The organism is Nonomuraea sp. NPDC050404 (genome assembly GCF_040655495.1).
Lineage (GTDB): Bacteria > Actinomycetota > Actinomycetes > Streptosporangiales > Streptosporangiaceae > Nonomuraea.
In genome coordinates, this window is the sequence record NZ_JBFAKB010000006.1 from 337,996 (window position 1) to 393,631 (window position 55,636).

The following is a 55,636-nucleotide window of genomic DNA, read 5'->3' on the forward strand; positions in this document are numbered from 1 at the left end:
CTGGCAGGAGTGCCAGAGAGCGCGAGGGGAGTGGGATATCTACTACGGCGTCAGCCTCTGCTACCACTCTGGGCCGTACCCCGACATGTTCTGGTTCGACTGGTACTAGGAAGCTCGTGTTCCGCCGGTCTCGCTGCGGCCTCTTCTCCAACGGCAGCCGCCTTCCTCGTCCAGTAGCGATGACGGCCCGCGTCGTTCCGTTGGCCCGTGTCACAGTTGCCGCTCCATCACCGTCGGTGTCGCGGACGGGCGACTGGTTGGGGCTGAGGTGTACAGAACGGGTGGCCCATCTACGCCAGTGGAGCCGGGCCGAGCCGCGTTCTCCGGCACCTGTCCACAGGTGCCGCCTCGTGGTAGCTCCCGCTACACAACTCCTCATCGAGGGCGAGGAGGAGCGCTTGCTCGTGGGCGTCGATGGCCTCCGCCCACCGGCCGAGCTACTGATCGACGTTGGTCAGACAGACGCCCTGACCACGAACTGCTGGTCATATTGCCCGACCAGTAAGCCCCCAAAGGTCAGCCATCGTGAACCGAATGGTCGACACGCGTCGTAATGGTGTCGTCATGACAACGGAAGTCCCGCCGCCGCGCCCGAATGCCCGGGGGTGGGCGGACTCGATTCCTCGAACCGTTGCTGGACGCGGGCGGCGTCATCAGCGCGCCCCTGCTTCTGGTACATCGCGACGGCCTGCTGCCACGCGGCGTGAGCTTCGTCGTGGCTGCCGAGCATGACGTACGTCTCTCCGAGCCGCTCCAGCGTGTTGGCGGCATAGTAGTGGCTGCCGATTTCGGTGAGGAGCCTCAGCGCGTCGCGGTAGTGCTGAACCGCCTGAGCATGGTTGCCGCTGAGGTGGTTGACGTATCCCAGTGTGTCGAGTGTGCTCCCCTCGACGGAGCGCTCCCGTGTGCGGCGCGCCAACTGCAGTGCAGCCTCGCCGGTCTCACGGGCGAGGTCGTAGCGGCCCAGTTTCGCGGCGTACCAGGACATGTCGTTGAGTGCGTCGCTCTCCCAGGCCGGCTCGTCGAGGGCATGGTAGATCTGTTGTGCTCGGGTGACACGATCAAGCGCCAACTCGTAGTTCTCCTGGCGCATCCAGGCCACCGCGATCGCTCGGTAGGTGCGGGCCTCGTCGAGGCGGTCGCCGGTTTTGCCGGCCAGCGCCAGCGCGTGGTGCAGGTGGTCGATCGCCTGGTCGTGCCGGCCGAGCTTGGCAGACACGTTCCCGAGCAATCTGCGCATGCGGCCTTCGGCCTCTGGGTCGCCCCGGCGAATGGTGGCGGCCAGGCCGGCCTGCAGGACTGTGAGCTGGTCGTGGAGATGTCCTCGCCGGTCCTGGTAGTTGTTCAAGTACCAGGCGATTCCCCACACGGAGTCGTGCATGCCGTGTTCCGCGGCCGTTTTCTGGGCGGCGAGCAAGCAGAGGTGCTCACTGTCGAACCACGACAGCGCCGCCGCGACGTCGTGCAGCGGAGCGGGATAGGTGCCGGGCGCGGGTGGGTCGAGCTCGATGACCGCGCCGCTCGGACGCACCAGCGTGTCGGCTGCCCTCGCCGTGTGCAGGTAGAAGCCGACGACCCGGCGCAACGCCGCAGTGTCCGACGGTAGGTGGGAGGCGACGTAACGGCGGATCAGGTCGTGCATCCGGTACCGGGCGTGCGCGTCCTGGCCCAGCAGTGATGCCTGCTCCAGATGGCGCAAGACTGTCCGGGCCTTGCCGAGCGGCAGCCCGGTGAGGCTGGCGGCGGCGTACAGACCGATGTCGGGACCGGGCGCGATCGCCAGCAACGCCAGCACCTGCGCCTGCTCAGCGGTGAGTGCCCGCAGCGACCAGGACAGGACGGCCGGCAGGCTGGCCGAGGGATCGTTGTCGTCGAGCGCGTCGAGTCCTTCGTCGCGCAGTTCGGCGACCAGCCCCATCAGCGACCGGCGCGGTTGGGCCGCCGCTCGGGCGGCGATGATGCTCAACGCGAGCGGAAGGCCCTTGCACAGCGCGATCACGTCCGACACGGCCGCGTCCCCAGCGGCCACCCGCGCGGCGCCGAGCCTGCGGGTCAGCAGCGTGCGTGCGTCGTCGTCGGAGAGGGTGTCGAGTGCCAGGTGGCGCGCGCCGTACCGGGTGGTCACGCCGGAGAGCCACCTGCGGCTCGTCACCACGACCGCGCACGTCCCACTTCCCGGCAGTAGCGGAGCGACCTGGGCGGCGTCCACGGCGTTGTCCAGCACCAGCAGCATCTGCTTGTTCGCCACCAGGCTGCGAAACAGCGACGCCTGAGCGTGCGGCTGATCCGGCATCTGGCCGGGTTCGACGCCGAGCGCATGCAGGAAGCCCCGTACCGCGACCTCCGGAGCCATCGGCGTCTCATCCGGGCTGAACCCGCGCAGATCCACGAACAACTGCCCGTCTGGGAACCGATCGATGTTCCGGTGCGCCCAGTGCAGCGCCAGCCAGGTCTTGCCCATCCCGCCGCCGCCGGCGATGGCCGAGATCACCACAGGGCCGCTCTCGGCACAGGCGTCGTCCAGGAGTGCCAGCTCGTCGCGGCGTCCGACGAACGGCGTGGGTGGAGCGGGCAACTGCCGGGGGGCCACCCGCGCCTTCGCCGAGGAAACGATGAGCGCCGGGTCCGCCGCGAGCATGCGCTGATTCAGTTCCCGCCGGGCCATCCCCGGGTCGGTTCCCGGCTCAGGCGCGGCAAGGTCGGCGTCGTCGTTCAGAATGGCATGCTGCAACGCCCGCAATTCCTTGCCGGGATCCACGCCAAGCTCCTCGCGCAGCAGCGTCGCCATGTTGTGGTACGCCTTGAGGGCTTCGGCCTGGCGGCCGGACCGGTACAGCGCCACCATCAACTGGGCCCGCAGCCCTTCGCGCAGAGGGTGCGCGTCCGCTGCCACCAACAGATCTCCGACGATCTGACCATGGCGGCCGAGCATCAGGTTGACGTCGTACCAGCGCTCCAGCGTTCGCACCCGCTCCTCAGCCAACTGCGGGACGTCATCGCGGTGCACCACCTCCGAAGGTACGTTGGCCAGAACGGGGTTCTGCCACAGCTTCAGCGCCTGCTCGAGCAGGTCCGCCTCCCCGGGAAGGTCGCCTTCTCTGGCTGCCCGTTCGGCGCGCTGGGCGAGCCGGCGAAACTGGGTCAGATCCAAACAGTCGTGTTCGACATCGATGACGTATCCGTGCTCATGCGTTCGAATCAGCCGGGGTTCCTCTCCCCGGTCGCCCATCACCCGACGTAATCGCATCACGTGTGTGTACAGCGCGCTACGCGTGTCGTCTGGAGCGTCGTGATCCCAAACGCGATCCGCCAGCTGGTCATAGGAGATCTCTTGTCCGGCGTGGAGGAGAAGGGTGGCCAGAACCACCCGTTGTTTCCCCGCGGTAATCGAAATTGGCCCATCGATGTCGGCCACCCGTAACGGCCCCAGAACACTGAACCGCAGTCCCCTGCCAATGTCCACGACACCAGGTCTATCGCACGTTCACCGCCCTCGCCACTAAATGCTCGATCTTCTAGGGGCGGCTGGCGGAACGGCCGAGAGCCGTTCGACGACCGGGCCCGGCAAGCCGCCGTTTTGCCGCCGGTCTGCCGAGTATCCGACCTGGTTCCGCACCGTGCTCCCCTCATGTTCGGCATGGGTCGGGGCGCGCGACCGGGGTGAGTTGGCCGTTAATAGCGCCGCGGGCGTCTTGGAGCGTGAAGAGTCGTTGTTGGTCGGCTGTCTCCGTGCGCTCGCGCTGGGGGGCATGGAGGGCATTCTTGGACATTCTTGGTAATGGCGATTTATGGACAGAGTGATACATTGAGACACGATGAGATAGTTGCCAGCATAATATCTGTCGACCTTTAATCCGTAGGTTCCGGGTTCGAGCATCGGGCGCCCTACCACTCAACACCCCACCTGACTAGCACTTTCTCGATTCTCAGTCCTCTTCTGCGAGGCGGAGACGGCCGAGATCATGCTCGTCACATGCTCTTCGGCACGCGTCCGGCACATCGGCGGGCCGGTGGCGTAATCGAAATGAGCCGGTTTGCACTGCCGGGCGTTGGGCGCCTGAGACCGCATCGTCAAGCCAGACCCGAGCGACACCCAACGGACGATCATGGTGGAAGAGGTGGCGGGGGAACACGCCCGGCTTGACCGCAGACACGTCCAAGCACCGGTCAAGCCGCCTCCAGCCCATTTCACGTGCCTCATGGCCGTTGCCTCCTCCGCAGGACAGATCTGCTAGGGACATCAGGAGCTCTTCCCATGATGTCCAGGGCGGCCTCGGTCTGGGCCAGCTTCTTCTCGGCCTTGGCCTTGTCCCGGGCCAGTGCCGTTTTCTCCTTGCGCAACCGCTCCAGCTCCAACTGCTCGGGCGTTCTGCGGGCACGCGATGCGGCGGTCGGGCCCGCGGGAGTCAGTTCGCCGTTGTCACGCTGGCGTCGCCACAAGTCGATGCTGGAGCTGTAGAGGCCCTCCCGGCGCAGCACCCGGCCCTGTTCACCCTCGGGGGCGGCCTCGTCCTGGCCTGCAACGTCGCGGACCCTCTGCAACACTGCCCGAGCATGATCATTTCCCCGCGGGGCGAAGTCCTGGCCGAGACCGCCGCCGAGGTCCTGAGAACCACCATCGACCTGGCCCAGATCGGCAACTGGTACCTCGACCAGCGGCGCGACCTGTCCCACCTGTAAGGGAGGGTGAGGTCAGGGTCGGGTTCGGCCGGTGGACCAAGCCCAGGAGGCGATGGCGACGCGGTTACGGGTGGAAGTCTTGCGTTGGATGGCGGCGATGTGGTTCTTGACCGTGCCGGGGGCGAGGAAGAGTTCGGCGGCGATCTCGGCGTTGGTCTTGCCGTGGGCGACCATGGCCACGATCTCGTCCTCGCGTTCGGTGAGGACGACGTCCGGCGTCTCGACGTGGGGCAGGCCGCGTTCGCGCAGCAGCCGTACCGTGAGTTGCGGGCTGATGAGCATGTCGCCGTTCATCGCGGCGCGGATGGCCTCGATGAGCAGGGTGGGGCCGGAACGCTTGAGTATGAAGCCGTCGGCGCCGTGACGTAGCGCGGCGTGGACGTACTCGTCGAGGCCGAAGGTCGTGACGATCACGACTCGGATGCCGGTCCCGGCGAGGGCGCGGGTCACCTCGATGCCGTCGGCGCCGGGCATGCGGATGTCGGCGAGCACCACGTCGGGCCGGATCGCCGTGGCCGTGTCGATCGCGGTACGGCCGTCCGCGGCCTCGGCCACCACGGTCATGTCGGGCTGGGCGTCGAGGATGAGCCGGAAGGCGCCGCGGATGCCTTCCTGGTCGTCGGCGATGAGGATTCGGGTGGCCACGCGTGCGATTGTGCCAGCGGCAGGCGAGCCGTCAGTGACCACCCATCCGGTACGGCCCGCGTGACCAACTCGCCCCCCTGCTCCCGTACGAGCGCCGCCAGCCCTGCCAGCCCCGACCCGCCACCGTTTCGGCGGCCCGGCGAGCGGTTCACCCCGTCGTTGGACAGAGTGACCTCCAGCACGTCGCCCGCGGCGCTGATGCTCAGGTCGGCCCGGCCGGCGTGGGGGGCGTGCCGCCGGATGTTGGTCAACCCTTCGACCACGATCCGATAGGCCAGCGCCGCGATCTCCGCCGGGACGGTCTCGGGAGCGTCCATGCTCAGGTGAACGCGCGCGGGACCCGCGGCGGAGAAACGATCGGCGGCCTCGCGGATGCCGCTCAGGTCGCCGACCGGGGTGCGGGGACGGTCGTGGTGCAGCATGTCCAGGGTGCGGTCCAGCATCGACATGGCCCGCTGACCTGCCGCCTCGACCCGTTCGAGCGCCTGACGCGGATCGCCCGCGACCCCGCCCGCCTGGGCGTACGCCACCATTTCGCTGATGTCGTGGGCGACGAAGTCGTGCAGGTCCCTGGCGAGCCGCAACCGCAGCGCGGTACGGGCGTCGGCCACCGCCCGCTGCTGCCGTACATCGGCCAGGCGCAGGTAGGCGCCGATCCCCGCGGCCAGGAGCGCGCCCGTGCCCCAGAACGCGCACACCCCCACCCCTTCGAGCGGCGAGGCGGGCACGAAGAACCGCAACATCCACACGGACGAGGCCGCGCCCACGAGGAGTGCGCCGGGTACGGCCCGCCGCGGCGGCGCGTACCGGATCACCAGGCCGCCAAGCGCCATGAGGACCAGGCTCTCGACCATGCCGGATACTTCGGCGCCCCACCAGGACCGCGCGCCATCGACGACGTACGCCAGCGTGACGGCCAGGGACAGGGCCGCGGCCGCACAGGCCGGCCAGAGCAGGCGTGACCTGAACTCCCGCCGGAACAACGCCGCAGCCGCCAGAACGACACAAACCAGGACCGAAACCGCACTCACCCGAGCGACGATACGCGCCCGACCGGATCCCGTAGGGGTGCCGAACGGCACGTTCGGCGGCACCAAGCCCTGCCGAACGGCATCTGCCTCGGCAGCGGGCCGTCCAGCGACGCTGATCCCATGACAACCATCACCTCGAACTGGCGAGGCCATGCGGCGGCGCTGTGGGCGCTGGTCTACGGTGTGCTCGGCGTGGCGTGGGCGCTCGGGCTGCCCGGCTACCCTTGGGGCGCCTCCGATCCCGATCCGGATGGAGCGCTGTCCATCCTGGCCGGCACCACGCCTCGGTTCGGCTGGTCCGTCGCCGCCTTCGCGCTGCTGACCGCCGCGACGGCGCTGGCACTGACCCGCACCAGCACCGGCGCCGGCAGCGGTAGCGGTAGCGGTAGTCGGCTTCCGCTGATGGCGGCCTGGCCGATCGCCGCTCTGCTGGTCCTCGTGATCCCCGACTCCCGGCTCATGATGGGCGTGGCCTACACGCCGCTGTTGCTGGTCGCGCCGGTCTTCGGATGGGGCATGGGCGGCGCCACCTTCGCCGACGCCTGGCCGTGGCCGGTGCTCAACCAACTCGTGTGCGTGCTCGGCGGGTTGCTGCTGGCCGCCGCGGCGCTGGCCTACGGCCGGCGCCGGTCGCGTGCGCCCTGGTTCACCCCCGAGCGGGGGCGTCGGGCCGTGTACGTCGCGGTCGCGGTGCCGCTGCTGTACTGCGCCACCCGGTGGGCCTGGGCACTGGGCATCCCGCTCGGCGTGAGCCGCGAGTTCCTGGCCGAGGGCGAGAGCGGGCTGTGGCTGGCGGGGGCCTATCTGGCGACCTTCGGCGCGTTCGGCGGCGTACTCACCCTGGGGCTGACCCAGCGGTGGGGCGAGGTGTTCCCCCGGTGGCTGCCCGGGCTGCGCGGCCGGCGGGTGCCGCCCCTGCTGGCGGTCATTCCCGCCGGGTTCGTCTCGATCATCGTCACCGTGGCCGGGCTGACCTACCTCAGATGGACCTTCTCCGGCCGGTTCGTCCTGGCCGAATGGGGGGCATGGCTGCCGGAGTGCTTCTGGCCGATCTCGGGCGCGGCGCTCGCCACCGCCACCGTCTCCTACCACCTGCGACGCAAGGATGACCGCGGCGCGACCCGAGGCGCTCCGGTTCAAGGACAGGACGCTCGATAGGTTTCCTCCCATGTTGTTCCTGGTCCGCCATGCCATGCCCGCCTACGGCCCGGCCGTCCCACCGCACGAATGGACGCTCAGCGCCGAGGGATGGCAGGCGGCCCGGCGGCTGGTCGCGCGGCTGCCCGAAGACGCCTGCCTCGTCTCCAGCGATGAGCTGAAGGCCTGGCAGACGCTGGGCGGCGACGGCTCGGTCGCGCGGGACCGACGGTTCAACGAGGTCACCCGGGTGGAGCCATGGGAGGGCGACTATCGGGAGTTGCGGCGCACGTACGTGGACGGCGCGGACCACGCGGACTGGGAGCCGCGAGCCGAGGTCGCCAAGCGCTTCGACGCCGGGATCACCGAGCATCTCGTACGTACCGGCGGCCGCCCGCTCGTAGTGGCGACACACGGCATGGCGATGACCGTCTGGGTGAAGGCGCTGCTGGGCCTGCGGAGTCCCGGCGACTTCTGGGCGGACCTCCGCTTTCCCGACGCGCTCCTCGTCGACCTGGACTCAGGCACCGTCGAGCGAGCCCTGGCCCTCTGAAGGGGCCGGCCCGGCGCCCGGAGGGTCAGCCGGTGAGGGCCGGCCGCCGCGCGGGGATGAGGCCGAGTCGGCGGCCTGCCTTCTCGCACGCCTCCGCGATGCGGCTCAGTTGGGCGTCGGAGTGCGCGGCGGTGACGCCGATGCGGATGAGCGCAGTGCCGTCCGGGACCGCCGGGGGAACCAGGGCGCCCGTGAAGACTCCTTCGTTCAGGAGTTCCCGCCACAGCCGCATGCAGACCAGCGGCTCGCCCACCCGGATCGGGACGGCCGGCGTGATGCCCAGGCCGGTGTCGAAGCCGAGGCCGGTGAGGTCGGCGCGCAGGCGGCGGGCGGCCGCCAGGACGCGCTGGCGGCGTTCGGGCTCGGCGCGGATGACGGCGTCGTTGTGCCGGAAGCGCCGCAGTTCGGCCTGGCCGAGGCGGGCGGCGTCCAGCAGCGAGGCGTGTACGCCCTGGTCGGTGAACAGCACGTCGTCCGGCGCGAACAGGGCGCTGAGCGCGAGGTTGGCCTGGTAACCGGTCGTGACCACCAGCGCGGCCTCCTTCCGCAGGAAGCCGGCGCAGCTCCTGGCCGCCGCGGTCGCCGGGACGTTCTACGGCAGGTGGCAGGCTCAGCCGAATGACGCCGGCAACGTGTGAAGCCAAAGGTGAACCGGTTCCATCTCCCCCATGACAACGGGCACGCACGCCCATACGGCGGCTATGGAGACTGGTAGAGGTCGGGGATGCCGTCCTGATCGGAGTCGGCGGTCTCGGCCTCGTGAATGCGCCGGTAGACGCGGGCACGCAGCCGCAGGATCACCGTGGCCAGCAGCGCCGCGGCCAGAGAACCGGCCAGGACGGCCACCTTGACCTGCTCCGCACCGGACGCGCCGAACGCCAGCTCGCCGATCAGCAGCGACACGGTGAACCCGATGCCGGCCAGGATGGCCAGCCCGGCCATGTCGATCCAGGCCAGCCCTTCGTCCAGAGTGGCGCGAGTGAAGCGGGCCACCAGCCAGGTGGCGGCCAGGATGCCGAGCGGCTTGCCGATCAGCAGCCCGGCCACGATGCCCAAGGCGACCGGCTCCGTCAGCGTCTCGGCCAGACCACCCAGCCCGCCGAGGGTGACTCCGGCGGAGAAGAAGGCGAAGACGGGGACGGCGATGGCCGCGGAGAACGGCCGGAACCGATGCTCGAAGTGCTCGGCCAGCCCCGACCCGCCCACCCGCATCCCAGGCAGAACGGGGACGGTCAGAGCCAGAAGCACCCCCGCCACGGTGGCGTGCACTCCCGAGGCATGCACCAGCGCCCAGGTGGCGAAAGCCAGCGGCAACAGCAGCCACCACGAGCGCACCCGCCGCCGTACCAGCATCGCGAAGGCCGCCAGCGGCACCAGCGCCGCCAGCAACGGCAGCACCGCCAGCTGCGAGGTGTAGAAGAAGGCGATGATGACGATGGCGATCAGGTCGTCCACCACCGCCAAGGTCAGCAGGAAGGTGCGCAGCGCGTCGGGCAGGAACCGGCCGATCACCGCCAGCACCGCCAGGGCGAAGGCGATGTCCGTGGCGGTGGGGATCGCCCATCCTCTGGCGGCATCCGCCCCGCCGGTGACCGCCAGGTACACCAGGGCAGGCACCACGACCCCGCCGAGCGCCGCGGCCACCGGCACCGCCGCCCGCCGCACGTCGCGCAGGTCACCGGCGACGAACTCACGCTTGAGCTCCAGCCCCGCCACGAAGAAGAAGACCGCCAGCAGCCCGTCCGCGGCCCAGGTGGCCAGGTCGAGGTTCAGGTGCAGCGCGGCGGGCCCGATCTCGATCGCGCGTAGATCCTGGTACGTCTGCGCCCACGGCGAGTTGGCCCAAATCAGCGCCGCCAGTGCGGCGACGAGCAGCAAAGCCCCACCGATGGTCTCCTTGCGCAGGATGTCGGCGATGCGACGGGCTTCTGGCCACGTGTTCCTGTTGAGCAGGCGTGGCGCACGTCGCAGGGTGGGGCCGGGCATGAAACTCCGCTCGTCGCAGGGGTCGGGTCACTCATTCGCCGACCAGACTTCCCGGCACACCTGTCATTAACGTATCAAGGAGCACAAAGAAGGGCATAATGGATTTACGTTCCGCCGACCTTCCCGGGGCGAGGGCGCAGGAGCGCAGGGTTCACCTACCCGAAGGGGTACTCCTGCCGGATCATCCTCCGCGGCGCGGGCCATCGCGACACTGCCGCACACGCACATGATGGGCCAAGCTCCGTGATCGGAAGATCGCGGGCCGGCCAGGCTTTCCGGCTCACCGACACCCGCGCCCCCGTCAGGGGCGCGATCTTTCCAGGTGCCAAGAATGCAACACCTGGCCAGGTGTGCCGCCTCCTCAGCCTTTGATGAAGCGGCGGGTCATGTAGTGGCGCACCGGTGGGAGCGCGGCCAGGCGTAGCGGGAGTTGGGTCAGCCACAGCAACACCGGGTTGGCGGGCGCGTAGACGCCTTTGACGCGGCGTCCGAGCTCCTGTTTGCGTTCGGCTTCGGGCCGGATGGCGGTCTCCCAGGCGGTCAGTGCGGCGGGGATGTCGCCGGGGTGGGCGGCCAGTTCGGTGCCGAGCCGGTCGGCGCCGCCGACGGCCAGGGCTGAGCCGTAGCCGGCGAACAGGGTGACGCACCAGGCGGCATCGCCCAGCAGCACCACGCGTCCGCTGCTCCAGGAGGGTGCCACGACCTGGCTGATCGTGTCGAAGTAGACCGCGTCGGCCCGCTGGAGCCCGGCGAGGGCTTCGGGAATGACCCAGCCGAGGTCGCCGTAGACGCGCTGCAGTTCGGTGGTCGCATCTTCGCCGGGGCGGGTGTGGTCGGCGCGGTAGCCGAAGAAGGCGACGTTGCGGCCGTCGCCGACGCTGATGACCGCCGCGGTACGGCCGCGTGAGGACAGGCTGCCGGTCGCACCGGGTGCGATGGTCGCGGGCCGCCGGTCGAGCATGAAGACGGCGACCTTGTGCTCCAGGTCGAGCAGGAAGTCTTCTTCCGGTCCGAACTGCAGGGCGCGGGTGGCCGAGTGCAGGCCGTCGGCGCCGATCAGCAGGTCGGCTTCCTCGATGGTGTTGTCGCTGAGGGTGACGCGGACGGTGTGGTCGTCCTGGTCGATGGCGGTGAGGGTGGTGCCGAAGCGGATCTCGGTGTGGTCCTTGACCTTGTCGTACAGAACGGCTTCGAGGTCGCCGCGCAGGATGGTGATCGTGCGCGGGCCGGTGATGGCGGCGATGGTGGCGCGGTCGAGGGCGAATCGGCGTTCGCCGTTCGGTTTGTGGTAGACGAGTTCGTCGGTGATGAAGCCCTTGGTGAGCAGGTCGGGCAGGATGCCCATGCGTTCGGCGGCGTCGTAGCCGATGCCGCCGAAGGTGACGGCGTAGCCGCCGCCGCGCCGCTCCGGGGCGCGTTCGATGATGAGGGTGTCCCAGCCGATCTGGTGCAGGCGCAGGGCCGTGGCCAGGCCGGCGATGCCGGCTCCGATGATGATGGCGCGCATGATGAGGTGCTGCTTTCTTAGCGGGAGAGCTGGTCGAGCAGCCGCTGTTCGGCGGCAGCGTCCAGCCAGGTGTCGGGGGAGGGCGCGTCGGCGCGGGGTGCCGGGTCGCCTTCGGCCTGGAGCCAGGCCCAGGTGTCGGCGAGAGTGTCGCGCAGCGGGCGCGTGGTGAGGCCTTCGGCCAGGGCGGCGCTGACGTCGGCGTCGTGCATGCCGTGCGGCGCGCTGCCGTCCGGCAGGCGGAGCCCGAGCTCCATGCCGAGCGGCAGGCCGTGCCGGCCGAGCAGTTCCGGCGGCACCCATACCAGGTCGGTGTCGAAGCCGGTGACGTCCAGCGCCGTGGTGAGCAGGTCGCCGAGGGTGATCGCGTCGGGCGGGCCGGTCGTGGTGAAGGCGCCGCTCAGGCCGCGTTCGGCCGAGCGCAGCATCCAGGCGGCCAGATCCCGGACGTCGAGGTACTGCAGCGGCGTCTCGGCGGGAGCGGGGGCCAGAACACGTCCGCCCTTTTCCAGGCGGCGCAGCCACCAGGGGATGCGGCCGACGTCCTCGTACGGGCCGAGGATCATCCCTGCTCTGGCCAGCAGCGCCGCCCCGGGGAAGGACTCGGTGACGGCGAGTTCGCCGCCGCGTTTGGCGGCGGCGTAGTCGGTGCCGTCGTTGCTGCCGGGGTCGCCGTCGACCAGGGGAGCCTGCTCGTTGGCGTGCGCGGGCCAGGGCCAGCGGTGCACGCCGCGGCTGGAGACGTAGCCGTAGTGGCCGACCCGGCCGGACAGCAGGCGGGCGCTGTCGCGCACCACCCGCGGCGCCCAGGCCCAGGTGTCGACGACCGCGTCCCACTGCCCATCGCCCAGTGCTCGCCGTACCGCCTCGGGGTCGATGCGGTCGGCGATGAGCGCCTCCACCTCGGGAGCGGGGTCGCGGCTGAGCCCGCGATTCAGCGTGCTCACCTCATCGCCGCGCTCAAGCGCCGCCTCGACGATTGCACGGCCGACGTGGTGGGTGCCGCCGAGAACGAGCAGTTTCATGATGCTCCAGAGATGAGGGGCAGCCAGAGGGCTGAGGGGTGGTCGGCGTCGTGGAAGACCTCGTGGTCGGAGGCGAGCAGCCCGGTCCCGGTCGCGAGGGGTTCGCCGGTGCCGGGGTTGCGGCCGAAACGCGGGTGGGCGCCGCCGGAGACCTGCAGCCGGATGCGGTGGCCGCGCCCGAACCTGTGGGCCATCGGCCACAGGACGACCTCGGCCGTCCGGATGTCGCCGGGGTCGCGCAGGCGGACGATGCCGTCGCACACGTTGATCGACCGGCCGCGCGGGTCCACGTCGCACAGCCGGGCGAAGTAGTCGGCGTGCGGGTTGTCCGAGCGCGTGTGCAACCGCACGCGGACCGGGCCGACGGCCTCGACGTCGTCGGTCAGGGGCGCGGTGGTGAAGGTGAGCACGTCGGCTCTGGCCTCGATGGCGCGGTTGTCCTTCGCCCCGGCCGATAGGCCCACCTGCGTGCCACCGACCGTGGGGGTGGGGTCGGCGGGGTCGTAGCGGTAGCGGCTGGGAGAACTGTGGCCGTCGTGCGGGTTGCGGCTGAGCCCGCCGTCCGGGTGCAGGAACCAGGGGGTCGCCTCGTGTACGGGTGGCCAGGCCGGCACGTCGATCCAGCGGTCCGCCCCGGTGACGTACAGTCGTACGCCCGCGGGCGTCTGCCGTCCGAGCAGGGCGGCGTCCAGCATGGCGAGCGCGTCGGTCAGCCCTTCACGGGTGTAGAGCCCGCGGCCGTGTCCCCATGGGCCGACCAGCAGCCGCACCTGACGCCCGGTGGCGACCAGGGCGGCGTGGTCGGCCAGCATGCCGGGCAGGAAGAAGTCGTGCCAGCCGCCCTGCAGGTGCACCACCGGCGGCATGCGCGCGACGTTGGCGCGGTGGTCGGTGCTCGCCCAGTACTCCTGGTCGGGACCGTGGCCGACCCAGTCCCGAAACCACGTCACCGGGTGCCCGGTCAGCGCCTGATCGGCCTCCTGCAGGGGCAGGGCGAGTGTGGCCTGCGACAGCCGCCGCGCGGCGCCGACCATCCCGGCCATCTGCCGGATGACGCCGTAGCCGCCGGTGAACATCCGCTCCACCAGCTGCACCCAGCCGAGCGCGTTCCCGGTCGCGAACGCTCCGCCGGGGTACATGAAGCCTTCGGCGAACGACGACGGCGCGTCCTGAATCAGCGCGATCTTCCATTCCGGGATATCCCGGGCGGCCAGCTCCCACTGCACGAAGCCGAGATAGCTGGCGCCCCACGTGGCCAGCTCGCCGCCGAACCACGGCTGGGCGCGCAGCCAGCTCAGCGTGCCGTCACCGTCGGCCGGGTCGATGACGAACCCGTCGAAGCGGCCCCCGGACCCGGCCGTGCCGCGCAGGCTCTGATACAGCACCTGATAGCCGCGCTCGGCCAGCAGCGCCGGGAGCCGATCCAGGGCGTTGCCGCGACCGTACGGGCTGCGCAGCAGCACCAGCGGCGGACGCTGCCGGCCCGCCGGGTAGTAGTGCGTGGCCAGCAGCCGCACGCCATCGGCGGCCGGGATCTCCACGTTCCGGCGTACGCGCACCCGGTGACGCAGGGCGGGGCGCACGCCGTACAAGCGGCTGAGCAAGGTCATCGGGATCATCTCCTCGTCGGCACGTGAGGCTCCTCACGTCGCCGACCAGGCTTCCCGGCACACCGTCGAACCTCCCGCGAGAGGCCGATACGAGAACTATAACGACTTTTCAGAAATTTCTAAAGAGTCAGTGTGTTCGATACCCTGTCTGCTGTGACGGAGGCGCATGTGAACGACAGGCTCGAACAGTGGCGCGCGGCGGAACGGCTGGCCCTGACGCTGATCGAGGGCGGGCTCCAGCGCATGGCCGCGCGCACCCTGGCGGTCTTCCTGTTCACCGACCAGGACAGTGTCACCGCCGGAGAGATCGCCGAGCGGCTGGAGGCCAGCGCGGGGTCGATCTCGGGCGCGATCAAATCGCTGCTCACGGTCGGGCTGATCGAACGCCTGCCCTCACCCGGCAGCCGCCGCGAGCACTACCGGCTCCGCGACGACGCCTGGGCCACCCTGTTCACCAGCCAGAACACCGTCATCCAGGCCATGCTCCAGGCCGCGGCCGCCGGGATCGCCGCCACCGCTGACGGTGATCCCGCCCATCACCGCCTGGCGCAGATGCACGCCTTCTACGAATTCCTGCTCGGCGAGCTCCCCGCCCTGCTGCACCGCTGGCACCAGCAGACCGGCTGACTCTGCGCCTGCCGAAAATTACGTCCGTGCAGTTCAAGCGGCATGTGAGTATTCGTGGAGGATGCCGCCAAGCCGGTCGCGTCGACGGATGCTCAGGTCGATGATGCGCGCCGGTTCGGCGATCGGGATAGGAACAGCGCGTACCGGAGCCGCCTGGTCGAGGGCTTGATGAGCGCGATGCTCGTTGTAGAAGCGTTCGTACTCGCCCAAGGCGTGGCGTAGATGGCGTTCATTCCAGAGCAGGCAGCGGTCCAGGAGTTCGCGGCGGCAGGTCTGCACCCACCGTTCCATGATGGAGTTCATCCGTGGCATCCGGATGCCGGTGAGTACGGTCCGGATTTTGGCTTCGGTGAGGATCTCGTTCATGAGTGCGGGGAATTTGCCGTCACGGTCTCGGATCAGGAAGCGTGCCCGGCAGCTCGCGTCATCCAGGTCCATGACGAGGTTTCTTATCGTCTGGGTCACCCAGGCCGCGGTGGGGTGAGCGGTGGTGCCAAGCACGCGGACGCGCCTGGTGGCGTGCTCGATGACGGCGAGGATGTATTGGCGCTGTCCGTTGAGGGTGACGGTTTCGATGAAGTCGCAAGCCAGGAGTGCGTCGGCTTGCGATCGTAGGAAGTCGGCCCAGGTCGTGGAGGCCCGCTCGGGTGCTGAATCAAAGCCTTCCTGCTGGAGGATCTCCCAGACTGTGGAAGCAGAAACCTTGAGGCCGAGCGTGGTGAGTTCACCGTGCACTCGCCGATAGCCCCAGGATGGGTTCTCTCGGACCAGGCGCAGGATGACTATGCGGATGGAGCGGACGGTCGGCGGACGCCCACGGCGTTTCGGCCGGCAGGTACGGGCATGTTGATGCTTCACCAACTCGCGGTGCCAGCGCAGGACGGTGTCCGGGCGCACGACAAGCCGGACTCGACGAGGACCGCTCGGGGCAGAGAGGTCAGGAGCGCCGCCAGGAAGAGGCGGTCCTCAGGGGTGAACCTCACCCCTGGCATCAGCGCCGAGTTGCCGTTCCAGGACCATGACCTGGTGGCGCAGAACAAGGATTTCGGTGTCCTTGTCCCGATCACTCATCGGTAGCAGTCGTAGCGCGGCGAAAGCGTTCGTGACGGCGAGATAGGCCAGGCGGAGGAGCACGACCGATCATCATGCCGCACGTGGATGCCGTCCCTGGTGTTGGAGGCTCGCACCCCGGCGTCCTCGCTCCGCAAGGCCATGACCTGGCCGGACGGGATTGTCGGCAGGCGCAGCGTGCGCGAAGGCTATCGCCAGCAACATGAAACCGCGGGCCAGGTCGGGGGCCCGGCCGGCGGTGTTCGGCGGGCTTTGCTGGGCGGTGGAGGCCTTGGCCGGGCTGTCTGTCACGTGGAACAAGCAGAGAAAGAGAGGGGGCGGTCCGGAATCCGGCTCGGACGGGCCGCCGCTCAAGCGCGGCGCCGTCGCGGTGGCCGCTGGACATGGAGCCGATGGCCGGAGCAGGTCACCAGCCACTCCCCGGTTCGAAGCAGTCGCGGTTCCGGGTGTGTCAGCCGATGCCGTATGACGGGTGCCGGTCTGGACGAGCGAAACGCCGGCTCGATACACGGCCACCTCCGTGTACGGAGCGCCGTCATCGCTGAACCCGGTGCGCAGATGCGTCCAGTGGGCCGAGTAGCCGGGATGGGTCCCGAAGCGTCTGCGCCGCTGGCCGCGGCGAGGACAGCGTCTGAACCGCCGGACGGTGATCGCCTGAAGGACAGCCCAGCTCATGGGCTGAAGCTCTGTTCCTTGTGTGTGTCCCAGAAGCGGCAGTGGTGTTCGGTGGAGCCGTCGTCTTTGCTTCGGGCCGAGGAAAAGAAGCGGGTGTGGTTCGCGCTCGTGCTGGTCAGGGGCTTCCATCGGGGCAAGCCCGGGTCGTTGGGGTTGCCGGTGGCGGCGAAACGGGTCCAGTGGAGGATCATCTGGTCGGCCAGGCGGCGTTGGCTTGCCGACAGGGGCTGGTCGGTGGCGGCGCCGGGGCCGTCGAAGAGGTAGGGCAGTTCCCCGCCGTGGTACGCGCCCAGAGGGAAGGTGGCGGGCACGGGGAACCCGGCCGGTCTGGGGGCGGTGTCGTCGGCGAACTCGTACTGGTAGACGGGGGTCTTGCGGGCGAGCAGGCGGTTACCCGCCCGGGTCGGGCAGGTCCATCCGCGGTCGGTGGCGATGGCCGCCCAGGCCAGGGAGGCCGAGCCGTGTGCGCTGACGGGATACCTGGCTGCGACCCGCCGGGCGTCCTTGCCGAAGGCGGTGCGCAGGAACTGCTGATAGGTCTGACGGTTCAGGGGCTGGCCGGGACCGTCGAAGTACATGGCCACGAAGTATCGGGCCTCGTGCGCGGTGGTGCCGACCATGAGCGACACCGGGTGTACGCGTCCCTCGGCCACCGCCCGGCCCGGGTGGAGCGGCAGTGTGTCGCTTCCGTACGAGGGCGCCCAGGTGGCGGGAATCTTCTGCTGCGCGGCGAGCAGGGCTGGGACAGGGGCCCGGCGCAGGCAGGCCACCGTCTGGGCGGCGTCGGTGCAGCCGACCTGCCCAGCGGCGGCCGCGGCGATCTGTTCGCCGGACTGCCGCGATGGCCACACGGTGTCGCCCCCGGCGGGGTCGATGCCCATCTGATGCATCGAGCAACTGCCGCTCTGGATGATCGCCTTGTCGAACAGCCCCGCCGCTGCAGGGGATGTCAGCTGAGCGCAGGTGCTGAACGCGCCCGCGGACTCGCCGAACAGGGTGACGTTGCGCGGGTCGCCGCCGAAGGCCGCCGCGTTGTGCCGTACCCAGCGCAGTGCGGCCTGCTGGTCGAGCAGGCCGAATGCGCCCGAGCCTGGCAGAGCGGGGTGGCCGAGGAAGCCGAAGATGCCCAGCCGGTAGTTGACGGTCACGACGACCGTGCCCGCCTCCGCCAGCCGCCGGGTGTCGTAGTCGCCGCCGGCGCCTTGGGTGAAGCCGCCGCCATGCAGCCAGACCATCACCGGCAGCCGTTGTCCGGCGGGCACGGTCCGGGGGGCGGTGACGTTCAGGTACAGGCAGTCCTCGGCGGTGCTGGCCGGGTTGGAGTCGGCGGGATTGGCGTTCTGCGGACAGCGCGGGGCCGTGCGGGTGCCGTCCTTGACGCCCTTCCACGCTTGGACAGGTTGCGTCGGCTGCCAGCGAAGTGCTCCGGTCGGCGGTGCGGCATAGGGGATGGCGTTGAACCGCTGCAGGTCCCGGCCGACATGGGCGCCGGCGACGGTGCCGGACGAGGTGTGCACGACAGGCTCGCGCGGGCTCGATGCCGGGCCGGTGGCGATCGCGCAGGCCGCCACGACGGGCAGGCCGGCCACCGCCGTGACCAGCACGCACGCCATTCCTCGGAGGCTCATCGGCGCACCGCCCGATACGCCGCAATGAGCAGGAACATGGCTCCGACGGTTCCCAAGGCAAGATCGGCCCAGCCGGGGACGCCGACAGCGCGTAGGAGGCCGGCGACTCCGAAACTGGTGCCCCACTGAGCCTCAGTGATCGCCGAACCGAACCCCTGCACGGTGAACAGAGCTCCGGCCAGCCACAGCGCCTTATCGGTCGTGCGGTTGCGTGTCTTCGAACGACTCATGCAGTCTCCCTGGTTCCGATGCAGACGCATCGAATAAAACAGAAAAGTTGATACGATGCAACCGCATCGAAAACTTGGCGGAAGGAAGTCCATGCCCAAGCAGGTCGACTACGAGGCGCGACGCCGCCACATCGCCGAAGCGGTCTGCGACCTGATCGACCGGCACGGCCCCGAAGGCGCGACCCTCCGGGACGTGGCACACCATGCCAAGGTGTCCATGGGAGCCGTGCAACGATGCTTCGCCACCAAGGACGACATGCTCGCCTTCGCCCTGCACCACATCACCGAACGCGTCACCGCGCAGGGCCAGGAGGAGATCGGCGCCTCCGCCGCCAAGGAGTCGGCGGTGACCCTGCTCGCCGCCACCCTGCGTACGCTCGCCCTGATCGAGCCGCACCAGCGACGCGACGCCAGAATTCTGGCGGCCTTCACCGCCCACGCCACGGCCATCCCGTCCCTGGCGGAGATCCTGCGTCAAGCCCACGCCGAAACGCGCGACCTACTGGCCTGGCTGATCCGTTATGGCCAGCGGAGCGGCGAGTTCCGCGCCGACCTCGACGCCGACATGGAGGCCGAGATTCTCCTGCCCCTCGTCGAAGGGCTGACCTCGCTCGCCCTGCTCGGGCACCGCCCCACCGTTCCCGCCCACGACATGCTGACTCGTCATATCGACGGCCTGCTCACGGAGCCATTCCGGCCGAGCCAACCGGCCTCATCGACCGCGATCATCTGAGGAAGCCTGGCAAGCGCCACGCCGGCGCTGCTTCCGTCACGCCACGTACGCCAAGACGCCTTCCAAGGAGCCAAGCGTTCATCGCCACGCTTGGCAGCCGGTGGCCTGATGCGAGCGAGACCCGCGAGGTGAATCAACAGGACGGTGGCCAATGGTTGCGGGATGACGACGGTTTGGGGACGGCCGTAGTGCGCAGTTCGTCGAGGTTGCGCAGCTCCAGCAGGGCCTGCATGGGACACCGCGAGAGCTGAACAAGACAGCCGCGCGTTGACCGAACCGACGAAGGGAGATCACCATGATCGACTACACGATCAAGTGATCCTTTCCTCGTGGCAACCAGATGGTCCTATCGCCCTGGCAAGCAACGACCCTACGCCGGGTGGCCGGAGGAGTTGCGCCGCCGGCCACCCGGCACACCGCCTGTGGATCTCACTGCGTCACCATCAGCATGCGTGGTCACAGGTGAGCGTCAGGCGCAGGACACTACGGTAGGCGTATGCGATCGGTAACGACCACGGCCGCTCCCCCGCCCCTCGGCCCGTTCCGGTGCCCGTTTGCTCGCTCCCCCGCAGGGGTCACCACGCGAACGGGCACCGTCAGGTTCCCGTTCGGCTTTTGTAGAGCCTCGCCCGAGAGGGTGCTGCCGGTTGCACCATACTCACCGGAGTTCCGCAGTTCCTGATGGCGCTGGTGACCGGTTACGGGCAGCAGACCAGGCGAACGGCGTTCGCGGTGGTGACACAGGGACGTCCGATTCGTGTCACCACGGACACCACTCGACACCGTGATTCTTAACGTCGTCCGAGGTCAGGCCGAAGAGCAACCAGCGAGCAACCGACGGCGTGATTGTGTGGCCTTGACCATTCCGATCGGCAGCTCCTGCTGCCCGGTTCGACATTCTGAACTCCGCAGAAAGCGAACGGCGACATCTTCGGGGAAGGAAAAGAAATGCGATCATTTCACACATTCGCCGGCTTGGCCGCCGCGGCGATCAGTCTCGTGGCGCTCGTAGGCCCGGCGACCGCGCAGGCCGCACCAGGGGCCGGCCAGGCCGCCGCCAACCTCTGTGGCGGGGGCGTGTTCCTCGACGGCATCAGGGCCCTCGAGGTCAGCGAAAACGGCCGGGACGAAGTGAAGATCGTGAATGGCAGGGGCAAGAAGATCTGGCCGGTGACCGCGTCTTATGTGTCGATCGCCCGGGACCAGCGGGTCGAGGTGGACAAGTGTGTCAAGGTCGGCAGCCTGCAAAGGCTCATCGAGGTCGATGACCTTGATGCAAACGACAACCTCGGCAGCATTCGCATCCGGGGGCATGTGAGCCGCAATTACGAATTCCGCAGTGGCGAGTCCAGGTACCGGATCGGCGTCATCCGCTGAGCCCACTACCTGCACCAGAGTCACGAACACCTGGCCATGGCCGCCATCACGCTCATGAGCCGGAGACTCACCGCAATCAGGCCGCCCGGGCTTGGACCAGACATCGGCCCGACTCGACCCAGGCGGCCTGATCCGCACGTGGATTACCGACGGATCGAAGGTGTCTTCTTAGCGGACTCGGTCGTAGACCATGGCGATCTCGCCCAGTTCGCCGCTTTGCTGGTGGCTGAGCATCCACCTCGAAGCTGGCAGGCCATCGTCGAACAGTCGCTGCCCACCTCCGACGATCTCGGGAAAGATCATGAGGTGCAGCCGGTCGAGCAGGTCTGCCGACAGGAGCGGCTTGATGATGCTCGCGCTGCTGTTGACGAGGATGTCGCCCTCACCAGTGGCCTTGAGGTCGGCAACGACATCGGCGGCGGGGGCGTTCACCACGCGGGTGCGTTCCCACGGCGCCTCGGTCAAGGTGGTCGAGAAGACGACCTTTTCTGTGTCGACCAGCCACTTGGCGTATCCGCGATCACGCGGGTCAGCGTTCTCGTCTTCGGCGACCGCTGGCCAGTAGCCCATGAATCCCTCCGCGTTGAGTCGGCCGAGCAGCGCCGTCGTCGCACTCTCCCAGATGCCGCCCATGTGGTTCCGCGCGACCTCGCTGGTCACATAGGGCGCGAACGCGGCGAAATCGCTGGGCCCGCCTGGACCGTTGTAACGCCCGTCGAGGGTGAGGCTCAGGTTCGCGGTCACTCTGCGGCCGGTCGAGTTCGTCATTTGGCGCTCCTTGTATGGGTGTCGTGCTCAGTGTCGTGCGTGTCCGCGGCGAGGGTCGCCGCGAGCTTGTCGAGGCTCTGGCCGAAGCCGATCTCGATGCCTGCGATGAAGTCCGCTGAGTCGACCGTGCTGTCGGTGACTTGGAAGTGGACATCGAGTTCTGTGCCCGTGTCGGTGCGCCGGAGCCCGAGGCCAAGGTGGGCGGTGAAGGCGAGGCTGCCGTCGGGAAGCTGAGGGGAGAGCCGGTAGGCGAGGCGCTCACCGGGGCGTACGTCCTCGACGACTCCCAGCGCGCGCCCGGCGACCAGGTCGGAGCCGTCGGCGTCCTCGGCGTCGCGGTACTCATGGACGATCCGCCCACCCGGTCGCGCCTCGAAGACAAGCTCGGAGACGCGCAGGTCATCCGGCGTCCACCAGCGGGCGAGTAGGGAAGCCTCGGTCAGGTGATGCCAGACCTCTTCCGGGCCCGCTGTCAGCGACCGGTGGAACGTGAATGAGCGGCCGTCGGCCCACCCCGGCTCGTTGGCGGCGAGCCGTTCTACGTGGAGGCTGAGCTCGTAGCGGTCGTAGGTCTCGCGCGAGCCGCCGGCTCGGTCCGCGGTGTCGGCCAGCCGAGTGAGCGCAGCCGCCAGTTCCCGTAGAGGTGCGGGCCGGAGCGCGTAGACGCGGCGCTGGCCGGAGCGCTGGGAGGTGACGACGCCGGCACGCTCAAGGGCCTGCAGGTGCTTGGTCGTCTGCGGCTGGCGCGCCTCTGCGAGCTGAGCGAGAACACCGACCGGGCGGGGCCGCTCGGCCAGCAGGCCCACGAGCCGCCAGCGGGCCGGGTCAGCCAGTGCGGTGAGGAGTGCGTCCATGCCGAGAAGTATTCACCAAAGCGAATATTCGCGTCAAGGAATACCTTGGCATGGTCAGGCAGCATCCGAATCGGGCAGGCCCGCTGTTGCCCTTGGCGATGAAACAGGTAGTGGCCGCCGACGGCGATGAAGTGGCGGGCGTGGTCGTGCTGGGTGTGCAGGGTGTCGGCGGTGATCACCGTGTGGCCGAGGTCCAGCCCGCGCCACCACCAGCGCACCTTCTGCTCCGCAGCCAGTCGCGCCCGCCGAACCGTGCGCCGAACCAGACGCCGAATCAGACCAGGGCCCGGCCGAGACCGCAGACGAGACGCTGGCCGAGGTGATCCCGCTGGGGCTGTTCGATCCCCTGGAAAATCCCTGGAGACGCTCGTGACCGACCGCGGCCACCTCACCGGCACCACCCTGCAGGCCGCCGACGAGCAGTCCGGGCAGCACCTGACCACCATTCCCGGCTGGCGGCGGTCGCTGGCCGAGCCCCCGGCCCCGCCTGCCTTGCTGAACGCCGCCGACCACGCCCGGCTGCCCGGCATCGCGCGCGACGCCTACGACGAAGCCCGGCTCGACCACCACGCGCGGCTGCTGGTGGTGGCCACCTCCGCCGTTCGCCACACGGTGACCTGCGGGCGGCGCCTGGTGCTGCTCAACCGGCACGCGATCAGCGCCCGCCGCGGGCTGATCGTCTCCGGCCCGGCCGGCACCGGCAAGACCATCGCCATCACCCAGCTCGGACGCGCCCACGAACTGCTGGACCGAGCCCGCCACCCGCACACCGGCGACAGGATCCCGGTCGCCTACATCACCGTCCCGCCCGCCGCCACCGCCCGCATGGTCGCCGCCGAATTCGGCCGCTTCCTCGGCCTGCCGGTCCGCAGCCGGCTCAACATCACCGACATCATCGAGTCCGTCGTGGGCGTGCTCACCGACACCCGCTGCGGGCTGATCCTGGTCGACGAACTGCACAACATCTCCCTGACCAGCCGCACCGGCGCCGAAGTCGCCGACACCCTCAAATACTTCTCCGAACGCATCCCGGCCACCTTCGTCTATACCGGCATCGACATCGAACGCAGCGACCTGCTGTCCGGCACCCGCGGCGCGCAGATCGCCGGACGCTTCACCCTCATCACCACCCAGCCGTTTCCCTACGGCCCCGAATGGCAGGGCCTGGTCGCCACCCTGGAACAGACGCTGCTGCTGCACGCCCACAAGCCCGGCACCCTCACCTGCCTGGACCGCTACCTGCACGACCGGACCGGCGGCATGATCGGCGCCTTATCCCACCAGATCCGCGGAGCCGCCCTCGACGCCATCCTCACCGGCACCGAAAGAATCACCAAGAAAGGGTTGGACGCAGTCCCGCTGGACCACACCGCCGAAACCACCCGCACCCGCGCCAAAACCGGCCCCAGCCGATGAACAACGTCCCGGACGAGCGGCTCGTCCCGCTGCCGATCCTGGTCCGTCCCCGATCCGGCGAAACCACCGGCTCCTACATCCGCCGTCTGGCCCGGGCCAACCACCTCAAGCCCAGCTACCTGCACGGCTTTCTCGCCGGCCCGCCGACGTGGTTCGGCAAGCCGCGTCTCGAACGACTCACCGTCTTATCCGGACGCACCCCTCAGGTGCTGCGAATACGCTCTCCGACGCCGGCCCAGCTCCCGGTCGAGACAAACCCGGCCCTTCCAACAAGCCCCAACGCATCGACAAGGCAGAGCTCTACCGGCGGATCCGTCACGATGCTGAGACCGAGAACCTGTCCATGCGCGCCCTGGTCAGGCGTCATCACGTCACCGGGCGCAGGGTCAAGGCCGCCCTCACCAACCCCGAGCCTCCGGCCCGCAAGCCCTTACCCCGCCGCCCCTCGGCCATCGATCCGATCCAGCACCTCATCGACGCCATGATCGAGAACGGTCACCGCCCTACAGAGATCTGGACACGGCTCATGGACGAGCACGACGTCTCGATCTCCTACGGCCTGATCAGGCTCTATGTCCACAACCAGACGATGCGCTGATGCGGCTCCCTGCGATACATGGCGGCTGAGGGAAGGTCGAGCTCGCGATTCTCCGCAGTGACCAGCTTCAGTTGGCGGGACATCCCCAGGTTTACTTGGCGGATTCGTACTTGATCACGGAGCGCACGGCCACATAAGGAGATACGTTGATCTCGGACTATCAGCAACGGTTGCGCCAGCACTTTCTTGCCGCTCCCGTAGTCCAGGCGCCGGCGCCCTGGCAGCCGGTGCTGGACAACAGAACGCCCATCGGCGGCTTGCTGGGAATCGGCTTCGCCGTCCATCCAGAGAGCGGACGAGATCTGGTCATGGTCGTCTCCAATGACGGCCATGGGCTCTTCGATGCGGGCACCGGCGAGAAGATTGCCCGAGATCGTGATCCCGACCCCGACACCAGCACACCTGACGCATCCCCGGACCTCACATGCCCCGGTCTCGGGCCAATCACAGGCACCCGGGTGCACATCGCCGGCCTCTTCGGTGGTGGCCTTCACAGCACCACCCCGGATGGCTGGGGCCTCGACGTCGTCAGCCCCGAATGGCCCAACGACCGCGTTTTGCTTTCTGCGGACGGCGACATCTACAAGGATCCGCCGGGAGAAGGCTGGTGGCACATCTTCCACGCCAACTACTCCACCTTCCGCGCCGCCGGATTCTCGCCTTCAGGCCTCACCCTCGCCGTTGCTACCAGCAGCGACCTCACCCTCTGGACGCGGCCAACTCTCAACTTGCGGGCATGAACACGGAGCCTGGCCTCACCCGATTGTCCTCGGCGCCAGGCTCCGCCAACAACAACTGGAACCGTCATCTATACGGAGGGCTGACCGCTCAACCTTCGTTGTCACAACTCAAGGTTCGCTGTCACGGGACAGCACCGGATGTCCCGCTCCTCCTGCACGCGGCCAGGCGCTCAGGACGTAGTCGAAGCGGCGATCGGAATAGAGCCCAGGGCGTGCCCAAGGATTGGCGTTGCTCCACGTGTAGCCGGGACCGCCGTCGCCGGCGATCTCCCAAGCGTCATAGAACACCACTCCAGGCGTCCCCGGCGCGCTACGTCCGGTCAGCATTCTGATCTCGTCACTGTCGGGCGCCGCGTTGAAATCCCCGCATACAACCGTTGGATGTCGCCGAGTGGCCACCTCCCCCACGAAAGAGGTCAGTGCCCGAACCTGCATCTGGCGAGCCTCCGACTCATCCAGGCGATACGCGCCGATCATCACGCTGAACACCTGCAGCGGTCCTCGTGGTCCCGCCACCTCACAGAACAACGCGCGTCCCGGCAGCGCCCCACCCAGCAGGTGCCGCTCAGTCCCGGTCTGGCTGCTCGGCGGATCCGAGCTCTCTCAGGAGGGCGTCGTGGCGGCGCAGGACCCGCAGTTGTGCGGGGTTGTAGAGAGCGTCGAGGGCGTGTGTGAGGACGCTTCCGGCGGTGGACGGCCCGAGCGGTGAACGATCCACGGTGTGGGCCAGCTCGGGAAAGCGTTCCCACTGCCGCCGCGAGGCCGCGACCACGCGGCGCGTGACGTCCTCGATGGTCGCGTCGTCCGCGTCGCCGGCCAGCCGCTCGAACTCCTCGTCGGTGTCCTCCTCAGCCATCAGTGCCCGCCGGAACGCATCGAGCGTCTCGGCATCGAAGACCTGCGCGTAGATCGCGAGGAGCGCTTGTTGCCTCGGCGAAAGGTCGGCGGCGAAGGCGGCGAAGTCGGCGGGCGTCTCGAGGGGGGCGCTGTGCGAGCGGAGGTGGGCGAGATCGGCGCGGACGCGCTCGAGCTGCTCGATGCGCGCCGCAAGATCGGCGTCGAGGGCGTCGATGGCGTTTTCCGCGTGCGAATCGCCTGCACCGAGCGCGGCGATCCGGCTCACTGAGAGGCCGAGCTCCCGCAGGCGCCTGATACGCAGCAGGTGGACGAGGTGCGCCACCTCGTAGCGCTTGTACCCGTTCGCCGCACGCTCGGGATGTGGGAGGAGCCCGACCCGGTGGTAGTACCGCACCGTGTTCTCGGTCGTGCCGGCGATCCGTGCGGCCTCCCGTGTGCTCCACGCCATGCGTCTGGGCCCCCTCGTCTCGATCCGGTCCATGCTCGCATTATCGCCTCATCCCGCCACGAGCAGAGGGACGATGTACACGATCGAGAACGCCTCGTACAGGGCGCCGACGATGAACAGCACCAGAGCCGGGACCCACATCACCCCGAGGAGCCGCATCCCGCGGACCCACGCCTGCCGGCGCGACGTCGCACCGACGCGAGCCGGTCGGATCCACGCCCGCCCCAGAAGACAGGCGCCGAACAGCAGCAGCACGTACGCCTGGAACTCCACCACCAGGGTGAGCGAGTGCGGAATGAGGCTCATCGTCACATCATGGTTGACCGGTGCCAGTTTGATTCCCGAGGTGAACGCGAAGTAAGCGAAGAACGGGATCCCGGCAAAGGGGACGATCATCGACGGAAGCGTGATGGCTACGAGCGCCACCCTCGTGAGATTCACGGCCAGGATCGTGACGGCGAACATCCACGGCTGGGAGAGCAGCGATTTGATGAGCGCCGAATCGCCGGAGGCGTCCATCGAGCCCATGTAGAAGGCGTTGAGTTCGGGGCTAAGCGCGCCGAGGACCATTCCGGCAACGACCAAGCCGTACGTCATCACGTTGAGGGACGCATACAGCCGCGCGTGCCGACGAATCAAGGTCAACGATGAGTTCAGCACGCGCCACGGCGCGCGGAGAGCGCCGTGGCGCGTCCGGCTGGATCCCGTTCTGGACGGCGCGGGGCTTGATGTTGGAGGCATGAAGCCATCAGAAACTCTGTTCCAAGAACGCAGTCAAGCGTCGGCGCTACCGAAGATCTGGCTGCTGACGGCGACGGCTGAAAACTGGATCAGGCAGCGGTGTTACCGCTGCGGGTGGGCTCCCCTGGACGCTTCGGGTGTTCGAGGTCCGTTGCGGTTCGGGGGAGCCCACCAGGCGATGTTCACACAGGGGGAAGACGTGGAAGCGCAGGCGTTGCGCGGGCAGGGCTGTCGATCTCGGCGATCGCTCGGCATTTGGGCCGGAACCGGCGGACGGTTCGGGCGTATCTGAGCGGGGAGCGCGTGCCGGGCCAGCGAAAGAGCGCGAGCCCGGATGGGTTCGCGCCGGTGGAGGAGTACTGCCGGATCCGGCTGCGGCAGGATCCGCATCTGCAGGCCACCACGCTGTTTGAGGAGGTGCAGGGGCTGGGTTATGCGGGCGGGGGCCCTTGGGCGTCTTCCCTGAGCTTCGCACCCCGGTGAGCAGGACCCACCGACGCACGTCGGGGCGGGGCTAATCTCGAACACTGATCAGGAACTACGCATCCGGCATAACCGGCCTCCAATCTGCGAGTTCACTCGAATGCGCGACTTCGTGTCGCGCCACTCAGGAGGAGCCGCACCCTACGAGATTAAGTTCACACGAATGGACCTGCCTCTACTGTGAATGAGGTGAGCGAGGAATTGAACGAGGCGCTTGGTGTGTTGGCGCTCCTCGGGGGTCTGCTGCTGCTTGTCATGCTGGTGTCCGGTGATTCCGAAGCCAAGCCAGCCGATAACGAAGTCGACCCGGCCGTGAAGCGACGGCGGTGGGAAGTGCGGGTCCAGGGGGCACGCCGCCTCCTGGAGGTCTGCCTCACCAACGCCGCCCACGGGGAGAAGCACTACCAGGAGGCTGAGAGGCGCCTTGCCACTCCTGGTTTGGAGATCCTCGCGGTCAGGGAGATCGAACAGGCCTGCATCTACAGGCACTGGCGGGCGCTGCTGCACTTGGCGGTTATCCGCGCCATGGAGAGGAGGCCCCAAGAGGCGATATATGCGTTCGACAAGGCCGTCCTGATGGTGAACCCTGCGGGGATCGAGCCCGACGACTTCCGGCCCAAAATGGTCGGGATGGCCCTGGTCTGGCTGGAGGTCCGCTCGGAGCTGGCCAAGGTGTGGGAGGACTCTGTAGGCCGGAGACATCCTGGCCTGTCCAGCTCGCAGTTGCGCGCCAAAGCCGTCGAAGAGATCATCGAGACGATCCCGCCCTTGAAACCATGACGCCCTCGCAGGGCTGCCACAGGCCGGGCGGGTTCTTGCCGCTGCCCAGCGCCGCCCACTACGCCGCATCCAAGGCCGCCCTCGAACAACTCGCCCGCAGCTGGGCGCTGGAACTGGTCGGCGACGGCATCCGCGTGAGCGCCCTGGCCCCCGGGCCTACCCAGAGCCAGGCTCTGACCACCGCCGGCCTGCCCGAGACCGTCGTCCAGCAGATCAAGCGCGAGGAGGCCGCCAGCACCCCGCTCGGCCGCCACGGCGAGCCCGACGAGGTCGCCACCTGGATCCCGCGCCGGGCCGACCTCGCCATGACCTGGCTGACCGGCCAGGTCATGGCCATCTACGGCGGCCTGAACCTCACTAGTCTAGGCCTTCCGCCTTGAGCTCCTCTTGGCCTTCTTGAGGGTCTAACCCTACTCAAGGGCCCAAGCCGGACCCCGGAACGCCCGGCCATGTGCCGGAACCGTGCCGAAGAGCAACCATCGAGCAACCCATGGCGCGCCTCGGTCTATCCAAAGGTGGGCGGAGGCCCTTCGAAAACCGAGAAACCCCAGCTCAGCGCGCTGAGCCAGGGTTTCGGTGCGGTGCGCCGCCAGGGACTCGAACCCCGGACCCGCTGATTAAGAGTCAGCTGCTCTGACCAACTGAGCTAGCGGCGCTGGCAGGAAGGAATATACCGGTGATCCGCATCTTGGTCGAATCGGAATCTGCTGGACACGACCCGCTAGAATAAAGTTCGGCAGCCTGCAGACAGGAGCATTGATGTTCGACTCGCTCGCCGAAGTGACGGAGCGGCTCGCCGCTGTGGACTACCTCTCCGACGACGCCATCTCCACCTCGGTGTTCCTGGCCGCGGCGCTGGGCAAGCCGCTGCTGGTCGAAGGGCCTGCGGGGGTCGGGAAGACGCAGCTGGCCAAGGCGGTGGCCATGACGACCGGGGCCGACCTGATCAGGCTGCAGTGTTACGAGGGGCTGGATGAGGCCAGGGCGCTGTACGAGTGGAACTACAAGAAGCAGCTCCTGCGTATCCAGGCCACCAGTGCCGACGACGACATCTTCAGCGAGGAGTTCCTGCTGGAGCGGCCGCTGCTCAAGGCGATCAGGGCCGAGCGGCCCACCGTGCTGCTCATCGACGAGACCGACAAGGCCGACGTCGAGGTCGAGGGGCTGCTGCTGGAGCTGTTGTCGGACTTCCAGGTGACGATTCCCGAGCTGGGCACGATCGCCGCCACGCGCAGGCCGTACGTGGTGCTGACCTCCAACGCCACCCGCGAGTTGTCGGAGGCGCTCAAGCGGCGCTGCCTCTACCTGCACATCGAGTACCCCACGCCGGAACGCGAGCGGGACATCGTGCTGGCCCAGGTGCCGGGTATCCGGGCCGAGCTGGCCGAGCAGCTGGCCAGGACGGTGGCGACGCTGCGGTCGCTGGAGTTGAAGAAGGCGCCGTCCGTGGCCGAGACCGTGGACTGGGCCAACACGCTGCTGGCGCTGGGACGGGAGGAGCTGGACGAGGCGACGGTGGCCGGGACGCTCGGCGTGGTGCTCAAGCACGCCTCCGACCACGAGCGGGCGGCCAAGGAGCTGGGATTGCCCGATGCCTGAGCAGCCGTCGCCCGAGCAGCCGTCCACTGAGCAGCCGTCCACTGAGCAGCCGTCCACTGAGCAGCCGTCCACTGAGCAGCCGTCCGCTGAGCAGTCGTCCCCTAAGCGGTCGTCGCTGGTGGGCAGGCATGTCGGGTTCGTGCACGCGTTGCGCGCGGCCGGGGTGCCGGTGTCGGTGGCCGAGGGGCTTGACGCGGCCTACGCGCTGCGGGTGATCGAGCTGGCCGATCGGGAGTCGTTGCGGGCGGCGTACGCGGCGACGCTGGTGAAGAAGCCGGCCTACCGGCCGGGCTTCGACGTGCTGTTTGACCTGTGGTTTCCGGCGACCACGACGGGGCTGGCCGCCGTACGGGCGAATGGCCGGATGAATCCGGAGACGGCCGAGGTGAAGGAGCTGCGCGAGCATCTCGCCGGCCTGCTGATGAACTCAACCGACCAGGAGTTGCGGGAGTTCGCGCAGGCCATGGTGGAGCGGTTCGGACGGCAGCAAACGGCGGGCCCCGGCCGCCAGAACTGGTTCTCCTACGGCGTCCTGCGTGCCCTGTCCCCCGAGACCCTGATGGCCGGCATCCTGCGCGAGGTGCTGCGCGGCCACGAGCGCGGCGGGCTGGCGGAGAAGACCGCGCGCCAGCGGGTCAACACCGGGATCAGGCGCTTCGAGGAGGCCGTGGCCACCGACGTGCGCCGGCGCATCGCCGAGGACGCGGGCATCGAGCGCATCGCCCGCTCGGCCGTACGCCCCCCGCTCGACCAGATCGACTTCCTGCGCGTCACCAAGGCCGACCTGGCCAGGCTGCGCCGCGAGGTGCACCCGCTGGCCCGGCGCCTGGCCGCCCGCCTGACCATCAAGCACAGAAAGGGCAAACGCGGCAGGCTCGACTTCCGCAGGACCGTACGGGCCTCGCTGCAGAGCGGCGGCGTGCCGCTCACCACCCACTTCAAACCGCCCCGGCCGCACAAGCCCGAGCTGGTCATCCTCTGCGACACCAGCGACTCGGTCTCGTCGTTCGCGCACTTCACGCTGCTGCTCACGTACGCGCTGCGCGAGCAGTTCACCAAGGTACGGGCGTTCGGCTTCGTGGACACGGTGGATGAGATCACCCGGTTCTTCCTGCCGGGCTCCGACGTGGTCGAGGCCATGACCAGGCTGGCGAACGAGGCCGACATGGTGCGCTTCGGCCGTACCAACTACGGGCACTCCCTGGAGGGCTTCGCCGAACGGTACGGCGACGCGATCGGCCCCAAGACGTCCCTGCTGATCCTGGGCGACGCCCGCTCCAACTACCAGCCGCCCGCCCTGGACGTGCTCAAGTCGCTGGCCTCCCGGTCCCGCCACGCCTACTGGCTCAACCCCGAGCCGAGGCAGCAGTGGGACACGGGCGACTCGGTGGCGGGCGACTACGGCACGGTCGTGCCCATGTACGAGTGCCGCAACGTCGCCCAGCTCACCACGTTCATCGAGACCCTGGCATAAACCAGGACCTCAGACGCGCTGCAGTTCGCGGGCCGCGGTGCGGGCGAGCAGTTCGATCTGCGTGTCGTTGAGCACGCCGCCGTCGGCCGCCGCGATCACCCTGGCGGCCGTGCGCGGCCTGAGCATCGTCAGGCCCTCCGCCTGCACCACGCCGGCGCCCTTGGGCAGGATGCCGCAGTGCACCGCGATCATGGGCACGATCGTCACCGGCACGCCGGTCTCGCGCGCGAGCAGGTCGGCGAACGCCTCGGCCCGCTCGACCAGCGCCTTGGCGGTCTTGCTGCCGTACTTCTCGCCGAAGAACAGCCGTCCCGCGTAGGAGGCGATCTCGATGTCGGGGGCCCACGACTCGTTGTCCAGGATCCAGACGCCGCCTGGCCCGATCACGAGGTGGTCGATCGAGGCCTGGCCGCGGATGGCCCGGCCGTCGAGCACCTGGTAGCCGTGGCGGCGCAGCGACTTGCGCAGGATCCGGCCGGTGATCAGCTCACCGCGCCTGGCGCCGCGCCACACCGCCGTGCGGTGGAAGGAGTACCAGTCCAGGAGCCAGTCGCCGCCGTAGGTGAGCGCCGCGAAGAGCAGGCCGATGAGCGCGGAGGCGCCGGTGAGCTCGAAGCGCAGCCCCACTGCCACGCCGATGACGAACCCCACGGCGGCCTTAACGTATCTGAGCTTGCGCCGGTTCGGCGCGTCCTCCCGCCAGAACTTCTCGTACCACCACTGCGGGGACGACCCCGTGTACTTCTCGTTGGGCTGCACGTAGATAGAGCCACCGGGCACGGCAAACTCCCCGAATGAGTAGATGATATCCAGGATCTGCCACGCCGAAGATCCCTCGCCGGTCAAGGGATACCCGTTCCCCAACCAAGGTGAGCCTAAGGTGACGGAATTAGTACCCGCAAGACCATCTACCGACCAGTCGGTATGCTAGGGCGGTGACCAAGGGGGACATTGTGAAAGAGGAACCGGTCAGACAGCGGTTGCTGGCCGAGGCGACCCGCCTGTTCGCCGAGCGCGGATTCGAGAGTACCTCGGTGCAGGAGATCGTCCTGGCGGCGGGTGTCACCAAGGGCGCCATGTACCACTATTTCGACTCCAAAGATGATCTGCTGCACGAGATCTACGCCCGCGTGTTGCGCATGCAGATGGACCGGCTGGCCCAGATCGCCGACGGGCCTGGCCCGGTCAGGCAGCGCCTGCACAGGGCCGCGGCCGACGTCGTGGAGACGACGGCCGCCAACCTCGACGACTCGAAGATCTTCTTCAGGTCGATCCACCTGCTCGCGCCCGAGACCCAGAAGACCGTCCGCGCCGAGCGCCGCCGTTACCACGAGCGCTTCCGCGCGCTGGTGGCCGAGGGACAGAAGGCGGGCGTGCTCGCCGACCGCGTCCCCGCGGAGCTGGTCGTGGACTACTTCTTCGGCTCGGTGCACCACCTGGGCACGTGGTTCCACGCGGACGGGCCGCTCACCGGCGCCCAGGTGGGCAGGCACTTCGCCGACCTGCTCCTGACCTCACTCGGGGCCGGGGACGCCGACGAGTGAGGCCAGGGCCGCGTGGTGGTCGCCGGGCGTGCCCAGCGCGATCTCGGTGGCCTTGGCGCGCTTGAGGTACAGGTGCACGGGATGCTCCCAGGTCATCCCGATCCCTCCGTGCAACTGCAGCGCCTCCTCGGCCGCGTGCACGGCCACGCCCGCGTTCCACGCCTGGGCGACGGCCACGGAGACAGACGAGGCGTCGGAGACCGCGTTCCTGGCGGCGGCCCTGGCCCGTACCACGTCGAGCCAGAGGTCGGCCAGCCGGTGCTTGATCGCCTGGAACGAGCCGATCGGGCGGGCGAACTGGTGGCGCTCCTTGGCGTAGGCCAGCGTGGTCTCCAGGCACCACTCGGCCACGCCGAGCTGCTCGGAGGCCAGCAGCCCCGCCCCGAACCGCAGCACCGCGGCCAGGTCGCAGGCGCCCACCCGGCGGGCCCGCGCCCCGGCGAACGTGACGGTGGCCACCGGCCTGGTCAGGTCCAGCGAGGGCACGACCTCGACCGTGGCGCCCTCGACCGCGTACAGGTCGCCGGCCACCGGCACCAGCAGCACGTCGGCCACGTCCGCCCCGGCCACGCCGGTGACGGTCCCGGACAGCCGCCCGTCGCCGTCCACACTGACCGAGGAACCACGCGCGGGCTCGTACGGCGACGCGGCGAACGACACGGCCAGCGCCGCCGTCCGCCGCCCCTCGGCCAGCTCCCCGAGCAGTTCGTCACGCGTGGGCAGCAGCGCCTGCGTGGCCAGCACCGAGCTGGTGAAGAACGGCACCGGCGCCACCGACCGGCCCAGCTCCTCCAGCACCACGGCCACTTCGCTGGCCGAGGCCCCCGCGCCGCCCAATTCCTCGGGGACCAGCAGCCCGGCCACCCCGATCTCGCCGGCCAGCGTCTTCCACAGGTCCAGGTCGCAGGGCTCGGACTCGATGCGCTTGAGCACCGCCGACGGCGGGCAGCGGTCGGCCAGCAGGCCCCGTACGGAGGACCTGAGCTCCTCCTCGACCTCGGAGTACATCAGGCTCATCGCGGCAGGTCCTTCCAGGGCACGTCCTTGTCGACACGGGGTTCCGAGGGCAGGCCGAGCACCCGCTCGGAGATGATGTTGCGCAGGATCTCGGAGGTGCCGCCCTCGATGGAGTTGCCCTTGGCCCGCAGGTAGCGGTAGCCGGGGCCGCGGCCGTAGAAGTCGACGTCCTCGGAGCGGCGGAAGGACCAGTCGTCGTAGCCCAGGTCCCGGCGGAACTCCACGTCGAGCCCGGTCAGCTCCTGGTTCAGCCTGGCGAACGCGAGCTTCATGCCCGACCCCTCGGGCCCCGGCTGCCCGGCTGCCAGTTGCTCGCGCAGCCGCGCCCCGGACAGGCGGGTGACCTCGGCCTCCACCCACAGCGCCAGCAGCCGCTGGTGCAGGTCGTGGGTGCGCAGCTCGGGCTGCTCGCGCCAGGCCGCCAGCATGGAGGCCAGCACGCCGCCGCCGCGCCGCGTGGGAGCGCCGCCGATGGCGACGCGCTCGTTCATCAGCGTGGTCTGCGCGACCCGCCAGCCGTCGCCCACCTCGCCGAGCCGCAGGTCGTCGGAGAGCCGCACGCCGCTCAGGAACACCTCGTTGAACTCGGCCTCGCCGGTGATCTGCCGCAGCGGGCGCACCTCGACGCCCGGCGCGTGCATGTCGCACACGAAGTACGTCATCCCGCGGTGTTTGGGCACGTCCGGGTCGGTACGGGTGACGAGGATGGCCCACCGGGAGTGATGGGCGCCGGACGTCCACACCTTCTGGCCGTCCACCACCCACTCGTCGCCGTCCCTGACCGCCCTGGTCCCCAGGGTGGCCAGGTCGGACCCGGCGCCGGGCTCACTGAAGAGCTGGCACCAGATCTCCTCCCCCGTCCACAACGGCCGCAGGAACCGGCGCCGCTGCTCCGGGGTGCCGAACGCCAGGATCGTCGGGGCCGCCATGCCCAGGCCGATGCCCTGCTTGCCGCTGTTGAGCTGCGGCGTGTCGGCCAGCTCGCGCTCCACGACCTGCTGCAGCTCGCGGGAGACGCCCAGCCCGCCGAGCCCTTCGGGGAACCACACCCAGGCCAGTCCGGCGTCGAACCTGGCCCGCAGGAACTCCAGCCGGTCCCCGGCCGGGTCGTGCGCGCCGAGGAACGCGGCCACGCGCTCCTTGATGTCCGATTCGTTCACATCCACCTCTTCAGCTCGCGATAGGCCAGCGACCGCTTGTGCACCTCGTCGGGGCCGTCCGCCAGGCGCAGTGAACGGGCCCCCGCCCAGAGCGCGGCCAGCGGGAAGTCCTGGGAGACGCCGCCCGCGCCGTGCACCTGCACGGCCTTGTCGAGGATCCACTCCACGGTGATGGGAGTGGAGATCTTGATGGCCTGGATCTCGGTGTGGGCGCCCTGGTTGCCCACCGTGTCCATGAGCCAGGCGGTCTTGAGCACGAGCAGGCGGGCCTGCTCGATCTTGATGCGGGACTCGGCGATCCAGTCCTGGACCACGCCCTGCTGCGCGACGGGCTTGCCGAACGTGGTCCTGGCCAGGGCCCGCCTGCACATCAGCTCGACCGCGCGCTCGGCCATGCCGATCAGGCGCATGCAGTGGTGGATGCGGCCGGGGCCGAGCCTGGCCTGGGCGATGGCGAAGCCGCCGCCGTCCTCGCCGATGAGGTTCTCCTTCGGCACGCGTACGTCCTCGAACACGACCTCGGCGTGCCCGCCGTGGTCGGCGTCGGTGTAGCCGAAGACGTGCATGCCGCGCTTGACGTGCACGCCAGGCGTGTCGCGCGGGACCAGGATCATGCTCTGCTGCCGGTGTTTGGGCGCCTCGGGGTTGCTCTTGCCCATGACGATGAAGATCTTGCAGTTGGGGTTCATCGCGCCGGAGATGAACCATTTGCGGCCGTTGATGACGTACTCGTCGCCGTCGCGGACGATGGCGGTGGCGATGTTCGTGGCGTCGGAGGAGGCCACGTCGGGCTCGGTCATCGCGAACGCCGAGCGGATCTCGCCGTCGAGCAGGGGCCGCAGCCACTCCTTGCGCTGCCATTCGCTGCCGAACATGGACAGGACTTCCATGTTGCCCGTGTCGGGGGCGGCGCAGTTGGTGGCGGTGGGGGCGAGGGCGGGACTCCGGCCCATGATCTCGGCCAGGGGCGCGTACTGGAGGTTGGTCAGCCCGGCGCCGTGCTCGCCCGGCAGGAAGAGGTTCCACAGGCCGCGTTTCCTGGCCTCGTCCTTCAGGTCCTCCATCAGCGGCGGCGGGCCCCAGCCGCTGGTCGCCGCCTGCTCTTCGAAGGCCGCCTCGGCGGGGTAGACGCATTCGTCCATGAAGCGGAGCAGGCGCTCGCGCAGGTCCTCGGTGACTTGGTCAAAGGCGAAGTCCATGGGCGAGAGCCTACCGACCGGCCGGTATGAGTGTCGACAGGTGGTTCCCCGCAAAAAGCGGCAGGTGGCCATCAGCGTGGCAGAAGAGAGCTCCTAAGGTTTGCGTCATGACCGCGAAGCTGCCCGCGCCTGTGGTGCTCGAGAACGACGTCGTCCGGCTTGAGCCGCTCACCATGGACCACGTGCCCGACCTGTTCGCCGCCGGCGGCGGGGACGAGGACGTCTGGCGCTGGCTGCCCATCGCCACGCCGCACTCCGAGCAGGAGCTGGGCAAGGTGGCCAGAGGGCTGATCGACGACGACAAGCACGTGCCGCACGCCGTGGTGCCCAAGGAGAGCGGCCGGGCCGTCGGCTGGACCACCTACTGCGACGTGCCCGGCTTCGACGAGAGCGTCGAGATCGGCTGGACCTGGTACGGCAGGGCCGTCTGGCGCACCGCCGTGAACACCTCCTGCAAGCTGCTGCTCGTCAGCCACGCCTTCGACCTCGGCTACAACCGCGTACTGCTCAAGACCGACAACCTCAACGAGCGTTCGCAGAACGCCATCAGGCGCATCGGCGGCGTGCACGAGGGCACCCTGCGCCGCCACCGCAAGAGGCAGGACGGCACCTGGCGCGACACCGTCTGTTTCGGCATCCTCGAAGAGGAGTGGCCGCAGCACCGCGACCGCCTCAGGACGCGCTTGAACCTTTCGTAGAAGGGCGGCGTCTGATCTCGCATGACCGATCGGCTGGGAGGCTACTGGCTCGGCGCCCGGCTCGACGGCGGCGGACAGGTGATCGTCCGGGAGGCGTACGACGAGTCGGGGGTCCGCCACGCGCTGGGGCTGCCCTGCCCGCCCGACGCCGGGGCCAGGGCCGGGCTGGCCGCCTCGGCCGAGGCGGCGCGGCGGGTGCGCTCGTTGTCGGTGGCGGAGCTGACCGAGGTCTGCCTGGACGGCGAGCCCGCCTATCTGGTCAGCCAGTACATCGAGGGCCCGACCCTGCGCCGGGTCGTGGACCGGCACGGCCCCTTCGCGGGCGACGACCTCTACCGGCTAGCCGCCGCCGTGGCCACGGCTCTGGCGGCCGTGCACGAGGCGGGCGCGGCGCACGGGGCGCTGACGCCGGAGAAGGTCGTGCTGGGGGCCGAGGGGCCCAGGCTGGTCGGGCTGGGGCTGGCGGGCGACTGCGGCGGGCCGCCCGCCGACGTGCACGCCTGGGGGCGGCTGCTGGTGTTCGCCGCCTACGGGCCCGAACAACGATTAGGCGGCGGCGAGCGCCTGGACCGCCCCTTACGCGGTCTGGTGGCCGCCGCGCTGCACCCCGATCCCGAACACCGCCCGAACGCCCGCCAGCTCCTGATGTCCCTCCTGGACGCCCCGCAGTCCCAGCAGGGCCGCCTGCTCCCCCCTGAACCCATCGACGACCCGCCGCTCGGGGCCCGCGCCGAGGCCGTCTACCGCAAGCTCAGCCCCGCCGAGCAGGATCTCGTGCCCGAGGTGTTCCTGCGCCTGGTCGGCCTCGATGCCGACGGCGCCGACACGGTGGCCGCCGCGAGCAGGAAGGAGCTGGCGGGCGGGCGCGGGGCGGAGGAGGTGGCGGCGATCGACGGGGTGCTGGCGGCGTACGGGGAAGCGGGGTTGATCGTCAACGGTGAGACCGCCCGCATCGCCCACGCGGCGCTGTTACGGGCCTGGCCGCGGCTGCACGAGTGGCTGGACGGGGAGCGGGCGGGGCTGGCCGTGCACCGGGAGCTGGCCGAGGCGGCGCGGCGGTGGGAGGCGGGCGGGCGCCGCGAGTCGCAACTCCTGCGGGGGGAGCCGCTGGACAGGGCGCTGGCGTGGGCGGCCGGCGGGCGGCGGCGGGTGACGCTGAGCGCGGGCGAGCAGACGTTCCTGGACGCCGGGCTTGCGCGGGGGCGCAGCCAGGCGCGCGGGCGGCGCACGGCCATGGCGGGGCTGGCGGCGGTGGCGATGGTGGCCGCGCTGCTCGCGTTGTGGCAGCGCGGGGTCGCCGACGGGCGGCTGGACGAGGCGATGTCCAGGGTGGCGACGTCGCGGGCGGAGGCGCTGCGGGTGAGCGACCCGGTGACCGCGCGCAGGCTGAGCCTGGCCGCGTGGCTGCTGGCGCCGACTACGGAGGCCGGGCGGGCGCTGGCGGCGGAGGATCCGGCGGTGTCGGTGTTCGCCGACCCGCACGCGGGACCGCGCACGCTGTACGCGCTCACCGGCGACGGCGGCACGCTGGCCGCGCTGGAGGAGGGCAGGCTGCGGGTGTACGACCTGTCCTCAGGCCGGACGCTGGCCACCGAGACGGGCCCGGCGCAGAGCGTACGGGCGATGGCCTGGTCACCGGACGGCCGCACGCTGGCGCTGGTCGGGGTAGATCGCTCCTACCTGTACGACCTGCCAGCCAGAAAGCTGGGCCCGCCCTTCGGACGAGGGCTCGGCAGGCCAGGAGAGCAGTCGGCGTGGTTCAGCCCCGGCGGCGGCCTGCTGTTCGCGGCGGCCCCGCAGTCGGGCGAGCGGTGGGCGTGGGACTTCCGGGCGGGCCGGGCCGCGTACGTGGGCCGGTACGCCGTGATCGGCCCCCACGACCGGACGGCGCTGGTCTTCGACGGCAGACGGTCGTCGATCGAGCGGTTCGGCCGCTCGGCGCCCGCGCCGTGGCTGGAGCGGATGCCGTGGGAGTACACGACGGTCGCGCCCGACGGGCAGCGGGTGGCCATCGCCGAGGAGACCGGCATTCAGATCTACGACCTGGACGGCCTGCCCACCCGGCTGGTCCGCCTGCGCCCCTCCCCCGGCAGGCTGCTGTTCAGCCCGGACGGGCAACTCCTGGTCAGCACCGACAACGACCGGGTCAGGGTCTGGCGGCTCGACAGGGGCACGCTGCTGGCCGACCGGCAGGTCCCGGCCTCCGCCGACCGGCCCGCGCGGGCGGCGGTCTCGGCGGACGGCCGGTGGTTGCGCGTGCTGGCCGGGCGCGGCACGGTCCTGACCATCGACCTGGCGCGGCCGTCCGCCCCCGCCGACCCGGCCGCGTGGGTGTGCCAGAGGTACGGCCCGCTGTCGCCCGAGCAATGGCGGCGGCACCTGCCTGAGGTCTCCTATCGCGAGACGTGCTGAAATGGGTCATGGATCTGGACCATCTCGTCTACGCCACCCCCGACCTGGACGCGACCGTCGCCGAACTGGAGCGGTCGCTGGGCGTGCGAGCCGCCGTGGGCGGCCGGCACCCGGGGTTCGGGACCCGTAACCAGCTGCTGGGGCTGGGCGGGAAGAGCTATCTGGAGATCGTCGGGCCCGACCCTGAGCAGGGGCGGCCAGAACAGCCCAGGCCGTTCGGGATCGACACGCTGACCGAACCCGTGCTGGTGACGTGGGCCGTGGCGGTGGGCGACCTCGACGCGGTGATCGCCCGCGCCCGCGAACGCGGCTACGATCCCGGCGACGCCCAGGACATGTCCCGGTGCACGCCGTCGGGCGAGCTGCTGAGCTGGCGGCTCACCCTGCCGCACGAGAGCGGGATCGTGCCGTTCCTGATCGACTGGGGCGCCACGCGGCATCCGGCCGAGAGCGGGCTGCCGGCGGTCGAGCTGGTCTCGCTGGGCGGCGGCCATCCGGAGCCGGAGAGCGTACGTGGCGATCTGGCGGCCATCGACGTGCGGCTCGACCTGGACAAGCAGCTCCGTCCCTGCCTCACCGCCGTGTTGTCGGGACGGTACGGTCCGGTGACGCTGACCTGATCTAGGAGGCCCGTCGCAACATGCCCGACAGCAGGTCGCGCACGGCGTCCTCGATCTCCTCCTGAGTGGGTACGGCGCCCGCGCCGGCGATGGCGTCGAACATCAGGCCCTCGCCGAAGGCCACGAGGCTGCGGGCGTGCCGTACCGGGTCCTGTGAGCCCATGGTGGCCAGCATGGTGATGGCCGGGTCGCGGAAGTGCCGCCCGGCCTCGTCGTAGATCTGGCGCAGCTCCGGCCGCCTGGTCGCCTCCAGGGCCAGCTCGTAGCGGGCCAGGGTGCGGCGGCGGTCCGCGAGCTGGATGTGCAGGGCCTCGGCCATGCGGGCGGCCAGGCCCTGCGCCTCGTACGAGTCCGGCCCGTAGGCCACGGCCAGCGCCCGCAGCTCCAGTTCGGTGAGGCGCGACAACGTCAGCTCCAGCAGTGCCGCTCTGGTGCGGGCCAGGTTGGAGGTGGAGCCCGGCGGCAGTCGCGCGGCCTCGTCCACGGCGCGGTGCGTGAGGCCGCGCATGCCCCGCTCGGCCAGCAGCGTGATGGCCGTGTCGGCGACCAGGTCAGAGCGCTTCACGGGAGCCGATCCTACCGCGAACGAGGGCCCGCACTACAGGCGTAGTAGATTGACACTACAGACGTAGTGAGGGGAGGCCGCCATGGCCAGAGCCGTGGTGATCGGCGCGGGAGTGGGCGGGCTGACCGCCGGGGTGGCGCTGCGCCGCAAGGGGTGGGACGTGACCGTGCTGGAGCGCGCGCCCGAGATCGAGCCCGTCGGGTCGGGCCTGGTGATCGCCGCCAACGCGCTCAAGGCGCTCGACGTCATCGGCCTCGGCGACCGCGTCCGCGAGCTGGCCGTGACGGAGGGGCGGTTCGGCCTGCGCCGCGCGAACGGGAGCTGGCTGACGCAGACCACGGAGCAGGACGCGGACGCCAAGTACGGCGACTCGATGGTGGTCACGCTGCGGGCCACGCTGATGGAGGTGTTCATCGACGCTCTCGGCCGCGAGCGCCTGCGCCTGGGGACGACCGTCTCGGACGTGGACGCCGACAAGGGTGTCGTACGCACCGGGGCGGGCGACCTGGAGGCCGACCTCGTCGTGGCGGCCGACGGCATCCATTCGGCCACCCGGCGCACGCTGTTCCCCGGGCATCCCGGGCCGGCGTACTCGGGGGTGACGGCCTGGCGCGGCCTCATCCCTGGCGACGGGCTGACGGTCCCCCGTTCGGAGAGCTGGGGCAGGGGCACCGTGTTCGGCGTCCACCCGCTGGCCGGGGGCATCGTCTACGTCTACGCCACCGACGTGCTGCCCGCCGGGACCGTGCACGCGGACGAACGCGCGGAGTTGCTACGCAGGTTCGGCGGCTGGCACGAGCCGATCCCCGACCTGCTACGGGCCGCCGATCCCGCCAGGATCATCCGCAACGACGTCTACTACAACGCCGAGCCGCTGCCCGCCTTCCATCGGGGCCGGGTCGCCCTGGTCGGTGACGCGGCGCACGCGATGACGCCCAACCTGGGGCAGGGCGCCTGCCAGGCGATCGAGGACGGGGTGGTGCTGGGGCACATGGCCGGCGATGCCCGGGGCGGCGGCTCCCCGGCGCTGGCCGCTTACAGCGCGGCCCGGATGGAGCGGACGGCGAAGATCGTTCAGCGGTCGTGGACCATGTGCCGGATGACCAAGCTGCGCAATCCGCTGGCGGTACGGCTGCGGGACCTGGGGGTGTCGGCCGCGGCCCGGATCAGCCCAGATCTGATGTTGCGCTCGATGGACGAGATGTTGCGCTGGCGTCCACCGGCGACTGCTGGACGGTGATCACCCGCTCCAGGGGCGGGGACTTGCGCTCCAGGGACTGCGCCGCGGGCTCGGCGGTGACCGGCCGGGACTCCGTGGTGGCCGGTCGGGACTGGGTGGCGGCGGGGCGGCGTTCCGTGGTGGCGGGTGCCGCCTTGTGGTCGGGGGTGAGCCGGCCGAGCGTGATCGTGCCGCCGATGGTGAGCGCGGCGGCCAGCAGGGCGGGAACGGCGGTCGAGGGGTCGGTCGGCAGGGGCTCGCCGAGCAGGATGGCTCCGGCCAGCACGGAGGTGATCGGGTCGATGACCTGCACACCGGCGTAGGCGATGCCGAAGTAGCCCACGGCGTACGAGCGCTGCAGCAGCACCACCGCGCACACCAGCAGCACGGGCACGGCCAGGGTGAACCAGTGGATCAGCCGCCCCCAGTCGCCCTCCATCCCGCCGCCGACCACGCGTACGAACGTGGACACGCTCGCGGTGACCGCCCCGGCGCCCACGGCCAGCAGCAACGCCTTGTTAGCTCCGTGGACCCGGCTCGCGATCACCTGCGTGACCAGCGTGATCGCCGCGATCACGGCGATGAAGCCGAGCGCCGCGCCGTCGCTCAGGCTGGGCGTGACGTGGTGCGAGGGCACCAGCAGCATGAGCCAGAGCAGGCCCACGGCCACGGCGATCGAGCCCAGGATCTCGGCCCGGTACGGTCTGCGCCCGTACATGAACGCGGCCAGCGGCACCGCGAACACCAGCGTGGCGACGCTGATCGGCTGCACGGCGACCAGCGGCGCGAGGCTCAGCGCCACGGCGTGCAGGCAGGCTCCCGAGAAGCTGATGACGCCGCCGACCCACCAGCGCGGGCGCCTGACCAGCTTCAGCGAGGCGCCTTCCGCCACGACCTCGTACTGCTGGATCGCGGCGCCAAGTGCGTATCCCAGCGCTCCCGCCAGGGCGATCAGCATGCCGACCCAGGTCATCGCGGCCCGCGCAGGAGCAGAGATCCTTTCAAGAGCATTGCTCCAGCTTATGAGGCCACAGAGGTTCCAGAATCAACCTTTAGGCCGAAAAATCATCTCAAATTGCCTTCGACCTGCACGAACATGTGGCGCTTCCTTGAGCGGACACTGGATAACGAACCGGACCACAGTGTCCGGCCGGCGTCGGGCGGATGTCCGGGTCGCGTCGATCGGGCAGACAGTCGCGCAGGCAGTCAGGCGGTCAGGACTGCGGGGCATGCGGTCAGGTGGTCAGGTGGTCAGAACTGCGGGCAGACGATCAGGGGGTCAGGACTGCGGGCAGACGCAGAACAGGTGGCCCTCGGGGTCCTGCAGCACGATCCAGCGCGTGCCCTCCTCGGTGACGCCCGGCTGGAAGTCGGGCTTGGACGCGCCCAGCGCCACGTACTCCTCGGCCGCCTTGGCCACGTCGGGCACCCGGAAGTCGAGGTGGAACTGCTTGTCGGGGCCGGGCCACGCGGCCGGCTTACGATCGGCCACGCGGCCGAAGTAGATGCTGGTGGTGCCGTCGGTGATGGCGGCGTACTCGTCCTCGGCGTAGGTGATCTCCCACCCGGTGACCTCGTGGTAGAACCCGGCCAGCGCCTTGGGGGCGGCGCAGTCGATGGTGAAGGCCAGAAGTTGTGCTTTCGTCGTCATGCTGGCAAGCCTTCCAGCCATACCTGCCACCTGCTGTCAGGTACGCCACAACGTTCTCCGGAAACGCCAGGGGGCGCGCCCGGCGGCGCGGCCCCCCCTCTTGCGGCCTGGACTCACCCAGGGAAGCGGCGGTAGTAGTCGCCGAGCCGGGTGCGGTATTCGGGTTCCTTGTGAGCGCCCTCGTCGAACTCGGGCGCGTCCTTGATCTCGGCCTTGGTACGTGCCACGAAGATGTCGCGTTCCTGGGGATCGATCTTCGTGATCACCTGGGCCGGGAGCAGAACCTTCTTACCGAAGATCCACGGACCGGTGTCGACGATGAGGAAGCTCTCGCCCACCTCGTACGTCGCCTCGTCGACAGAACCGATCTTCCCGTCCGTCGCCTGGACGTGGTAGCCCACGAGGTCCAGCGCCTGCCCGCGGTTGTAGACGTCAGGTCGATAGTCCCAGAGCTCCATTGGTGCTCTCATCCTCTCTTCTTGTCGTCTTTCGGGCGAGACCACAACTACCCGTCGAAAATCGTGTAAACCCGTAAGAATGCCTTTGACGTTCTGCAACCAACTCGCAAGCTGATGCCGCCACCCTCTTCACATAGAAGGGAGAGACCCATGTCAACCAGGCCAGAACGGCTGTACGAGCTCGACGGGCTCCGACTGCTGGCGGCTCTGTTCGTGGTGCTCTTCCACTACGTGTTCTCCGGCTGGGCCGGCGACAAGACCACCGTGACGTTCGTCACCGAGAGCGCCTGGGCGAAGTACGGCTACCTGGGCGTCGACCTGTTCTTCCTGATCAGCGGCTTCGTCGTGCTGATGAGCGCGTGGGGCAGGAGCCCCAGGCAGTTCGTGGTCTCCCGGGTCGTGCGGCTCTACCCCGCCTACTGGATCGGCATCGCGGTCACCGCCCTGGTCACCGTGGCGCTGGGGCAGGGCCTGTTCCAGGTCTCGTTAACCCAGGTGCTGGCGAACCTGACGATGTTCCAGGCCATCCCCAACATCGAGAACGTGGACGTCGTCTACTGGACGTTGTGGGCGGAGATGCGGTTCTACCTGCTCATCCTGGTCTTCACCTTCATCGGGATGACGCGGGGGCGGGTCATGGCGGCCCTGTGGGGCTGGCTGGCGCTGACGTTCCTGGTCGAGGCGGGGGTGCTGCCGGGGATCGCGGACCTGGTGGTGCAGTCGGAGTTCTCGCACTACTTCATCGCCGGGATGGCGCTGTTCATGCTCTACCGGTTCGGGCTGGACTGGCAGATCGCGCTGCTGGTGCCGATCTGCCTGGGCAACGCGGTCTACCGGGCCATCGGGTACGCCGAGGCGGTCGGGGAACGCTACTCCGTCACGTACTCGCCGGTCGTCATCACGGCCCTCGTCGTGCTCATCTTCCTGATCATGACGTTCGTCGCGCTGCGGGTCACCCAGCCGCTGTCCAGGCCGGGCATGGTGACGGCGGGCGCGCTCACGTACCCGCTGTATCTGCTGCACGCGCACGTCGGCTTCATCCTGCTCGCGCGGCTGGAGGACTCGGTCAACAAGTACGTGCTGCTCGTCGGGCTGATCGTGGTCATGCTGGGGGCGGCGTACCTGGTGCACCGGTTCGTGGAGCGGCCGCTCGCGCCCCGGCTCAAGCGGCTGCTGTCCAAACGGGAACCCGCGCACGCCGCGGCCGCTCCGGCGGGCGCCCCGACACGGTGACCTGACTCTCCTGACAACCCCTCGCCAGGCCGGGCGCGGACTTCCCGGTGCGGATACGATCCGCGCATCGGTCTGTGGCACCGGTCCATCGGTCCATCGGTCCGTGGCACCGGTACCGCGGCATCGATCCCGCATCGGTCTGCGCGAGGAGGGCGGATGAGTGCCGAATGGGCGCCTCCCGGAGTGGATCCGGAGCGGCCCAGCGTGGCGCGTGTGCACGACGCGCTGCTGGGCGGCATGGAGAACTACGCCTCCGACCGTTCGGTGGCGCGCAAGCTGAAGGCCGCCGTGCCCGAGGTGGTCGATCTCGTCTGGTGCAACCGCGCCTTCATCGGCCGGGTGGTCGACTACCTCATCCGTGAGGCGGGCATCAGGCAGATCATCGACCTCGGCTCCGGGCTGCCCACCGTCGAGAACACCCACGAGGTCGCGCAGTTCGCCGACCCCACGGCCCGGGTCGTGTACGTGGACATCGACCCCATGGTGGAGCCGCACGCGCACGCCATACTGAGCGGCAACGCCTACGCCGAAGCCATCACCGCCGACGCCCGCGACGCGCACGGCGTGCTCGGCCACCCGGCCCTGCGCCGCCTGATCGACCCGTCGCAGCCCACGGCGCTGCTGGCCATCGGGCTGCTGCACCTGTTCTCCGACCAGGAGAACCCGCACGCCCTCATCCGTGACTACGTCAACGCGCTGGCGCCCGGCAGCTACCTGGCCGTCTCCAACTTCTTGGCCTCGGAGAGCCCCAAGGCCAAGGCGCTGGAGGTGATGTTGCAGGCCACCATGGGCACCGGCTATTTCCGGGACGAGGCGGCCATCGCGCGGTTCTTCGACGGCCTGGTGCTGGTGGAGCCGGGCGTGGTGCGCTTCCCCGAATGGCACCCCGACGAGCGCATCCCCGGCCCGCTGGCGCCCTGGGAGGAACTGCTGCTGGGCGGAGTCGCCCGCAAACCCTGAGGCGCCCCCGCCCGGACCGCCCGCCAGCCCTGACGCGCCCGGCCCAGGGTGCGCGGCCCTGAGGCGTCCGGGGCGCGCGGAAACCCTGAGGCGTTCGCGGTGGGGTGGCCGCTAGAGTCTGCGTCATGCCGAGACGGTTGATCTGCTCCCCGCCCGCCGCCCGATAGCGGGCGGCATTTCCTGATATTTCCGGGTCTGACCGATCCGGGGGTGGTCGCTGCCCGCACACGGGCCCCCTTCGACCACTCCTCCCGGAGAACACCTGTCATGACCCACGTCTCCGCCCGGCGGGGCGCACTCTACGTGTCCGTGGCCGCGACCGCCTGGGGCACCGGCGGCGCCGCCGGCTCCCTGCTCTTCGAGACCGGCGGCCTCGGCCCCGTCGGCGTCTCCCTCTGGCGCTACCTGCTCGGCGCCGCCTTCCTTCTCGCCCTGTCACTCAATAGCGCTCGCCTCACCGCACATCTCACCGCACATCTCAGCGGACGTCTCAGCGGACGTCCCAGCGGACGTCCCAGCGGACGTCCCAGCGGGCGCGTGCTGCTCATCGGCGCGGGCATGGCCGTCTATCAGACCGCGTACTTCGCCGCCATAGCCCACTCCGGCGTGGCCGTGGCGACCGTGGTGACGATGGGCGCCACCCCCATCTTCACCGCGCTCGGCAGCCACTTCCTGCTGCGCGAGCACCTCGGCAGGACCGCGCTCACCGCCCTGGCCGCCGCGCTGACCGGACTCGCCCTGCTCACGGGCGAAAGCGCCCTGCCGACCGAATCCGGAAGTGCCGAAGCTCTCGGCATCGTGCTCGCGCTGGCCTCGGCCGCCGGCTACGCCGGGGTCACCCTGCTCTCCAGGCGCGCCAACGAGGACGACCCGCGCGCGGTGGCGGTCGGCGGGTTCGTCGTCGGGGCGGTTTGCCTGGCGCCGTTCGCGCTGGTGGAAGGGGTGGTGCCGGAGGTGAGCTGGACGTCGGTGGCGCTGCTGGTCTACCTGGGCGCGGTGCCGACCGCACTCGCCTACGCCCTGTTCTTCCGCGCCCTGACCGCCCTGCGCGCCACCACGGTCTCGATCATCTCGCTCGGCGAGGCGGTGGGCGCGGCACTGCTCGGCGTGCTGCTCTTCGATGAGCGCCTGACGCCCCTGGCCTGGTCCGGCTGTGTGCTGCTGCTGGCCGCGGTGGCCGTGCTCGCCGTACGAACCGATGGAGCGTGATATGACAGGGCGGGCCCGCGGATGAGTTAAGGTCCGGTACGGCGACGCTTGCCGAATCGTCGCTCCGCTCCCCCACCCCGAATAAAGGGGAACGGTGTCGGCGAAGCGCGCGTTGGAGGAACTGTGGCCTCGATTAAGGGAATTCTGAGGAACCTCCTGGACCGTCCGGGAGGCGTACCTTTGACGCCCTATCAAAAGATCGTGAAAGCGGCGGACGGCCGGGCCGACCGGGTCGGCAAGCTTGATGATCTGCCTGTTCCCGACATGAGCGATCTGGCGGAGTTCTGTGCCGTGGCGCGGGAGGCCGCCGACCGTACCTTGGGGCTGCGTCCGTATGACGTGCAGATGCTGGGCACGCTGGCCCTGCTCGACGGCAAGGTCGCCGAGATGGCCACCGGTGAGGGCAAGACCCTGTCGGGGGCCATGGCGGCGGCCGGGTACGCGTTGCAGGGCAAGCGGGTGCACGTCATTTCCGTCAACGACTATCTGGCCAGGCGCGACGCCGAGTGGATGGGCCCCTTCTTCGAGGCGCTCGGGGTGAGCGTGGGCTGGATCGACCAGAACTCCACGCGGGCCGAGCGGCGGGAGGCGTACGCGAAGAACGTGACGTACGGGCCCGTCAGCGAGATCGGGTTCGACGTGCTGCGCGATCGGCTGCGCACGGACGCGAGCGGGATCATCGTGCCCGCGCCCGAGGTCGCGCTGATCGACGAGGCCGACTCCGTGCTCGTGGACGAGGCCCGCGTGCCGCTGGTCATGGCCGGGGCGGCCGACGCGGGCAACGCGGTGCCGGAGATGGCGGCGCTGGTCAGGCAGCTCGTACGCGGCTACCACTACGAGATCGACGAGCAGGCGCGCAACGTCTACCTGACCCCCAAGGGCGCCGACAGCGTGGAGAACCTGCTCAGCGTGGACCTCTACGACGAGCACGAGCCGGGCACGCTCATCGAGCTCAACCTGGCCCTGCACGCCCACGCGCTGCTGGCCCGCGACGTCGACTACATCGTGCGCGACGGCAAGGTGCAGCTCATCAACCCCTCGCGCGGCCGGGTCGCGGTGCTGCAGCGCTGGCCGAACGGCCTGCAGGCGGCCGTGGAGGCCAAGGAGGCGCTGCCGCCGAGCGAGAAGGGCGAGATCCTCGACTCGATCACGGTTCAGGGGCTGATCCGCCGCTACCCGCAGATCTGCGGCATGACCGGCACGGCCGTGGCCGTCAGCGAGCAGCTGGGCGAGTTCTACGGGCTCAAGGTCGCGGTGATCCCGCCGAACCGGCCGTGCGTGCGGGTGGACGAGCCCGACCGCATCTACCCGACCGTCCCCGACAAGGACGCGGCGCTGGTGGAGGAGATCCAGGCCGTCCACGAGAGCGGCCGGCCGATCCTGATCGGCACGCTGGACGTGGCCGAGTCGGAGAACCTGGCCAAGCTGCTGCAGCGGCGTTCGCTGGAGCCGGTCGTGCTCAACGCCAAGAACGACGCGGAAGAGGCGGCGATCATCGCCAGGGCGGGCGAGCGCGACGCCATCACGGTCTCCACGCAGATGGCCGGGCGCGGCACCGACATCCGCCTCGGGGAGGGCGTGGCCGAACTGGGCGGCCTGTACGTGATCGGCTCGGGCCGGCACGCCAGCAGCCGCCTGGACGACCAGCTCCGTGGGCGCGCGGGCCGGCAGGGCGACCCGGGCGGCTCGGTCTTCTTCGTGAGCACGAAGGACGATCTGATCACCCAGTTCGTCCCCGACGAGCGCCCGCCCGCCGCCGACGCGGACGGCCTGGTACGCCACCGGCGCGGCGCGTACCTGGTGGGCCATGCCCAGCGCGTCGCCGAGGGCGTCAACCTGGAGATCCACCGCAACACGTGGCGCTACACGCGGCTGCTGGAGCGCCAGCGCGAGCTGATCCTGGAGTGGCGCGACAAGGTCCTGCACGGCGACGCCGCCGCCAAGGCCCTGGCCGAGGCCGACAAGGAGCGCTGGGAGTCGATGCCGGAGGACACCAGGGAGGAGACGGCCCGGCAGATCGTGCTGCACGCCATCGACCGCTGCTGGACCGAGCACCTGGCGTTCCTGACCGACCTGCGCGAGGGCATCCATCTGCGGGCGCTGGGCCGGATGAGCCCGATCGACGAGTTCCACCGGGAGGCGGTGGCGGAGTACAAGTCGTTGCTGGCCGAGGTGGAGAAGCGCTCGCTGGAGTCGTTCGAGGCGCCGGAGCCGGATCTGCAGCGGCCGACGGCGACGTGGACGTACCTGGTGCAGGACAACCCGTTCGGCACGGAGTGGGACCGCATCCTCAAGCGCGTCACCGCCGCCACGAGGCGCGGCTGATCACGGCCACTTGGGGTCGCCGGAGGGCACGACCGGGCCGTTCAGCACGCCCAGCCGCTCCAGCAGGGTGATGAACGTGGCCGCGTAGGGGGAATCGGAGGTCACCGCGGCCACGCGCGGCCAGTCCACCTGCTCGCGCAGGGCCCGCACCTGGGGCAGCAGCGCGCCGTAGTCGCAGGCGTGCTCCGACAGCGGCAGCAGCCACGAGATGACCAGGTCGGTGGCCTCCAGCACGGGCACGACCACGGCCGACGCCTTCAGCGGCTCGGCCCTGTCCAGCAGCACGTCGGTGATCGGCAGGTCGGAGACCCGGAAGATGAGGTCGACCAGCCGGCCCTCGTCATAGGCCTTGACCAGCCAGTCCTCCGGAGGTTTGGCCGTCTGGAAGCCAAGCTGGCGCAGTGCCTCAAGCGCGGCGGGGACATCATGCTCGGTGAGGACGAAGTCCACGTCGTGAAGCGAGGGGGCGGCACCGCGCGCGTAGGCCGCGCATCCGCCGGCCAGCGCGAACTTCACTCCGGCTTCCTTCAGCCCCGAGCTGGCCCGCTTCAGCGTGTCAAGGATGGCGTCGGTGACCGCATGACCGTGGCTACTCATGTGAACGGGCTACCCAAACGATCGTCAAATAGACGTTGGTGATGATGGGCTGCGGGTAGCTCGAAACGCCATGTCAGAAATACTGGAAAAGACCGAGAAAGCCTACGAAGGCGGGCAGGACCGGCCGCTGGCGGGCTACGCCGGTCTCCTCAGCGCGTACGGGGGAACCGTCGGGGTGGCCGCCGTCGCGGCGATGCTGGCGGGACGCAAGGCCCCCGAGCACGTCGGGGTGATGGACCTGCTGCTGATGGCGGCCTGCACGCACAAGGTGTCGCGCCGCCTGGCCAAGGATCCGGTCACCAGCCCGCTGCGCGCCCCCTTCACTCAGTACGAAGGCCAGGGCGGCCCCGCGGAGGTGCGGGAGAAGCCGCGCGGCGCGATCGGCGAGCTGCTGGCCTGCCCGTTCTGCCTGGCCCAATGGGTCGCCACCGGGTACGCCGCCGGTCTCGTCCTGGCCCCGAGGGTCACCAGGCTCGTGGGCGCGACCATGACGGCCGTGGCCATCTCGGACTGGCTGCAGCTCGCCTACGCCAAGCTGATGAAGTCCGCCGAGTAAAGAGCCTCCGCGCTAGAAGGCATGTTATGGGGCGCTTTGCTAGGGCAGTGGCTGTTCATGGCTACTTTGCTCTGGATCATCGCAGTAATTCTCGTCATCTCCGGGATCTATGTGATCCTGGCCCGGCGCGATCTGCTCTGGGGGATCGTGCTCATCGTCCTCGGTTTCCTCGTCGGACCTGGTGGAGTCAGCATCTTCAATGTCTAGGGGCGCCGTCCGGACGCCCTCATCCGTATCCGCCGCTGGGCCGATCCCCGAGAACGGTCCAGCGGCCCCTAGCTGTTTTTGCAGAAATATCCATCAATAACGCCCCTCATTTCCCGCACACAGGGCATGAGGGGCGTTGTGAGTAGATATCCTCCGTTCAGCCGCTACGAATCCGGCGCTGTCTCGTCGAGGATTCGTGATCAGCTGTTGCGGCTGCGGCACCACATGCGCGGCGAGGCCATCCTCGACGAGGCCATCGCGCGGCTGGCGACCGAGATGAACATCCGTCCCGGCGAGGCCGCCGAGCAACTCGACAGAATGGCCCAGCACAGCGGCCTGGACCTGATCGAGATCGCCAAGGGCGTCGAGCCTCCCCGCGAGGAGATCAGGGACACGCCGGAGGCCCCCTCCTGGGTGCGCGGCATGCTGGAGGGGGTCCACGCGTCGGCTCTCTACCTGACCCCCATCAGGGACGCCACGGGCCGCGTCGTCGACTTCCTCATCATGGCCGCCAACCGGCACGCCAGGAGCGTGGCCGGACGTACCGCCGCGGAACTGACCGGGCGGCGACTCATGGCGACCAGCCCCGGCATGGCCAGCTCCGGGCTGCTGGACGACTACATCACCGTCTTCGAGACCGGCGAGCCCATGGTCCGCCCCGTGCTGGAGTTCGTGGAGGTGCGCGACTACCTGCTCTGGCCGGCCACCATCGCCGTGCGCGCGGCCCGGGTGAACGACGGGCTGCTGGCGAGCTGGCGGGCCCTGGACGATGAGGAACTGCTGGTCTCCGGCTGGGAACGCGCCCAGCGCCTGGCCGAGGTGGGCTGGGGCGAGTGGAACCTGGCCACGGAGCGCACGCTGTGGACGCCGCAGATGTATGAGATGTTCGGCTGCGACCGCGCCGACGGGCCGATCCCGCTGGAGGAGTTGCCCGCCGCGGTGCTCCCGGACGACCTGCCGATCGTCGAGGAGCAGTTGCGCTCGCTACTTGAGCACCGGGAGGCGGTCGAGACCGAGTTCCGGGTGCAGCAGCGGTACGGGGTGCGGCATCTGAGCGTCTTCAGCGAGCCGATACTCGACACCGACGGCGTGCCGGTCAAGGTGCGCTGCTTCGTACAGGACGTGACCAGGAACCGGCGCAGGGAGCGGGCGCTGGCCGTGGCGCACGAGCAGGCGCACCGGCAGCGCGAGCGGGCCGAACAGGAGCATCAGGTCACCGTCCAGCTGCAGAACACGATCCTGCCGATCCGCCGCGGCCTCATCCACCTGCCGGGGCTGACCGTCGGAGTGCGTTACCTGCCGGGCGAGGAGCTGATCAGGCTGGGCGGCGACTGGTTCAAGGCCCGGCTCATCCCCGACGGCAGGGTGCTGCTGGCGATCGGCGACGCGATGGGGCACGGGCTGACCGCCGCCAGCATCATGTTGCAGATGCGCTCGGGCCTGGCCGGCCTGGCCTACACGCAGGCGCCCGCCGGGCAGCTCGCCACCTGGCTGAACGACCTCATCGTGCACTCCAACGAGGGCGTCACCGTGACCGGCACCGCGATCATCGGGCACTTCGACCCCGAGGACTACACCTTCCGCTGGACGAACGCGGGCCATCCGGCCCCGATGCTCATCAGGGACGGCCAGGCGCGGCTGGTGGACGGGGTGGCGGGGATGATGCTGGGCGCGTTCGACGCGACCGAGTACGTCCTGAACACCACCCAGCTCCAGACCGACGACCTCCTCGTCCTCTACACCGACGGCGTCGTGGAGCGGCGCGGGCGCGACCTGGAGTCCGGCATGGACGCCCTGGTCCAGGCGGCCCATTTCTGCCCGGCCGACGACCCGGAGGAACTGATCGACTGCCTGCTCAAGCGGATGGGCGGCAAGTTCTCGGAGGACGACGTGTGCGTCATCGCCGCCCGAGTGCTCTAGCGCTCCAGTGGAGCCGGAAGCCGCCCTCCGCTCTCCAGTGCTGCCGGAAATTCTCTAGTGCTGCTGGAAGTCGTCCTCGCAGTCGAGGCAGTACACGCAGTAGGCCCTGTTGAGGACCGGCAGCGCCACGTTGCGCACCCGGATGCCGCCCGGCGTCATGCCCTTCTCGCTGCCCTTGTGCGCGTGCCCGTGCAGGATCAGGTCGGCCCCGGCCGTGTCCACCGCCTCGGCCAGCAGGTAGCTGCCGAGAAAGGGGAAGATCTCCGGCGGTTCGCCCTCCAGCGTCTCCTTGATCGGAGAGTAGTGCGACAACACCACGCGCTGGTCGGCCACGATCTCCTTCAGCGCCACCTTCCACGCCTCGGCGATGTGACGCGTGTGGGAGACGAAGTTCTTGATCTCGCGCTCACCGAACTCGCTGGCACACTTGCCCGCGAACCCGCCGCCGAAGCCCTTCCCGCCGACCACGCCCAGCTTCTTGTCACCGCACTGGATCACGACGCCGTCGTCGTCCAGCACCGTGACCCCCGCGTCGCGCAACTCGGAGGCGATCTCGTACTGCAGGTCGGAGTGGTAGTCGTGGTTGCCGAGCACCGCGACGACCGGGATCGGCAGGCCGCGCAGCTCGTCGGCCACCAGCCGGCCCTCCTCCAGAGTGCCGTGCCTGGTCAGGTCGCCCGCCAGCATGAACACATCCGCCCGGTCCTCGATGCCGTGCAGCTTCGCGCGGTACTGGCCTCTGACGTCCTCGCCCAGGTGGATGTCGCCCACGGCCGCTATGCGCAGGTCAGTCAAGATGCTCATCCTCTCCTGGCTCGGTGACCTCGACCACGTTGATCTCGTTGTGCAGGTGGAGCTCGGGTGCGGCCTCGTGTGCCACCTGGCCGAGTCGCTCGCGCTGCTCGGCCCCGCTCACGTGGCCGCGCAGGAAGAGCTGGTCGCCTCTGATGTCGACGCGTATGCCGAGCTCGTGTGTGCGTCCGTCCTCGGCCAGCGCCTGCTGGACGCGGGCCGCGACGTACTGCGGAGCTTCCATCGCTCTCCTCCTTCTCTTGTCGCCGCATGCCCCAGGAAGAACACCTCAAACGGTACGAATCAGGTCAATTACCGCCCGTTCCACCGGTCCCGCCGTGGCAAGCTGGCCGAAATCCGCGTCCGCCCCCAGCTCGGTCAGCGCCGCGGCGATGGTCCTGTCCTGGTCGTATGCCTCAACCACGCGCGGATCCACGTACGACGCCCTGGCCACGGTCGGCGTGTTGCCCAGGTACTCGGCGACCTCGCGCATCACCCGGACCACGGCCCGCTGCTTCTTGGTGGACCCCTCGCTCGCGGCCGGCCGGGACACCGCCAGGCCCACGGCCGCCAGTACGGTGGCGTGCCAGGTGCGGAAGTCCTTGGCGGTGACCTCGTACCCGATCGTCTCGCGCAGGTACTCGTTGATGTCCTCGCTCCTGATGTCGGCCCAGCCGCCGTCGCGCCGGTAACGCAGCAACTCGCCGTCCACCCGCAGCTTCTTCAGCGCCCGCAGCACCTTGCACGCCTCGGGATCGGCCACCTCGACCTCCCGCGCCAGGTCGCCCTTGGCCTGGTAGGAGCAGACGACGAGGCCGCGCGAGCAGGTGACGTGCTCCATCCTGAGCGTGGCCAGGCCGTAGGTGTCGTAGCTCTCGCCGCCGATGCGGAAGAAGCCGATGTCGAGCAGCCGGGCGGCGGCGGCCAGCACCCGCTGCCTGGTCAGCCCGCGCCCGCCGAGATCGTCGTCCACGGCCTTCCTGAAGGCGGGCAGCCGCTCGGCGACCTCCAGCACCCGGTCGAACTTGGCGCGGTCCTGCTGCTCGCGCCACACGTCGTGGTAGCGGTACTGCCGCCGGCCCGCCGCGTCCGTCCCGACGGCCTGCAGATGGCCCGTTGGGGACACGCAGATCCACACGTCCTGCCAGGCCGGCGGGATGGCCAGGGTCTTGATGCGGGCGAGCGTGCCCTTGTCGCGCACCGGCCTGCCGTTGGGGCCCACGTAGCTGAACCCGCGTCCGCGCCGCCGCCGTACGATGCCCGGCTCGTTCTGGTCGCTGGGCTGCAGCTCAAGGGCCGGACCGTCGCCACGCTGATCACCGTCAGGCACGCGAAGCGGGCTACCCCGGACGTTAGGCCGCAAACGGTACGGGCAGGTGAGCCGCATGTCTGACAACGGAGAATGGCACGAAGGACGGGACCGTAAAGGCCATGCCATGGTGCCCGCCACCCCTCGCGACGTGGTGCACATCAGGGTCGGGTCGTTCGTCCTGGTGTTCATGTTCGCGTTCGCGGTGCTGGGGCTGCTCACCGGCGCCTACGTGATAACGGCGATCGCGGTCGTGCTGGCCGTGGTCACGGTCGTCGACATGGTGATGGCCATCCGGCGGCAGAAGCGGGGACACGACGGAGAGGCAGGCTGATCTCGGCATGACGCCACTTCGAGGGCGTGTGGTAGTGGTGACGGGCGCGAGCGGCGGGGTCGGGCGCGCGGTGGTCCGCGAGCTCGGCGCGCGCGGGGCCAGGGTGGCCCTGATCGCCCGCGGCACGGCGGGCCTGGGCGCCGCCGCCGTGGACGTCGGTGCCGAGGGCGGCACCGGTCAGGTCTACGAGGCCGATGTCGCCGACTACGAGCAGGTACGGCAGGCGGCGGAGCGTATCGAGACGGAGATGGGCCCGATCTCCGCCTGGATCAACATCGCCTTTTCCTCCGTATTCGCCAAATTCACCGATATATCACCAGAGGAGTACACCCGCGCCACAGCGGTGACCTACCTGGGCTACGTCTGGGGCACCAAGGCCG

57 protein-coding genes and 1 tRNA gene (1 of these 58 cut by a window edge) are annotated in these 55,636 nt (G+C 69.6%); 27 read left to right on the forward strand and 31 right to left on the reverse strand.

Annotated features, from left to right (window positions below):
* Positions 1-562: 562 nt before the first annotated feature.
* On the reverse strand, positions 563-3,415 hold the full coding sequence (locus AB0I81_RS18865; protein ID WP_360658097.1) for a BTAD domain-containing putative transcriptional regulator: 2,853 nt from the start codon (positions 3,413-3,415) through the stop codon (positions 563-565).
* 782 nt (positions 3,416-4,197) lie between these two features.
* Positions 4,198-4,545 (reverse strand): hypothetical protein, encoded by a 348-nt coding sequence (locus AB0I81_RS18870; RefSeq protein ID WP_360658100.1) that lies wholly within the window; start codon positions 4,543-4,545, stop codon positions 4,198-4,200.
* Between the two features lie 9 nt (positions 4,546-4,554).
* Here AB0I81_RS18870 and AB0I81_RS18875 point away from each other — a divergent pair, with 9 nt between their 5' ends.
* A complete protein-coding gene (locus tag AB0I81_RS18875) occupies positions 4,555-4,680 on the forward strand; it encodes a hypothetical protein (protein ID WP_360658103.1) in 126 nt (41 codons plus the stop codon).
* A gap of 12 nt (positions 4,681-4,692) precedes the next feature.
* Here AB0I81_RS18875 and AB0I81_RS18880 read toward each other — a convergent pair whose 3' ends face one another.
* Complete coding sequence (locus AB0I81_RS18880) at positions 4,693-5,325, reverse strand: response regulator transcription factor (RefSeq protein WP_360658106.1); 633 nt, start codon at positions 5,323-5,325, stop codon at positions 4,693-4,695.
* Positions 5,241-6,356: a histidine kinase gene (locus AB0I81_RS18885; RefSeq protein WP_360658109.1), complete on the reverse strand. Its 1,116-nt coding sequence runs from the start codon at positions 6,354-6,356 to the stop codon at positions 5,241-5,243. Before AB0I81_RS18885 ends, AB0I81_RS18880 begins: the two co-directional genes overlap by 85 nt.
* 120 nt (positions 6,357-6,476) lie before the next feature.
* On the opposite strand from AB0I81_RS18885, the gene AB0I81_RS18890 reads away from it, so the two are divergent.
* Together AB0I81_RS18890 and AB0I81_RS18895 are read left to right on the forward strand one after the other, a co-directional pair.
* A complete protein-coding gene (locus AB0I81_RS18890) occupies positions 6,477-7,514 on the forward strand; it encodes a hypothetical protein (protein WP_360658113.1) in 1,038 nt (345 codons plus the stop codon).
* A gap of 10 nt (positions 7,515-7,524) precedes the next feature.
* Positions 7,525-8,046, forward strand: coding sequence for a histidine phosphatase family protein (locus AB0I81_RS18895; protein WP_360658116.1), 522 nt, complete (start codon positions 7,525-7,527; stop codon positions 8,044-8,046).
* A gap of 25 nt (positions 8,047-8,071) precedes the next feature.
* Here AB0I81_RS18895 and AB0I81_RS18900 read toward each other — a convergent pair whose 3' ends face one another.
* From AB0I81_RS18900 to AB0I81_RS18920, 5 genes are all read right to left on the reverse strand, one after another.
* Positions 8,072-8,575 carry an aminotransferase class I/II-fold pyridoxal phosphate-dependent enzyme gene (locus AB0I81_RS18900; RefSeq protein WP_360658119.1) on the reverse strand — a complete coding sequence of 168 codons (504 nt, stop codon included), beginning with the start codon at positions 8,573-8,575 and terminating at the stop codon, positions 8,072-8,074.
* Positions 8,576-8,745: 170 nt separating this feature from the next.
* The gene (gene nhaA, locus AB0I81_RS18905; RefSeq protein WP_360658122.1) at positions 8,746-10,032 is read right to left on the reverse strand and encodes a Na+/H+ antiporter NhaA; all 1,287 of its coding nucleotides are present in this window, start codon (positions 10,030-10,032) and stop codon (positions 8,746-8,748) included.
* 361 nt (positions 10,033-10,393) lie between these two features.
* Complete coding sequence (locus AB0I81_RS18910; RefSeq protein ID WP_360658125.1) at positions 10,394-11,539, reverse strand: FAD-dependent monooxygenase; 1,146 nt, start codon at positions 11,537-11,539, stop codon at positions 10,394-10,396.
* A gap of 17 nt (positions 11,540-11,556) precedes the next feature.
* On the reverse strand, positions 11,557-12,561 hold the full coding sequence (locus tag AB0I81_RS18915; protein WP_360658128.1) for an NAD-dependent epimerase/dehydratase family protein: 1,005 nt from the start codon (positions 12,559-12,561) through the stop codon (positions 11,557-11,559).
* Positions 12,558-14,171, reverse strand: coding sequence for a CocE/NonD family hydrolase (locus AB0I81_RS18920; protein ID WP_360658131.1), 1,614 nt, complete (start codon positions 14,169-14,171; stop codon positions 12,558-12,560). The genes AB0I81_RS18915 and AB0I81_RS18920 overlap by 4 nt, the downstream gene beginning before the upstream one ends.
* 153 nt (positions 14,172-14,324) lie before the next feature.
* Here AB0I81_RS18920 and AB0I81_RS18925 point away from each other — a divergent pair, with 153 nt between their 5' ends.
* Positions 14,325-14,798, forward strand: coding sequence for a helix-turn-helix domain-containing protein (locus AB0I81_RS18925; RefSeq protein ID WP_360658134.1), 474 nt, complete (start codon positions 14,325-14,327; stop codon positions 14,796-14,798).
* 33 nt (positions 14,799-14,831) lie between these two features.
* Here the strand turns inward: AB0I81_RS18925 and AB0I81_RS18930 are convergent, their stop codons facing one another.
* From AB0I81_RS18930 to AB0I81_RS18945, 4 genes are all read right to left on the reverse strand, one after another.
* The gene (locus AB0I81_RS18930) at positions 14,832-15,695 is read right to left on the reverse strand and encodes an integrase core domain-containing protein (protein WP_360658137.1); all 864 of its coding nucleotides are present in this window, start codon (positions 15,693-15,695) and stop codon (positions 14,832-14,834) included.
* A 69-nt stretch (positions 15,696-15,764) separates the two neighbouring features.
* On the reverse strand, positions 15,765-15,932 hold the full coding sequence (locus tag AB0I81_RS18935) for a hypothetical protein (protein ID WP_360658140.1): 168 nt from the start codon (positions 15,930-15,932) through the stop codon (positions 15,765-15,767).
* Positions 15,933-16,540: 608 nt separating this feature from the next.
* Positions 16,541-18,172, reverse strand: coding sequence for a carboxylesterase family protein (locus AB0I81_RS18940; RefSeq protein ID WP_360658143.1), 1,632 nt, complete (start codon positions 18,170-18,172; stop codon positions 16,541-16,543).
* Positions 18,169-18,402, reverse strand: a complete 234-nt coding sequence (locus AB0I81_RS18945; protein WP_360658146.1) for a hypothetical protein — start codon at positions 18,400-18,402, stop codon at positions 18,169-18,171. The genes AB0I81_RS18940 and AB0I81_RS18945 overlap by 4 nt, the downstream gene beginning before the upstream one ends.
* Positions 18,403-18,493: 91 nt before the next feature.
* On the opposite strand from AB0I81_RS18945, the gene AB0I81_RS18950 reads away from it, so the two are divergent.
* Together AB0I81_RS18950 and AB0I81_RS18955 are read left to right on the forward strand one after the other, a co-directional pair.
* Positions 18,494-19,135 carry a TetR family transcriptional regulator C-terminal domain-containing protein gene (locus tag AB0I81_RS18950; protein ID WP_360658148.1) on the forward strand — a complete coding sequence of 214 codons (642 nt, stop codon included), beginning with the start codon at positions 18,494-18,496 and terminating at the stop codon, positions 19,133-19,135.
* 948 nt (positions 19,136-20,083) lie between these two features.
* Positions 20,084-20,512 carry a hypothetical protein gene (locus AB0I81_RS18955; RefSeq protein WP_360658151.1) on the forward strand — a complete coding sequence of 143 codons (429 nt, stop codon included), beginning with the start codon at positions 20,084-20,086 and terminating at the stop codon, positions 20,510-20,512.
* Positions 20,513-20,680: 168 nt separating this feature from the next.
* Here AB0I81_RS18955 and AB0I81_RS18960 read toward each other — a convergent pair whose 3' ends face one another.
* Both AB0I81_RS18960 and AB0I81_RS18965 read right to left on the reverse strand, forming a co-directional pair.
* Positions 20,681-21,280, reverse strand: a complete 600-nt coding sequence (locus AB0I81_RS18960) for a dihydrofolate reductase family protein (RefSeq protein ID WP_360658154.1) — start codon at positions 21,278-21,280, stop codon at positions 20,681-20,683.
* Positions 21,277-22,134, reverse strand: a complete 858-nt coding sequence (locus tag AB0I81_RS18965; protein WP_360658157.1) for a metalloregulator ArsR/SmtB family transcription factor — start codon at positions 22,132-22,134, stop codon at positions 21,277-21,279. The genes AB0I81_RS18960 and AB0I81_RS18965 overlap by 4 nt, the downstream gene beginning before the upstream one ends.
* Positions 22,135-22,503: 369 nt before the next feature.
* On the opposite strand from AB0I81_RS18965, the gene AB0I81_RS18970 reads away from it, so the two are divergent.
* From AB0I81_RS18970 to AB0I81_RS18980, 3 genes are all read left to right on the forward strand, one after another.
* A complete protein-coding gene (locus AB0I81_RS18970) occupies positions 22,504-23,550 on the forward strand; it encodes an ATP-binding protein (RefSeq protein ID WP_360658160.1) in 1,047 nt (348 codons plus the stop codon).
* A gap of 343 nt (positions 23,551-23,893) precedes the next feature.
* Complete coding sequence (locus AB0I81_RS18975) at positions 23,894-24,148, forward strand: hypothetical protein (RefSeq protein WP_360658163.1); 255 nt, start codon at positions 23,894-23,896, stop codon at positions 24,146-24,148.
* Positions 24,149-24,294: 146 nt separating this feature from the next.
* A complete protein-coding gene (locus AB0I81_RS18980; protein WP_360658166.1) occupies positions 24,295-24,888 on the forward strand; it encodes a hypothetical protein in 594 nt (197 codons plus the stop codon).
* 108 nt (positions 24,889-24,996) lie between these two features.
* Here AB0I81_RS18980 and AB0I81_RS18985 read toward each other — a convergent pair whose 3' ends face one another.
* The 3 genes from AB0I81_RS18985 to AB0I81_RS18995 form a co-directional block, all read right to left on the reverse strand.
* Positions 24,997-25,377 carry an endonuclease/exonuclease/phosphatase family protein gene (locus AB0I81_RS18985; protein ID WP_360658169.1) on the reverse strand — a complete coding sequence of 127 codons (381 nt, stop codon included), beginning with the start codon at positions 25,375-25,377 and terminating at the stop codon, positions 24,997-24,999.
* A 76-nt stretch (positions 25,378-25,453) separates the two neighbouring features.
* Positions 25,454-26,227 carry a MerR family transcriptional regulator gene (locus tag AB0I81_RS18990; RefSeq protein WP_360658172.1) on the reverse strand — a complete coding sequence of 258 codons (774 nt, stop codon included), beginning with the start codon at positions 26,225-26,227 and terminating at the stop codon, positions 25,454-25,456.
* Between the two features lie 15 nt (positions 26,228-26,242).
* Complete coding sequence (locus tag AB0I81_RS18995; protein WP_360658175.1) at positions 26,243-26,854, reverse strand: stage II sporulation protein M; 612 nt, start codon at positions 26,852-26,854, stop codon at positions 26,243-26,245.
* Positions 26,855-27,607: 753 nt separating this feature from the next.
* Here AB0I81_RS18995 and AB0I81_RS19000 point away from each other — a divergent pair.
* The gene (locus AB0I81_RS19000) at positions 27,608-28,198 is read left to right on the forward strand and encodes a hypothetical protein (RefSeq protein WP_360658178.1); all 591 of its coding nucleotides are present in this window, start codon (positions 27,608-27,610) and stop codon (positions 28,196-28,198) included.
* Positions 28,195-28,578: an SDR family oxidoreductase gene (locus tag AB0I81_RS19005; protein ID WP_360658181.1), complete on the forward strand. Its 384-nt coding sequence runs from the start codon at positions 28,195-28,197 to the stop codon at positions 28,576-28,578. The genes AB0I81_RS19000 and AB0I81_RS19005 overlap by 4 nt, the downstream gene beginning before the upstream one ends.
* 202 nt (positions 28,579-28,780) lie before the next feature.
* Here AB0I81_RS19005 and AB0I81_RS19010 read toward each other — a convergent pair.
* Positions 28,781-28,854, reverse strand: a tRNA-Lys gene (locus tag AB0I81_RS19010).
* Positions 28,855-28,957: 103 nt separating this feature from the next.
* Here AB0I81_RS19010 and AB0I81_RS19015 point away from each other — a divergent pair.
* The gene (locus tag AB0I81_RS19015; RefSeq protein ID WP_360658184.1) at positions 28,958-29,797 is read left to right on the forward strand and encodes a MoxR family ATPase; all 840 of its coding nucleotides are present in this window, start codon (positions 28,958-28,960) and stop codon (positions 29,795-29,797) included.
* Complete coding sequence (locus AB0I81_RS19020; RefSeq protein ID WP_360658187.1) at positions 29,790-31,271, forward strand: VWA domain-containing protein; 1,482 nt, start codon at positions 29,790-29,792, stop codon at positions 31,269-31,271. Before AB0I81_RS19015 ends, AB0I81_RS19020 begins: the two co-directional genes overlap by 8 nt.
* 9 nt (positions 31,272-31,280) lie before the next feature.
* Here AB0I81_RS19020 and AB0I81_RS19025 read toward each other — a convergent pair whose 3' ends face one another.
* Positions 31,281-32,051, reverse strand: coding sequence for a nuclease-related domain-containing protein (locus tag AB0I81_RS19025; RefSeq protein WP_360658190.1), 771 nt, complete (start codon positions 32,049-32,051; stop codon positions 31,281-31,283).
* A gap of 173 nt (positions 32,052-32,224) precedes the next feature.
* Between AB0I81_RS19025 and AB0I81_RS19030 the strand changes: the two genes are divergently transcribed.
* Positions 32,225-32,815, forward strand: a complete 591-nt coding sequence (locus tag AB0I81_RS19030; protein ID WP_360658192.1) for a TetR/AcrR family transcriptional regulator — start codon at positions 32,225-32,227, stop codon at positions 32,813-32,815.
* Here AB0I81_RS19030 and AB0I81_RS19035 read toward each other — a convergent pair.
* From AB0I81_RS19035 to AB0I81_RS19045, 3 genes are read right to left on the reverse strand one after another with little or no spacing between them, the layout of a single operon-like run.
* Positions 32,786-33,832, reverse strand: a complete 1,047-nt coding sequence (locus AB0I81_RS19035) for an acyl-CoA dehydrogenase family protein (RefSeq protein ID WP_360658195.1) — start codon at positions 33,830-33,832, stop codon at positions 32,786-32,788. The two genes, AB0I81_RS19030 and AB0I81_RS19035, sit on opposite strands and share 30 nt — an antisense overlap.
* Entirely contained in the window at positions 33,829-34,992 is a 1,164-nt protein-coding gene (locus AB0I81_RS19040; protein ID WP_360658198.1) for an acyl-CoA dehydrogenase family protein, read from the reverse strand. The genes AB0I81_RS19035 and AB0I81_RS19040 overlap by 4 nt, the downstream gene beginning before the upstream one ends.
* Positions 34,989-36,191 (reverse strand): acyl-CoA dehydrogenase family protein, encoded by a 1,203-nt coding sequence (locus AB0I81_RS19045; RefSeq protein WP_360658201.1) that lies wholly within the window; start codon positions 36,189-36,191, stop codon positions 34,989-34,991. The genes AB0I81_RS19040 and AB0I81_RS19045 overlap by 4 nt, the downstream gene beginning before the upstream one ends.
* Before the next feature lie 107 nt (positions 36,192-36,298).
* Between AB0I81_RS19045 and AB0I81_RS19050 the strand changes: the two genes are divergently transcribed.
* Genes AB0I81_RS19050 through AB0I81_RS19060 form a run of 3 tightly spaced genes read left to right on the forward strand, consistent with a single transcriptional unit; the run spans position 36,299 to position 39,921 of the window.
* On the forward strand, positions 36,299-36,889 hold the full coding sequence (locus AB0I81_RS19050) for a GNAT family protein (protein WP_360658204.1): 591 nt from the start codon (positions 36,299-36,301) through the stop codon (positions 36,887-36,889).
* Positions 36,890-36,910: 21 nt separating this feature from the next.
* Complete coding sequence (locus AB0I81_RS19055) at positions 36,911-39,301, forward strand: hypothetical protein (protein WP_360658207.1); 2,391 nt, start codon at positions 36,911-36,913, stop codon at positions 39,299-39,301.
* The gene (locus tag AB0I81_RS19060) at positions 39,295-39,921 is read left to right on the forward strand and encodes a VOC family protein (protein WP_360658210.1); all 627 of its coding nucleotides are present in this window, start codon (positions 39,295-39,297) and stop codon (positions 39,919-39,921) included. Before AB0I81_RS19055 ends, AB0I81_RS19060 begins: the two co-directional genes overlap by 7 nt.
* A gap of 1 nt (position 39,922) precedes the next feature.
* Here the strand turns inward: AB0I81_RS19060 and AB0I81_RS19065 are convergent, their stop codons facing one another.
* Positions 39,923-40,486, reverse strand: a complete 564-nt coding sequence (locus AB0I81_RS19065) for a TetR/AcrR family transcriptional regulator (protein ID WP_360658212.1) — start codon at positions 40,484-40,486, stop codon at positions 39,923-39,925.
* Positions 40,487-40,568: 82 nt separating this feature from the next.
* On the opposite strand from AB0I81_RS19065, the gene AB0I81_RS19070 reads away from it, so the two are divergent.
* On the forward strand, positions 40,569-41,726 hold the full coding sequence (locus AB0I81_RS19070; protein WP_360658215.1) for an FAD-dependent monooxygenase: 1,158 nt from the start codon (positions 40,569-40,571) through the stop codon (positions 41,724-41,726).
* Here the strand turns inward: AB0I81_RS19070 and AB0I81_RS19075 are convergent.
* The 3 genes from AB0I81_RS19075 to AB0I81_RS19085 form a co-directional block, all read right to left on the reverse strand.
* Complete coding sequence (locus tag AB0I81_RS19075) at positions 41,653-42,678, reverse strand: DMT family transporter (RefSeq protein WP_360658218.1); 1,026 nt, start codon at positions 42,676-42,678, stop codon at positions 41,653-41,655. The genes AB0I81_RS19070 and AB0I81_RS19075 overlap by 74 nt on opposite strands.
* 306 nt (positions 42,679-42,984) lie before the next feature.
* On the reverse strand, positions 42,985-43,356 hold the full coding sequence (locus AB0I81_RS19080) for a VOC family protein (protein WP_360658220.1): 372 nt from the start codon (positions 43,354-43,356) through the stop codon (positions 42,985-42,987).
* A gap of 113 nt (positions 43,357-43,469) precedes the next feature.
* A complete protein-coding gene (locus tag AB0I81_RS19085) occupies positions 43,470-43,826 on the reverse strand; it encodes a PRC-barrel domain containing protein (protein ID WP_360658223.1) in 357 nt (118 codons plus the stop codon).
* Positions 43,827-43,964: 138 nt separating this feature from the next.
* Between AB0I81_RS19085 and AB0I81_RS19090 the strand changes: the two genes are divergently transcribed.
* From AB0I81_RS19090 to secA2, 4 genes are all read left to right on the forward strand, one after another.
* Entirely contained in the window at positions 43,965-45,047 is a 1,083-nt protein-coding gene (locus tag AB0I81_RS19090) for an acyltransferase (protein ID WP_360658225.1), read from the forward strand.
* Positions 45,048-45,203: 156 nt separating this feature from the next.
* Positions 45,204-46,007, forward strand: coding sequence for an SAM-dependent methyltransferase (locus tag AB0I81_RS19095; RefSeq protein ID WP_360658227.1), 804 nt, complete (start codon positions 45,204-45,206; stop codon positions 46,005-46,007).
* A 267-nt stretch (positions 46,008-46,274) separates the two neighbouring features.
* Positions 46,275-47,216, forward strand: a complete 942-nt coding sequence (locus AB0I81_RS19100) for an EamA family transporter (protein ID WP_360658229.1) — start codon at positions 46,275-46,277, stop codon at positions 47,214-47,216.
* 123 nt (positions 47,217-47,339) lie between these two features.
* Positions 47,340-49,541, forward strand: a complete 2,202-nt coding sequence (gene secA2, locus AB0I81_RS19105; protein WP_360658231.1) for an accessory Sec system translocase SecA2 — start codon at positions 47,340-47,342, stop codon at positions 49,539-49,541.
* Here secA2 and AB0I81_RS19110 read toward each other — a convergent pair whose 3' ends face one another.
* Positions 49,542-50,138 carry a nucleotidyltransferase gene (locus tag AB0I81_RS19110; protein WP_360658233.1) on the reverse strand — a complete coding sequence of 199 codons (597 nt, stop codon included), beginning with the start codon at positions 50,136-50,138 and terminating at the stop codon, positions 49,542-49,544.
* Between the two features lie 70 nt (positions 50,139-50,208).
* Between AB0I81_RS19110 and AB0I81_RS19115 the strand changes: the two genes are divergently transcribed.
* The 3 genes from AB0I81_RS19115 to AB0I81_RS19125 all read left to right on the forward strand — a co-directional run bounded on the left by AB0I81_RS19115 (position 50,209) and on the right by AB0I81_RS19125 (position 52,821).
* Positions 50,209-50,694, forward strand: coding sequence for a DUF1360 domain-containing protein (locus tag AB0I81_RS19115; protein ID WP_360658235.1), 486 nt, complete (start codon positions 50,209-50,211; stop codon positions 50,692-50,694).
* Positions 50,695-50,751: 57 nt separating this feature from the next.
* Positions 50,752-50,901, forward strand: coding sequence for a GPGG-motif small membrane protein (locus AB0I81_RS19120; RefSeq protein ID WP_165959640.1), 150 nt, complete (start codon positions 50,752-50,754; stop codon positions 50,899-50,901).
* Between the two features lie 138 nt (positions 50,902-51,039).
* The gene (locus AB0I81_RS19125; protein WP_360658238.1) at positions 51,040-52,821 is read left to right on the forward strand and encodes a SpoIIE family protein phosphatase; all 1,782 of its coding nucleotides are present in this window, start codon (positions 51,040-51,042) and stop codon (positions 52,819-52,821) included.
* Positions 52,822-52,875: 54 nt separating this feature from the next.
* On the opposite strand, the gene AB0I81_RS19130 is transcribed toward AB0I81_RS19125, so the two are convergent.
* From AB0I81_RS19130 to AB0I81_RS19140, 3 genes are read right to left on the reverse strand one after another with little or no spacing between them, the layout of a single operon-like run.
* Positions 52,876-53,625 (reverse strand): metallophosphoesterase, encoded by a 750-nt coding sequence (locus AB0I81_RS19130; protein ID WP_360658240.1) that lies wholly within the window; start codon positions 53,623-53,625, stop codon positions 52,876-52,878.
* A complete protein-coding gene (locus AB0I81_RS19135) occupies positions 53,609-53,857 on the reverse strand; it encodes a BON domain-containing protein (protein WP_360658242.1) in 249 nt (82 codons plus the stop codon). Before AB0I81_RS19135 ends, AB0I81_RS19130 begins: the two co-directional genes overlap by 17 nt.
* Positions 53,858-53,902: 45 nt before the next feature.
* The gene (locus tag AB0I81_RS19140; protein WP_360658244.1) at positions 53,903-54,943 is read right to left on the reverse strand and encodes a DNA topoisomerase IB; all 1,041 of its coding nucleotides are present in this window, start codon (positions 54,941-54,943) and stop codon (positions 53,903-53,905) included.
* A gap of 55 nt (positions 54,944-54,998) precedes the next feature.
* On the opposite strand from AB0I81_RS19140, the gene AB0I81_RS19145 reads away from it, so the two are divergent.
* Together AB0I81_RS19145 and AB0I81_RS19150 are read left to right on the forward strand one after the other, a co-directional pair.
* Positions 54,999-55,256, forward strand: coding sequence for a hypothetical protein (locus AB0I81_RS19145; protein ID WP_360658246.1), 258 nt, complete (start codon positions 54,999-55,001; stop codon positions 55,254-55,256).
* A 7-nt stretch (positions 55,257-55,263) separates the two neighbouring features.
* Positions 55,264-55,636 carry the beginning of an SDR family oxidoreductase gene (locus AB0I81_RS19150; RefSeq protein ID WP_360658248.1) on the forward strand. 638 nt of this gene lie beyond the right edge of the window, so 373 of the gene's 1,011 nt are visible here — the first part of the coding sequence; its start codon is at positions 55,264-55,266; the stop codon falls past the right edge of the window.

Coding starts and splice junctions, on each gene's coding strand:
- AB0I81_RS18875 (WP_360658103.1), top strand. CDS start 4,555: ATGATCATTTCCCCGCGGGGCGAAGTCCTGGCCGAGACCGCCGCCGAG.
- AB0I81_RS18890 (WP_360658113.1), top strand. CDS start 6,477: ATGACAACCATCACCTCGAACTGGCGAGGCCATGCGGCGGCGCTGTGG.
- AB0I81_RS18895 (WP_360658116.1), top strand. CDS start 7,525: ATGTTGTTCCTGGTCCGCCATGCCATGCCCGCCTACGGCCCGGCCGTC.
- nhaA (WP_360658122.1), bottom strand. CDS start 10,032: ATGCCCGGCCCCACCCTGCGACGTGCGCCACGCCTGCTCAACAGGAAC.
- AB0I81_RS18910 (WP_360658125.1), bottom strand. CDS start 11,539: ATGCGCGCCATCATCATCGGAGCCGGCATCGCCGGCCTGGCCACGGCC.
- AB0I81_RS18915 (WP_360658128.1), bottom strand. CDS start 12,561: ATGAAACTGCTCGTTCTCGGCGGCACCCACCACGTCGGCCGTGCAATC.
- AB0I81_RS18920 (WP_360658131.1), bottom strand. CDS start 14,171: ATGACCTTGCTCAGCCGCTTGTACGGCGTGCGCCCCGCCCTGCGTCAC.
- AB0I81_RS18940 (WP_360658143.1), bottom strand. CDS start 18,172: ATGAGCCTCCGAGGAATGGCGTGCGTGCTGGTCACGGCGGTGGCCGGC.
- AB0I81_RS18945 (WP_360658146.1), bottom strand. CDS start 18,402: ATGAGTCGTTCGAAGACACGCAACCGCACGACCGATAAGGCGCTGTGG.
- AB0I81_RS18950 (WP_360658148.1), top strand. CDS start 18,494: ATGCCCAAGCAGGTCGACTACGAGGCGCGACGCCGCCACATCGCCGAA.
- AB0I81_RS18955 (WP_360658151.1), top strand. CDS start 20,084: ATGCGATCATTTCACACATTCGCCGGCTTGGCCGCCGCGGCGATCAGT.
- AB0I81_RS18960 (WP_360658154.1), bottom strand. CDS start 21,280: ATGACGAACTCGACCGGCCGCAGAGTGACCGCGAACCTGAGCCTCACC.
- AB0I81_RS18965 (WP_360658157.1), bottom strand. CDS start 22,134: ATGGACGCACTCCTCACCGCACTGGCTGACCCGGCCCGCTGGCGGCTC.
- AB0I81_RS18975 (WP_360658163.1), top strand. CDS start 23,894: ATGCGCGCCCTGGTCAGGCGTCATCACGTCACCGGGCGCAGGGTCAAG.
- AB0I81_RS18990 (WP_360658172.1), bottom strand. CDS start 26,227: ATGGACCGGATCGAGACGAGGGGGCCCAGACGCATGGCGTGGAGCACA.
- AB0I81_RS19005 (WP_360658181.1), top strand. CDS start 28,195: ATGACGCCCTCGCAGGGCTGCCACAGGCCGGGCGGGTTCTTGCCGCTG.
- AB0I81_RS19015 (WP_360658184.1), top strand. CDS start 28,958: ATGTTCGACTCGCTCGCCGAAGTGACGGAGCGGCTCGCCGCTGTGGAC.
- AB0I81_RS19020 (WP_360658187.1), top strand. CDS start 29,790: ATGCCTGAGCAGCCGTCGCCCGAGCAGCCGTCCACTGAGCAGCCGTCC.
- AB0I81_RS19035 (WP_360658195.1), bottom strand. CDS start 33,832: ATGAGCCTGATGTACTCCGAGGTCGAGGAGGAGCTCAGGTCCTCCGTA.
- AB0I81_RS19045 (WP_360658201.1), bottom strand. CDS start 36,191: ATGGACTTCGCCTTTGACCAAGTCACCGAGGACCTGCGCGAGCGCCTG.
- AB0I81_RS19050 (WP_360658204.1), top strand. CDS start 36,299: ATGACCGCGAAGCTGCCCGCGCCTGTGGTGCTCGAGAACGACGTCGTC.
- AB0I81_RS19055 (WP_360658207.1), top strand. CDS start 36,911: ATGACCGATCGGCTGGGAGGCTACTGGCTCGGCGCCCGGCTCGACGGC.
- AB0I81_RS19070 (WP_360658215.1), top strand. CDS start 40,569: ATGGCCAGAGCCGTGGTGATCGGCGCGGGAGTGGGCGGGCTGACCGCC.
- AB0I81_RS19075 (WP_360658218.1), bottom strand. CDS start 42,678: ATGACCTGGGTCGGCATGCTGATCGCCCTGGCGGGAGCGCTGGGATAC.
- AB0I81_RS19080 (WP_360658220.1), bottom strand. CDS start 43,356: ATGACGACGAAAGCACAACTTCTGGCCTTCACCATCGACTGCGCCGCC.
- AB0I81_RS19085 (WP_360658223.1), bottom strand. CDS start 43,826: ATGAGAGCACCAATGGAGCTCTGGGACTATCGACCTGACGTCTACAAC.
- AB0I81_RS19090 (WP_360658225.1), top strand. CDS start 43,965: ATGTCAACCAGGCCAGAACGGCTGTACGAGCTCGACGGGCTCCGACTG.
- AB0I81_RS19095 (WP_360658227.1), top strand. CDS start 45,204: ATGAGTGCCGAATGGGCGCCTCCCGGAGTGGATCCGGAGCGGCCCAGC.
- AB0I81_RS19100 (WP_360658229.1), top strand. CDS start 46,275: ATGACCCACGTCTCCGCCCGGCGGGGCGCACTCTACGTGTCCGTGGCC.
- AB0I81_RS19110 (WP_360658233.1), bottom strand. CDS start 50,138: ATGAGTAGCCACGGTCATGCGGTCACCGACGCCATCCTTGACACGCTG.
- AB0I81_RS19115 (WP_360658235.1), top strand. CDS start 50,209: ATGTCAGAAATACTGGAAAAGACCGAGAAAGCCTACGAAGGCGGGCAG.
- AB0I81_RS19120 (WP_165959640.1), top strand. CDS start 50,752: ATGGCTACTTTGCTCTGGATCATCGCAGTAATTCTCGTCATCTCCGGG.
- AB0I81_RS19130 (WP_360658240.1), bottom strand. CDS start 53,625: ATGAGCATCTTGACTGACCTGCGCATAGCGGCCGTGGGCGACATCCAC.
- AB0I81_RS19135 (WP_360658242.1), bottom strand. CDS start 53,857: ATGGAAGCTCCGCAGTACGTCGCGGCCCGCGTCCAGCAGGCGCTGGCC.
- AB0I81_RS19145 (WP_360658246.1), top strand. CDS start 54,999: ATGTCTGACAACGGAGAATGGCACGAAGGACGGGACCGTAAAGGCCAT.